Consider the following 55,877-nt stretch of genomic DNA (forward strand, 5'->3'; position numbering starts at 1 on the left):
TCACGTCATCGGCAACGCCCGCTGGGAGGCGGGCAACGTCCGCGATCTGCTCGACTACGCGGCCGGGGGAGTGGAGCGGCTGACCGGCCGCCAGATCCCGGTCCCGGGCGGCCTCGACGTCACCTTCCTCGAACCCCTCGGTGTGGTGGGCGTCATCGCGCCCTGGAACTTCCCCATGCCGATCGCCGCCTGGGGCACCGCCCCCGCGCTCGCGGCCGGGAACGCGGTCATCCTCAAGCCCGCCGAGACGACCCCCCTGACCGCCCTGCGGCTGGCCGGACTCGCCCTGGAGGCGGGCCTTCCCGAGCACCTCTTCCAGGTGCTGCCGGGCGCGGGCCCCGTCGCGGGCAACGCCCTCGTGGAGCACCCCGGCGTCGCGAAGATCGTCTTCACGGGGTCAACAACCGTGGGCAAACAGGTGTTGACAAAGGGCTCGGCCCTCCTCAAGCGCGTCACCCTCGAACTCGGCGGCAAGAGCCCCAACATCGTCTTCGCCGACGCCGACATCGAAGCCGCCGCTGCCGACGCCCCCATGTCCTTCCTCGACAACTCCGGCCAGGACTGCTGCGCCCGCACCCGCATCCTCGTCCAGCGCTCCGTGTACGACCGCTTCCTCGAACTCCTCGCCCCGGCGATCGAGTCCGTCGTCGTCGGCGACCCGTCCGACGAGCAGACCCAGATGGGCCCGCTGATCTCCCGGGCCCAGCTGGAACGCGTACGGTCCTACGTCCCCGCCGACACCCCCGGTATCCGCGGCAAGGCCCCCGAAGGCCCCGGCTTCTGGTTCCCGGCCACCGTCCTCACCGATGTCGAGCCCGACGCGCGGGTGGCCGTGGAGGAGGTCTTCGGCCCCGTCGCCGTGGTCCTCCCCTTCGAGGACGAGGCCGACGCGATCCGGCTCGCCAACGCCACCGAGTACGGGCTGTCCGGCTCCATCTGGACCCGCGACGTCGGCCGGGCACTGCGCGTCTCCCAGGCGGTCCGGGCGGGCAACCTGTCCGTCAACTCCCACTCCAGCGTCCGCTACTGGACCCCCTTCGGCGGCTTCAAGCAGTCGGGGATCGGCCGCGAGCTCGGCCCGGACGCCCTCACCGCCTTCACCGAAACCAAGAACGTCTTCATCAGCACGGAGGGCCCCGCACAGTGACCGAAGCCACCGCAGGCACCGAAGGAAACATCTGCCGCCGCCTGGTCGGCCGCACCGCCGTCATCACCGGCGCCGGCAGCGGCATCGGCCTCGCCACCACGCACCGGCTCGCCTCCGAGGGCGCCCATGTCGTCTGCGGCGACATCGACGAGCAGCGCGGCAAGGCGGCCGCCGAAGAGGTCGGCGGGACCTTCGTGAAGGTCGACGTCACCGACCCCGAGCAGGTCGAGGCGCTCTTCAAGACGGCGTTCGACACCTACGGCTCGGTCGACATCGCCTTCAACAACGCGGGTATCTCGCCGCCCGACGACGACTCCATCCTGGAGACGGGCCTGGAGGCCTGGAAGCGCGTCCAGGAGGTCAACCTCACCTCCGTCTACCTGTGCTGCAAGGCCGCGATCCCCTACATGCGGCGCCAGGGCAAGGGCTCCATCATCAACACGGCGTCGTTCGTCGCCCGGATGGGCGCGGCGACCTCGCAGATCTCGTACACGGCCTCCAAGGGCGGTGTGCTGGCCATGTCCCGTGAGCTGGGCGTGCAGTTCGCCAGGGAGGGCATCCGGGTCAACGCGCTGTGCCCCGGGCCGGTCAACACCCCCCTCCTCCGGGAGCTGTTCGCCAAGGACCCGGAGCGGGCCGCGCGGCGGCTCGTGCACATCCCGGTCGGACGGTTCGCGGAGGCCGACGAGATCGCCGCGGCGGTCGCGTTCCTCGCCAGCGACGACTCCTCCTTCGTGAACGCCACCGACTTCCTGGTGGACGGCGGCATCTCGGGCGCGTACGTCACGCCCCTGTAGACCGCCCCGGTGTACGGTCCACATTTCATGCGATACCGACACGTTTTCGCGTGGACCCTGGTCGCGGCCGCCGCCCTGTCGGCGGCCGCGCCACCCGCCTCGGCCGGAGCGCGCCCGAACTGCCCTCAGCTGTCCGGGAGTTGGTACGGCGACAACCGCGCCCACCTCCAGCAGGTCATCGACCAGCGGGGCAGCTGCGCCGGACCCGTCGGCGCGGGCCGACCGGTCGCCGCCTTCGACTGGGACAACACGGTCACCAAGAACGACGTCACCGACGCCACCCTCGCCTGGGCCCTCAAGCACGACAAGATCCTGCGCCCGGCGAGCTGGAAGGCCACCAGCACCTGGCTCACGGAGGCGGCGGACACCGCGCTCACCGCCGCCTGCGGCACCGCCGTGCCGGTGGGCGCGCCCCTGCCGACCGCCACGAACACCCGCTGCACGGACGAGATCTTCGAGATCCGCGCGGAGGGCAGGACCATGAGCGGCGCCGCAGCCTTCGCCGGTGACTGGAACCACCGGCGCACCGTCCCGCAGTACGCCTGGGTGCCCCAGCTGTTCGCCGGACACACCGTCGCCGAGCTGACCTCGTACGCCCGACAGGCGCGCGGGCAGGCCCTCGCCGCACCCATCGGCTCGACGCAGACCCTCGGCACCCACACGATCCCGGCGTACGTCCGCTACTACGACCAGCAGCGCGATCTGATCCGTACGCTCCAACGGGCCGGTTTCGACGTCTACATCGTCTCGGCGGGCTCCGAACCCGTCACCGAGGTCTGGTCGCGCGGCGTCGGCATCGATGCCCGGCACACCCTCGCGATCCGGTCCGTCCTCGACCGGTACGGCCGGATCACCCCGTGGAACCAGGGCTGCGGCGACGTGCCGGTGAGCCGGGGCGAGACCATTCCGTACATCGACGGGAAGCGCTGCTGGATCAACCAGGAGATCTACGGCGTGCGCGGCGCCGCGGCCTGGCGGCAGCAGGACCGCCGCCATCGCCCCGTGATCGCGGGTGGCGACGCCGACACCGACGTCACCTTCGTCGGCGACGCCACCGGCGCGCACCTCGTCCTCAACCGCAACAAGAGCGAGCTCATGTGCCGGGCGTACGACGACGCCGACGGGCGCTGGGTGATCAACCCGATGTTCCTCGAGCCGCTGCCCCGCAAGCCGGACCCGTACCCGTGCTCGACGAGCGCGTACAGCGCGCCGGACGGGAGCAAGGGCCCCGTGCGGCGGGAAGACGGCTCGGTGGTGCCCGACCAGCAGGACACGGCGTACGGCGTCTCGTAAGGGAACGCGCCCCGTAAGGGGTCCGGGGCTGTGACACGGCGCCGCTCCGCCGCGTGGGCGCGAACAGCTACAGATCACCCGCAGTTTTACAACGGCCCCCGCGGAGCGAATATCGTGCCGGGATGAGCATGACGCCTCCGCCCGGCTGGTACCGCGACCCGTCGTACCCGCTCGTCGAGCGCTGGTGGGACGGGACCGAGTGGACCGACCACCGGCGCCAGCCCGAGGTGCCCCAACAGCCCCTCGCGCAGCCGGAGTCCCCCGGTGGCGGCTCCGGCCGTGCCAAGGCCGTCGCGCTCACCGTCGCCGGAGCCGTCCTCGTCGCCGCGATCGTCACGGGCGCCTTCGTCCTCGGCCGGGACGACGGCAGCGGCGCCGCGGCGGCCAAGACCACGCCGACCCCGGCGTCCCCCACGCCCTCGAAGACCGGCACCCCGTCGCCCTCGGCGTCCGCCTCCGGGCCCTCCGCCGACGACCCGGCCGTCGTCGTGGACCAGCTCAACGGCATCACCCTGCCGCTGCTCGACGGCTGGGTCAGGCCCCAGTACGTCGCCGAGGACGACGTGGTGATGACGACTCCGGGCACCTACGACTGTCCGGGCGACCCCGGCCTCTGCCGCCACGGCCGGGTCATCTCGCGCACGGTCACGGGCACCGACGAGAAGTCCCCCCAAGCCCTCGCCGAGCAGGACATCGAGGACGCCGCCAACAGCGCGTACGACCGCGACCTCCTCAACAGCCGCCCCTACAAGGGCATCGAGTCCCACCAGCAGGTGAAGGCGGGCTCGGTCGCCGTCGCCGGGCGCGCCGGGTATTTCGTGCGCTGGCGGGTCAAGACCGCGGTGGGGCCCGGGGGTTACGTCGAGTCCCTGGCCTTTCCGTCCAGCGTGGGCTCGGAGTCGCTCGTCATCGTCCGCTTCGCGTTCGACGCGGGCGACGACGGACCGCCGCTGTCCGACATGGACAAGATCACCGAGGGGATACGGCCGGTCGGCGACGCGGACACCGGCGGGGGCGTGGGCAGCAGCATCGGCCCGTCGACGTGAGATCGGTCAGAGGAAGGTGTGCCCTTCCCCGCGATACGTCGGGACGGCCGCCGTCACCGTGTCGCCCTCCACGAGCTGGAGCGTGTCGAACCGCTCGCACAGCTCACCGGCCTTCGCGTGCCGGAACCACACCTTGTCGCCGATGAGCAGGTCGTCCGCGGGGGAGCCGAGCAGCGGCGTCTGCACCTCGCCGGGACCCTCCTGGGGGTCGTACCTCAGCCCCTCCGGGAGGTAGGGGACGGGCAGCCGGTCGGCACCCGGGGCCCCCGACGCCGGATATCCGCCACCCAGCACCGTGACGACCCCGACCCCCGGCCTGCGGACCACCGGCTGGGCGAACAGTGCGGCCGGACGCCCGCTGAACGAGGTGTAGTTGTCGAAGAGCCTCGGCACGTACAGCCCCGAGCCCGCCGCGATCTCCGTGACCGCGTCCTCGGCCGCCGTGTGCTGCACGCTGCCGGTGCCGCCGCCGTTGACGAACTCCAGGTCCGGCTCCACGGCCCGTACGGCCCGGACGACCTCGGCGCGCCGCTGGGCGAGCTCCTTGCGGGCGGTGGCCTGCATCAGCCGGACGGCACGCGACCGCAGGGGCCGCCCCTCGACCGCGTCACCGACGCCCGCGATGTGACCCTCGTACGCCATGATCCCCACCAGTTTGAACCCGGGCCGCCCGGTCACGGCACGGGCCATCTCGGCGACCTGGGCGGGGGAGTACAGCGGCGAACGCAAGGCCCCGACCCGGACCCGCCCGCCGAACAGCTTGAGGGAGGTGTCCAACTCCAGGCAGACGCGCACGACTTCGGTGCCGCCCTGCCGCGCCTCGTCGATGAGGCGGAGCTGGGCCGGGTCGTCGACCATGACGGTCACGGCGGCGGCGAGCTTGGGGTCAGCGGTCAGCTCGGCGTAGCCCTTGCGGTCCGCCGACGGGTAGGCGAGGAGTATGTCGTCGAACCCGGACCGCGCGAGCCACAGGGATTCGGCGAGGGTGAACGACATGATCCCCGCGAAGCCGTCCCGGTCCAGGACCCGCTCGAGCAGGGTGCGGCAGCGTACGGACTTGCTGGCGACGCGGATCGGCTTGCCGCCGGCCCGTCGGACGAGATCGTCCGCGTTCGCGTCGAAGGCCTCCAGGTCCACGATCGCGACGGGGGCGTCGAGGTGAGCGGTGGCCCGGTCGTAGCGGGCCCGGTCTGCGGCGCGGGCAGTCATGGCCGAAGCCTGCCAGACAGGATTACCGCAGGGTAGGGGGACGTTCCGGGCAGATGCCCCGGGGCCCCGGACTGGTTCCCTCCGGGCCGGAGTCAACCCGTAGAGTGACGCGCACGCAGGGAGGAACGGCCTTGCCCCGGCGGGCTGCGCCCGGGGTGACGGACCACCGGCGCGGGTATGCGTGCCCGTGGCGGGTTCCCTTCCGCGCATGTGAAACGACCCGGCCAGGCTCACAGGCGGGCCGGTTGCCCGGGTACGAGGAAACGGGGGGTGCATGAGCACGGAAGCGCGTCGCGCCTCCATCCCCTCACGCCCGGCGACCCCACCGCGTCCCGCGACGCCGCCGCACCCTGCGACACCTCCGCGCCTGGAGGAGCCCCCGCGCCCGGAGGAGCCCCCGACGCGGGGCGAGATCCTGTCGCCAGGACAGGACCCGTCACCGCAAGAGCTCACGTCACTGGGCCGGTCTCCGTCCCCGGGTGATTTCCCGGCTCAGGGCCCGACTCCTTCGAGCCCGGCTCCGGGCTCGACTCGTTCGACGGGTCCGGCTCCTTCGCCGGACTTCCATCTGTCGTCGGGTCACGCTCAGGCTCTTTCGCCGGACCTGCCTCTCTCCTCGGGCCAGGCTCAGACTCTCTCGCCCGGCCAGGCTCTGTCGTCGGGCCCGGCTGCGACGCCGCGCGACTTCCAGCCCTCGGGCCCGGCTCCGTTGCCGCGCGACTTCCAGCCCGCGGGTCAGGCGCCGCCCCGGCCCGCGCAGCCGCCTTCGGTGGGAGACCGGGCCGTCTCGGCACCTCCGGCCCCGCGGGGGGAGCAGCCCGCGGAGGGCGACGGCCTCCGGCCGTCGGACTCCGCCGAGGGCGCGGTGCCGAGTGTGCGGCGAGTGCCTCGGGTGCCGTTGCCGCCCGAGTCCTTCGATTTCTTCGACTTCTCCAACGACGGGGCGTCGTCGGCATCGGCTGACACGGACGCCCCGTGGTCCCCGCGCGCCGACGCGCAGTCGCGCCGTGAGCAGGAGGCCCGGCGATTCCCCGAGCTGCGACCGGAGCGGCGGTCCACCCCGGTGATCCCGCCGCCCCCCGCGGCCTCCGCGCGGTTCCCGGACGTGCCCCCGGTGCCTGCCGAGTCCGGGCGGCCCGCCCCGGCGCGGCGTACCGCCGTGCCCGAGGAGCGGGCCACGGAGACGACGACGCGGCTGCGGCCCATCCCGGCCGAGGAGCGGGCCACGGAGACGACGACGCGGCTGCGGCCCATCCCGGCCGAGGAGCGCCCTTTCGTGTCGTTCGCGCAGCCGGAGACGTACGACGAGACGGTGCGCCCGCGACCGGTCGGCGGGCGCTCCCGGTCCCGTACCGCGGCCGCCGCGGCCTGTGTCGTGCTCGGGCTCGGGCTCATCGGCGGGGCGGTGACGGGGAGTTGGCTGACCGGGGACGGCGCGGACGGCGCCGGTTCGCGGAATGCGTACGCGGCGGCCGGAGAGCTCTGGCACAGCGTGCCCGTGGACCAGCTCTTCCCGCCCACCCTGCAGGGCGAGGGCGCGGGCCCCGGCGGCGCCGACCGCACGTGGACCCGGGTGGCCGTCGCCCCGGACAGTGGCTGCAAGGACGCCTTCGACCCGCTCCTGCGCAAGGCACTCGCCCCGGTCGGCTGCCTGCGGCTGCTGCGCGCCACGTACACGGACGCGACCCGCAGCCATGTCACCACCGTCGGCCTGCTGTTCACCAAGGCGGACGCGGCGGCCATGACCTCCCTGAAGAACCGCTTCCAGAGCGAGGGCCTGAACCGGCGCACCGACCTGATGCCCCGCCCGTACGCCGCGAAGGGCACCGTCGCCGAGGGCTTCGGCGACGCTCAGCGCGCCTCCTGGACGGTATCGGTCCTCACCGACGCCCCCGTCGTCGTCTACGCGGTCTCCGGCTTCGCCGACGGCCGTACCGTCGCGGCCCCGCAGTCCGCCGCCGACGCCATGAAGGCCGGCGCGACCACCGCCCCGGCCCAGGCGGGCCTCGGCCACGAGGCACAGGGCCTCGCCGACCGCGTCGAGCGAGGCCTCCGCAAGACCGTCACCTCGGCCACGGAGAAGCCGTCATGACCCGCAAGGCCGGACCGACCCGCAGGGCCGGACTCCTGAGCGTCCTGCTGGCCGCCTCCCTCACCCTGGTCCCGTCCACCGCCGCCCACGCCGACGGCATACGCGCCCAGCAGTGGGCCCTCGACGCGATGCACACCCAGGAGGCCTGGCAGACGACGAAGGGCAAGGGCATCACGGTCGCCGTCCTCGACACCGGCGTCGACGACCAGCACCCGGACCTGGCGGGCAACGTCCTCACCGGCAAGGACATGGTCGGTTTCGGCGCCGGCCGGGGCGACCGGGCGTGGGCCCGGCACGGCACCGCCATGGCGGGCATCATCGCGGGTCACGGACACGGAGCGGGCAACGGCGACGGCGTCATGGGCATCGCCCCCGAGGCGAAGATCCTCCCCGTCCGCGTCATCCTCGAAGACGGCGACTCCGCCCGTACGAAGGCTCGCAACACCCGCGGCAACGCCCTCGCCGAAGGCATCCGCTGGGCCACCGACCACGGCGCCGACGTCATCAACCTCTCCCTCGGCGACGACTCCAAGTCCGCCCACCCCGAACCCGCCGAGGACGAGGCGGTCCAGTACGCCCTGAAGAAGGGCGCCGTCGTCGTGGCCTCGGCCGGCAACGGCGGTGAGAAGGGCGACCACATCTCGTACCCGGCGGCCTACCCGGGCGTGATCGCGGCGACGGCCGTCGACCGGGTCGGCACCCGTGCCTCGTTCTCCACCCGCCGCTGGTACGCCACCGTCAGCGCCCCCGGTGTCAACGTCGTCATCGCCGACCCCGACGACAAGTACTACGAAGGCTGGGGCACCAGCGCCGCGTCCGCCTTCGTGTCCGGCGCGGTCGCGCTGATCAAGGCGGCCCACCCGGGCCTGACGCCCGCGCAGATCAAGCAGCTCCTCGAGGACACCGCCCGCAACGCCCCCGCCGGCGGCCGCGACGACTCACGCGGCTTCGGCTTCGTCGACCCCGCCGCCGCCATCAAGGCGGGCGGCCGCCTCAAGCCGGAAGGGCTCCACTCGGCGGCCTACGGCGAGAAGTACTTCGGATCGGGCCCGGACGCGGCCAGGGACGACAACGATCCGTCCGGCTGGGCGGGCCCGCTGGCGGGCGGCCTCGGCGCGGCTCTGCTGGTGGCGGCGGTCGTCCTGTGGCGGGGGCGCAGGGGATCACGCCGCTACGGCTTCTAGCGGCCCCTTCGTAAGCGGCGTACGAGCAAGAGGCGTACGAGCTACCCGTCGGCCGAGTCCTGGAAGGCGGAGACCGCAGCTTGCGCCGCCGCCTCGACCAGCGAAATCCCCTTCGCCTTCGTCGTGTTGCCGTTCGACAGCGTCGCCACCAGGTAGTCGTGCCCGTCGACGGAGACCCGCCCGATGCTGTTGATGTCCCACAGCCCGGTCGCGCTGCGCGCCAACCACCCGTTCTTCAAAGCCCATTCGGAGCCGTCGGCCGCGGCCGACACCCCCCAGTGCTGGTCGGCGGCTATCTCCCCCATGAGCCCCTGGAGGTAGGTCTGCGAGGTCTCGCTGAGTTTCGAGTCGTCCCCGAACACCTGCTGGAGCAGCGTCAGTTGATCGGCCGCCGTGGTCTGTGTCAGCCCCCACAGCATGCCGTCGCCGCCCTCCGTGCCGGTCAGCCCGAAGCGCTTGTTCGCGGCGGCGAGGCCGTCCGCCTGCCCGATGTCCTTCCACAGGGCCGACGCGGACGTGTTGTCGCTGTTCTCGATCATCGCGGTGGCGTACGTCTTCTCCTGCGCCGTGAGATGCCGGTCCGCGTCCTGCGCCTGGAGCAGCAGCGTGGCCAGGATGTCGACCTTGACGATGCTCGCCGTGTCGAAGGTCCCGTCGCCGTACGCGGCGCTCTCGCCGGAGTCGACGTCGAGGACCGCGACGGACATCTCCGCACCGTCCTCCACGGTCACGGACTTCAGCGCCTTGGCGAGCAGCGCGTCCCGGTCCACCGAGGGCTCCGCCACAGGTTCCACCGATGCCTCCTCGCTGACGGACGGCGATGCCGAGGACGGCCCCGGGGACGCGGACGACGATACGAGCGCCGGGCCGTCGTGCGCCTGTGCCTTCACATAGACGGTCCCGGCCGCCGTGGCGCCGACGAGGACGGCTGAGGCCACCACGGCGTAGACGAGTGGCCGGCGCCGGGAGGGGTGGGCGCGACGCCCGTTGGCTCTGTGACGGTCCATCCCGCGATGCTGGGGGCCAGGCCTGTGTCCGTGGTTAGACGGAAGTTAGAGGTGTGTCAGGGATAGCTGAGAAACCCATGAGATCCGTCAACGCGAGGTTTCAGGGGCCGCACAAGCGCAGCAGCATCCCCCCGATAGGGTCGGGGACCGTGGCGAACAAGAACATTCCCGACTCCGGCTTCCCCGACGACGACGGCTCCGCCGATCCCCGGCTGAGCGCGGCGCTCGCGGCCTGGGCCGAGGACCGCACCGCCGTCCGGCCGGTCCTGGAGGCGCTCAAGGGCGCCCGGCTCCTCGTGCCCGTCGTGGCCGTCCTCGGTGAGGTGGAGGAGGACAGTAAGGAGGGGCGCGAAGCTCCTTGGAGGGGTGGTGGCGGGAGACGGGAGGGCGGGCTGCGCCACGAGAAGACCAGTGACATGGCGGTGCCGACCCTGAAGGCCGGGAACCGCACGGCCCTGCCCGCCTTCACGTCCACCGAGTCCCTGGCCCGCTGGGATCCGGCGGCCCGGCCCGTAGCCGTACCCCTGCACCAGGCCCTGCAGGCCGCCGCGCACGAGAAGGCCGACACGGTCGTGCTCGACCTGGCGGGGCCGGTGCCGTACGAGCTGACCGGGCCCGCGCTGCTCGCGCTCGCCGAGGGCCGCACCAGCACGGATCCGCTGGCCGACCCGGCCGTCGCCGAAGCCGTACGCGCCGCCGTCGCCGCCGAGCCCGCGGTGCTCCGCGCCCATCTCGGCCCCGGTCAGGCCGACGGCACCCTCGCCCTCGTACTGGACCCGTCCGCGGTCCCGGCCGAAGCCGCCCGCGCGGTCGCCGGGCGGCTCGCCGCCGACGAAACACTGAGGGCCCGCCTGGTGCGCGGCCTCGACCTGGCACTGCTGCCGGCCGGGGCGACGCCGCCGGGCGAGCCCTTGTACGTACGCTCCTGAGGACTGAAGACCTAGCCGTAGATCGGGCCCGTGTACTTCTCACCCGGGCCCTGGCCCGGCTCGTCCGGGACGATCGACGCCTCGCGGAACGCCAGCTGCAGCGACTTCAGACCGTCGCGCAGCGGCGCCGCGTGGAAGGAGCTGATCTCGGTCGCGCTCGCGTCGAGCAGACCGGCCAGCGCGGTCACCAGCTTGCGCGCCTCGTCCAGGTCCTTGTGCTCGTCGCCCTCCTCGGTCAGACCGAGCTTCACTGCGGCGGCGCTCATCAGGTTGACGGCGACCGTCACGATCACCTCGACCGCAGGGACCTCGGCGATGTCGCGGGTCATGGTGTCGAAGTCGGGCGTCTGGGGAGGGGTGTCACTCATGGCCCCTACGATAGGTCCCGGATCGGGCCCGGCCCCAGCTGGCCTCGGTTAGCCGTTCCCGGCCCGAGCTGCTAACCTTGTGTAACGACCGGCTGGACGCGCCAAGAGGTATGTCAGCGTGCCCGGCCCACAAGTGGAGGCTCCGATCTCCCACCTGACTGTCCTCCGGGACGGCGGGTCACCCCGGTCAGGCGGCCACCATCGTTCCGTACGGACGATGGAGTCGCCCGAAAGTGCGCCCCGCGGTTCACCGCGGCGGTGCTCCGGTATTCCTTGGAGCCCCGCCTGTGTCCCGTCCGGGGCATTTTTCATGTCCCGCGGTGGTTGGTCCAACTGTCATCAGAGACATACGCGGCTGTCCGCCAGACCGCCGTGTGGTGCTACCGAGGAGGATCCATCAGCACCGAGCCCCGCATCAACGACCGGATTCGCGTTCCCGAAGTGCGACTTGTCGGTCCCAGCGGCGAGCAGGTCGGGATTGTTCCGCTTGCCAAGGCCCTGGAGCTTGCGCAGGAGTACGACCTCGACCTGGTCGAGGTGGCGGCGAACGCACGTCCGCCGGTCTGCAAGCTCATGGACTACGGGAAGTTCAAGTACGAGTCGGCCATGAAGGCCCGTGAGGCGCGCAAGAACCAGGCGCACACGGTCATCAAGGAAATGAAGCTCCGGCCGAAGATCGACCCGCACGACTATGACACCAAAAAGGGTCACGTCGTCCGGTTCCTCAAGCAGGGCGACAAGGTCAAGATCACGATCATGTTCCGTGGTCGCGAGCAGTCCCGGCCGGAGCTCGGCTACCGACTGCTGCAGCGTCTCGCGTCGGACGTCGAGGACCTCGGGTTCATCGAGTCGAACCCGAAGCAGGACGGCCGGAACATGATCATGGTTCTCGGTCCGCACAAGAAGAAGACCGAGGCGATGGCCGAGGCCCGTGAGGCCCAGGCGGCCCGCAAGGCAGAAGCGAAGGCCAACCCCGGTCGCTCGCAGAACGCCGCGGACGGCGAGATCGCCGACGCCGAGGTCACCGAGGCCGAGGTCACCGACGCCGAGGTCACCGAGGCCGAGGCAGAGACCGCCGAGGCCCCGGCCGAGGCTTCCGCCGAGGCCTGATCCCAGGGCGAACGCCCCGGGGAGTCCAGGACGAGAGTCCACGGAGTCCCGGGACAGGAGTCCAGGGATGTCAACCGATACATAAATGACGTTCCACCGTGCCCGGTTTCACGACCGGGCACCGGAACGCCACTGACGAGGAGAGAACGGCGCTATGCCGAAGAACAAGTCGCACAGCGGTGCCAGCAAGCGCTTCAAGATCACCGGCTCCGGCAAGGTGCTCCGTGAGCGTGCCGGCAAGCGCCACCTGCTCGAGCACAAGTCGTCCCGCGTGACGCGTCGTCTCACCGGCAACGCCGAGATGGCCCCGGGCGACGCCGCGAAGATCAAGAAGCTTCTCGGCAAGTGATGTACCGGCGCCTCGGCGCCGCGCGTCTGATCCGGGACCCAATCGATTTCGGGCCGTGTGAGTCCAACCACGGCCCCGCTACAAGGAGTTAACAAGTGGCACGCGTCAAGCGGGCAGTCAACGCCCACAAGAAGCGCCGGGCGATCCTCGAAGCCGCCAGTGGCTACCGCGGTCAGCGTTCGCGCCTGTACCGCAAGGCCAAGGAGCAGGTCACCCACTCCCTGGTCTACAACTACAACGACCGCAAGAAGCGCAAGGGCGACTTCCGTCAGCTGTGGATCCAGCGCATCAACGCCGCTGCCCGCCAGAACGGCATGACGTACAACCGCCTCATCCAGGGTCTGAAGGCCGCCAACATCGAGGTGGACCGCAAGATCCTCGCGGAGCTGGCCGTCAACGACGCCAACGCGTTCGCCGCGCTCGTCGAGGTCGCGCAGAAGGCGCTGCCGTCGGACGTCAACGCGCCGAAGGCCGCGTGACGCTGGCGCTGGCCTTGAGCCGGACCTAGCCGTGGACCCGCTTGCCTTGCGGCTTGCGGGTCCATGTGCGTTTTCGCCGCGCTGTGCCGTGGCCGACCTGCCCTGCGGGCGGTTGTCTGTGGGTGGCTCTCTGCGGGCCGCCCAGCCGCGGGTGGCTTCCTGCCGGGTGCCGCCCCGGTCGTCCGGCCCCAGCGGGCCGTGCGAGGCCGGGGTGTCGACCGTACGCCGCGCGTCGTTCCGGTCGGTTCAGCACCACCGGGATCCGTCGTGGCTGAACGCCGTCGTGGCGGAGAGAAACTCTCCCGCCGCTCGTGAGTCCCGCCCGCTGCCGGCGGCGGGGAAGTCTGGAACTCTGCCCGTTGCCGGAGCTCGAGCGAGCGCGTGGCGGACACGAAACAACCCTCCGCAACCCCCGAAGGTGACCCATGCCCGCCGCCCCCGAGCTGATCTCCCCACGCTCGCCCCGCGTCTCCGCCGCGCGGCGGCTCGCCAGGCGGAACTTCCGGGGCAAGGAGCGGCTGTTCCTGGCCGAGGGGCCGCAGGCCGTGCGGGAGGCGGCCGCACACCGGGCCGGTGACAGCGACACCGCCACGCTCGTGGAACTCTTCGCGACCGTCGAGGCCGCGGAGCGGTACGCGGACATCGTGGGGGACGCCCGGGACGCCGGGGCGCGCGTGCACCTCGCCGAGGAGGACGTGATCGCCGACATCTCGACGACCGTCACCCCGCAGGGGCTGGTCGGGGTCTGCCGCTTTTTGGACACCCCGTTCGAGGAGATCCTCAAGGCGCGGCCCAAGCTCGTCGCCGTACTCGCGCATGTGCGGGACCCCGGGAACGCCGGCACCGTGCTGCGGTGCGCGGACGCCGCCGGTGCCGAGGCCGTCGTACTGACCGACGCCTCCGTCGACCTGTACAACCCGAAGGCCGTACGGGCCTCGGTGGGGTCCCTGTTCCATCTGCCCGTCGCCGTCGGTGTGCCCGTCGAGCAGGCCGTCGAGGGACTCAAGGACGCGGGCGTACGGATTCTCGCGGCCGACGGGGCGGGCGAGGACGACCTCGACGACGAGCTCGACAAGGGGACCATGGGCGGGCCCACCGCCTGGGTGTTCGGGAACGAGGCGTGGGGGCTCCCGGAGGAGACCCGGGCGCTGGCGGATGCCGTCGTGCGCGTTCCCATCCACGGAAAAGCCGAGAGTTTGAACCTCGCCACCGCCGCCGCCGTATGTCTCTACGCATCCGCCCGTGCACAGCGCGCCTCCGGAGGGTGCCGTTCCGTCACCGACAGCTAGTAGGGTGACGGGCTCGGGGGCCCTCCCCCAAGCTCTCGGCTTCGCTCGAGCAGGGAGGTACCCCCACCGCCAGACGAGAGGTGGGGTACGGGGACATGAGTGTCGGCACGAGCGGTGCGAAGAGCGCACTGCGAGCACGGGACGTGCGCGGCACATCCACGTCCCGGGGCGGTGAACTCGCGGAACCGGGAGACGGACTCGGAGCCGAGCCCGGAGACGGACGCTCAGCCGAGCCCGCGGACGGACTCTCCGCCGATTGCGCTGCCGATCTCGGCATCGACCCGGACCACCTGCCCGACGGGCTCGTCGTCGCCGACGAGCGCGGCCGGGTCATCTGCTTCAACGCCGCCGCCGCCCGCATCACCGCCGTCTCCGCCGCCGACGCCCTCGGGCGCCGGCTGGAGTGGGCCCTGCCTTTAGAGGACCTGGAGGGCCGCCGCTGGTGGCAGCTGACCGACCCGTACGGCGGTCTCGCCATCCGGGTCGGGCAGCCCGAGCGGAATCTGCTGCTGCCCGGGGGACGGGAGGTGCTCGTCTCCGCGCGCTACGTACGGACCCGTCCCACCGGCCCCGTCCGCCGCGTGGTCGTCTCCCTGCGTGACACCGAGGCCCGCCGCCGTACCGAGCGCAGCCACGCCGAGCTGATCGCCACGGTCGCCCATGAACTGCGCTCCCCGCTCACCTCCGTCAAGGGCTTCACGGCCACCCTGCTGGCCAAGTGGGAACGCTTCACCGACGACCAGAAGAAGCTGATGCTGGAGACGGTCGACGCCGACGCCAACCGCGTCACCCGGCTCATCGCCGAGCTCCTCGACATCTCGCGCATCGACTCCGGGCGCCTCGAAGTGCGCCGCCAGCCCGTCGACATCGGGGCCGCCGTCGGCCGCCACATCCAGGCGTACGTCGCCTCGGGCCAGTCCGCCGACCGCTTCCTGCTGCGCATCGAGCAGCCCCTGCCCGACCTGTGGGCCGATCCCGACAAGATCGACCAGGTGCTCAGCAACCTCCTCGAAAATGCGGTGCGGCACGGCGAGGGAACCGTCACCATTGACGTAGCGCCGTCGGCGTCCCCGCGCGAGCGGGCGGACGGTGACGGCGCTGCGAACACCGCCACGTCGGTCACCGTGAGCGACGAGGGCACCGGCATCCCGGAGGAGTCCATGAACCGCGTCTTCACCCGCTTCTGGCGGGGCAGCAAGCGCGGCGGGACCGGCCTCGGGCTCTACATCGTCAAGGGCATCGTCGAGGCCCACGGCGGCACGATCACGGTCGGCCGCGCCCCCGGCGGCGGCGCCGAGTTCCGATTTACGTTGCCCGTGGGCACCCCGGCGTATCTGCTGTAGACGCCGAAGAGGCCCCACGGGCGCAGCCGTACCGGAGCCTCCCGCGGACGCCCAGTCCGGGACAGGCTCCCACCCCCGTTAGACTCGGCCTTTGGCACCTTTGCGTCCCTCTCTGTGGACGATTCGTCTCCGAGTCGTGGACGGGGACCATCCGCCAGCCAACCGGAAGCACGGGAAGAGATGTCGGCACCGAATAAGTCGTACGACCCTGTAGAGGTCGAGGCCTTGAAACCCGAAGAGATCGAGCGCATGCGGGACGAGGCGCTCGCCGCCTTCGCGGCCGCCGGTGACCTCGACGCGCTCCAGGAGGCGAAGGTCGCCCACACCGGCGGCACCTCGCCGCTGGCCCTCGCCAACCGCGAGATCGGCGCACTGCCCCCGCACGCCAAGGCAGCCGCCGGCAAGCTGGTCGGCCAGGCCCGAGGCGCCGTGAACAAGGCGCTGGCCGCCCGCCAGGCCGAGCTGGAGGCCGAGCGCGACGCCCGTGTGCTGGTCGAGGAGGCGGTGGACGTCACGCTGCCGTACGACCGCGTACCGGCCGGCGCCCGGCACCCGCTGACCACGTTCATGGAGCGGGTCGCCGACGTCTTCGTGTTCATGGGGTACGAGATCGCCGAGGGCCCCGAGGTCGAGGCGGAGTGGTTCAACTTCGACGCCCTCAACTTCACCCCGGACCACCCGGCCCGGCAGATGCAGGACACCTTCTTCGTCCAGGGCCCGAAGGGCACCGAGGGCGACGAGTCCGGTGTCGTGCTCCGCACGCACACCTCGCCCGTGCAGGCCCGCGCCATGCTCGACCGCGAGCCGCCCGTCTACATCGTGTGCCCCGGCCGCGTGTACCGCACGGACGAGCTGGACGCCACGCACACCCCGGTCTTCCACCAGATCGAGCTCCTCGCCATCGACGAGGGCCTGACCATGGCCGACCTCAAGGGCACCCTGGACCACATGGTCCAGTCGCTCTTCGGCCCGGACATGAAGACCCGGCTGCGCCCGAACTACTTCCCCTTCACCGAGCCGTCCGCCGAGATGGACATGCTCTGCTACGTCTGCAAGGGCGAGTCCGTCGGCAACCCCGACCGTCCCTGCCGTACCTGCTCCTCCGAGGGCTGGATCGAGCTGGGCGGCTGCGGCATGGTCAACCCGCGGGTGCTGGTCGCCTGCGGCGTCGACCCGGAGAAGTACAGCGGATTCGCCTTCGGGTTCGGCATCGAGCGGATGCTGATGTTCCGCCACAACGTCGAAGACATGCGAGACATGGTCGAGGGTGACGTCCGGTTCACCCGGCCGTTCGGGATGGAGATCTGATGCGGGTCCCGCTTTCTTGGCTGCGGGAGTACGTCGACCTGCCGGCGACGGAGACCGGGCGCGACGTCCAGGCCAAGCTCATTTCGGTCGGCCTCGAGGTCGAGACCGTCGAGCCGCTCGGCGCCGACCTCAAGGGCCCCCTGGTCGTCGGCCAGGTGCTGACCATCGAGGAGCTGACGGAGTTCAAGAAGCCCATCCGCTTCTGCACCGTCGACGTCGGCACCGCCAACGGCACCGGTGAGCCCCAGGAGATCGTCTGCGGCGCCCGCAACTTCGCCGTCGGCGACAAGGTCGTCGTGGTCCTGCCGGGCGCCGTCCTGCCCGGCAACTTCGCGATCGCCGCGCGCAAGACGTACGGCAAGACCTCGCACGGCATGATCTGCTCCGGTGACGAGCTGGGCATGGGCGACGACGGCTCGCACGGCATCATCGTGCTGCCGCCGGAGCACGAGGTCGGCACCGACGCCATCGAGCTGCTCCAGCTCGTCGACGAGGTCCTCGACATCGCCGTCACGCCCGACCGTGGCTACGCCCTGTCGCTGCGCGGTGTGGCCCGCGAGGTCGCCATCGCGTACGGGCTGCCGCTGCGCGACCCGGCGCTGCTCGACGTACCGGCGCCGAACGCGTTCGGCTACCCGGTGCAGATCTCCGAGCCGTTCGGCTGCGACCGCTTCACCGCGCGCACGGTGACCGGTCTCGACCCCGAGGCGCGCTCCCCGATCTGGCTGCGGCGCCGGCTCCAGAAGGCGGGCATGCGCCCGATCTCGCTCGCCGTCGACATCACCAACTACGTGATGCTGGAGCTGGGCCAGCCCCTGCACGCGTACGACCGCACCCGCATCCAGGGCGCGATCGGCGTGCGCCGGGCGGAGCAGGGCGAGAAGCTCACCACCCTGGACGGTGTCCAGCGCACGCTGGACGCCGAGGACCTGGTGATCACCGACGAGCGCGGGCCGATCGGTCTCGCGGGCGTCATGGGCGGCGCCCACACCGAGATCGACGACACCGAGGGCACGACCACCGAGGTCGTCATCGAGGCCGCGCACTTCGACCCGATCTCCATCGCGCGCACGGCCCGCCGCCACAAGCTGGCCTCCGAGGCGTCCAAGCGCTTCGAGCGCGGCGTCGACCCGCAGGCCGCCTCCGCCGCGGCCCAGCGGACCGTCGACCTGCTCGTGCTCCTCGCGGGCGGCACCGCCGACGCCGGAGTCACCGAGGTCATCGCGCCCTCCGCGCCGCACACCATCACCATCCCGGCGAACCACCCGGACAAGGTGGCCGGTGTCGACTACGGCCGCGAGACCGTCGTACGCCGTCTCCAGCAGGTCGGCTGCGACGTCTACGGGCAGGACGAGCTGATCGTCACCGTGCCGTCCTGGCGGCCCGACATGACGGACCCGAACGACCTGGCCGAAGAGGTCATCCGGCTCGAGGGCTACGAGAACCTGCCCTCGACTCTGCCGAAGCCCCCCGCGGGCCTGGGCCTGACCGACCGGCAGCGACTGCACCGCCGTATCGGCCGCGCGCTGGCCGGTGCCGGCTACGTCGAGGCGCTGAACTACCCGTTCATCGGCGAGCACGTCTTCGACCAGCTCGGCCTTGCCGCCGACGACCCGAAGCGCAAGGTCGTCAAGCTGGTCAACCCGCTCTCCGACGAGGAGCCCGCGCTCCGTACGACGCTGCTGCCCGGCCTGCTCCAGGCGCTCCGCCGCAACGACGGACGCGGCAGCCACGACCTGGCGCTCTTCGAGACGGGCCTGGTCTTCCACCCGCAGGACCAGCTCCGCGTCGCCGGGCGACTGCCCGTCGACCGCCGTCCCACCGACGAGGAGATCGCGTCCCTCACCGCCGCGCTCCCCGTCCAGCCCCGGCACGCCGCCGTCGTCCTCGCGGGCGCCCGCGAGCAGGCCGGCTGGTGGGGCAAGGGACGCCCGGTGGACTGGGCCGACGCGATCGAGGCCGCGCGCTCGCTGGCCCGCGAGGCGGGGACCGAACTCCTCGTCCGCTCCGGCCAGTACGGGCCGTGGCATCCGGGCCGCTGCGCCGAGCTCGCCGTGGTCGTCAACGGTGCGGAGAAGGTCATCGGGTACGCCGGTGAGCTGCACCCCGGCGTCCTGAAGACCCTGGGTCTGCGCGCGCGTACCTGCGCGATGGAGCTGGACCTGGACGCGCTGGAGCAGGCGAGCGCGGGCCTCCCCAAGGGCCCGAAGATCTCGACCTTCCCGGTCGCCACGCAGGACGTCGCGCTGGTCGTCTCCCGCGAGGTCCCGCACACCGACGTCGAGGCCGCGCTGCGCGAGGGCGCGGGCGAACTCCTTGAGTCCATCCGCCTGTTCGACGTCTACGAGAACAGCGAGCAGCTCGGCGAGGGCAAGAAGTCGCTGGCCTACGCGCTGCGTTTCCGTGCCGCCGACCGCACCCTGACCGTCGACGAGGCCTCCGCGGCCCGCGACGCGGCGGTGTCGCTGGCCGCTGAGCGCACGGGGGCGGTGTTGCGCGGAGCCTAGGGGCTCCGCCGGTTGTGCCGGGGAACTGCGGGGCGTTCGTTTGCTGCGGGTTGTTCGTGGCTTGTCGCGCAGTTCCCCGCGCCCCTTACGGGGCGCTTCCCCTCGGCCCACCTGCATAAATGCACGTCTCCGAAGGCACCTCACTCATTCGGGTGACAAGTCCGGGTGATCTGGCCGGATCGGGGCATGCGGTCGACAGAATCGGACCGGCCTCTCGGAGGCCGTCTGCGCTGTCAGGGCCTATTGGGGGGCCAATCGGCATGATCCGTATCAAGGCTGGGGCTCCCCGCAGGGATACGCCCCGGACGCACTCACGGGTGCTGGCCCGGTCGGGCCAGCGGCCACGGGGCCGGGGTGACGGTCTGCGGGCCGGGCTCACTCGGGCGGTGCGCAGAGGCAGACCCCGGACGATCCCGAGACGCGGCGCGCGCACCGGCCTCGACCGGACCGTCCGCCGGGCCGAGCGACGGCCGCTGCGCCGGGCGCTGGACATGGGGCTGCCCACCGCCTGGGGCGCGATGGCGATCACGTACAAAATGGCCTGCCCGCTCGCGCAGCAGAACGGGATCGGTGCCCGGATCGTCACCAGCGCCGTCTTCTTCGTGGTGGGTACGGGGCTGATACTGCACGTCAGAAGGGCCCTGGTACGGGAACTGAGGCAGCTCCGCGAAGTCGCGGGGGCCGCCCAGAGCGTGCTGCTGCGGCCGCTGCCCCCGCGCATCGACGGGCTGAACATCGCCGCGGCCCAGCTCTCCGCCGACCGAGGCGCGAAGGTCGGCGGTGACCTGTACGAGGTGATCGCCACCGAGCACGGCGTACGGATCGTCATGGGCGACGTCCGCGGACACGGGCTCGGCGCCATCGGAACCGTCGCCGCCGTCCTCGGCGGCTTTCGCGAGGCCGTGCACGACGAGCCCGAACTCGGCTCCGTCCTCAGGAGACTCGAGCGCGCGCTGGCCCGGCATCTGCGCGAGCGGGCGCGAGCCGAGCATTCGTCGGCCGGTCTGGACCCCGAGAGCCTGGTCGCCGAAGAGTTCGTCACCGTGCTGCTCCTGGAGATCGGCCGCGACGGCGAGGTGCGCGCCCTCAACTGCGGTCACCCCTGGCCGTATCTGCTGCGCAGCCACGTCGAACCGACCGGGGTGCGCGGCCAGGTCGAGCGGCTGGTCGACGAGGAACCCCTGCCCCCGCTCGGGTCGTTCCCGCTCCCGGCCGAGCTGCCCGCCATCCACTGCGGCCAACTGCTGCCCGGCGAAGGGCTCTTCCTGCACACCGACGGAGTGGAGGACGCACGCGACGGACACGGCCGGTTCTTCCCGCTGCCGGCCGCGCTCACCGAAGCCGTCCGTGTCCAGCCCGTCTCACCCCAGTCCGTCCTGCGTGCCGTCTTCGCCGGGCTGCTGCGCCACGCCGACGGACGACCCGCGGACGACGTGGCCGTACTCGTACTCCGCAACGACCGCCGCCGTGTCCCGGCACAGCAGGGTCATTCGGTGGCCCATCAGGTCACGTGAGCAGCCGGCGGAGCCGTCCGCCCCGCCACGGAGTGTCGGGCAGGCAGCCGGGCGGACGGCGCGGAAACGGGCCGCCGCACTGTACGAGGGGGAGCCGGCGGCCCGGCCGGCCTCTTGCGAGGCATTTCAGTCAACCGGCCAGAAACGCTGTGCGACAGCGCGCGTACTGCCCGGATACGGGCATTCCGTTCACACCCCGTGTGAAGGGGGAGGCATGGGGAAGGAGGACGCATTAGTCTGACCGCACCGTCGGCACCGAGCCACCCGGGGGCCCGTATGCAGCCCAACACTCTGCTCGACGCGATTCTCGACGAGGCCGGCATCTCGCACGCGGGACTCGCCGCCCACGTCAACCAGGCGGGGAGGGCGCGCGGCCTCGCGCTCAGGTACGAACACACCGCTGTGGCACGGTGGTTGAAGGGTCAACGCCCGCGCGGCCAGGTGCCCGACCTGATCTGCGAAGTGCTCGCAGGGCGACTCCACCGGCCCGTCACGCTCGACGACATCGGCCTCGGCATGCCCGGCGAGCCGTCCGCACCGCACGGCACCACACTCTCCGGCTTCGTCGAACGCGCCACCGCCCTGTGGCGCTCCGACGAACAGCAGCGCCCGCACATCCTCGGCGCACCGGCCGTCACCGGCACGCCCGCCGTGATGCCCGTGTGGGAGTGGGAGAACCCGCCCGAGGACGTGGACGTCTCCCGGGGCGGACGGCACCACGTCAAGATGTCCGACATCGACATGCTGCGCGCGGCGCGCGCCCACTACGAGCAGATGTACCGCAAGGCGGGCGGCATCGCGACCCGCACCCGGATCGTCGGCTTCCTCAACTCCGAGACGGCACCCCTGCTGCGCGGCAGCTACACCGACGCCACCGGGCGCCAACTCCACCGCGCCACCGGCGGATTGGTCGCCATCGCGGGCATCTGCGCCTACGACTCCGACGCGCACGGACTCGCCCAGCGCTACTTCCACCAGGCGCTGCGGCTGGCAAAGGCCAGCGGGGACAGGGGACTTGGGGCCTATGTCATAGCCCTGCTGGTCAACCAGTCGCTGTTCATGCGCGAGTACCGGCAGGCCGTCGCCTTCGCCGAGGCCGCGCTGCGCGCCGCCGGGCGGCACATCACTCCGGCGCTCGCCTCCGACCTCTACGCGATGCAGGCCAAGGCGTACGCCCACCTCGGCGACGGCAGCAGCGCGCTGTCCTGCATCCGGCGTGCCGAGCAGGCCGCCGAACGCATCCGGCGTGGTTACGAGCCCGACGAGACCGGCTATGTCCAGCCGGGCCTGGTCAATGTGCAGGTGGCGGAGGCGCTGCTCAGCCTCGGCGACCTGGTGGCGGCGGGGGAGCACGCCGCGGCCGCGGTCGGCAATCCGGCCCATGACCGGGGACGGGTGCACCGGCTCGCCATGCTCAGCCAGATCGAGCTGCGCCAGGGCAACGCCGACAAGGCGGTGGCCACCGCGGTCCAAATGGCCGAACAGGCGCGGGGGATGGAGTCTCAGCGGCTGCGCGACAGACTGCGCGCGGTACGCGAACACCTGGTGCGCAGCGGCTGTGCGGGTACGGCCGAGGCCGCCGAACTCATCGACGGGGCACTGCGCGTACCGCTCTAGACCACCGAGTACCGCTCAAGAACACGGTGCCTGCCGCTGCCGCTGCGCTGTGCCCCGACTGCTGTGAGCCTGCTGTCAGGACGCTCCTGCTGCGATATTGCCATCTACTCGGCGGAAGGTGGCAGAACCGTGCAGTGGACGAAACAGAACGAACAAACTGTGTACGCAAACCGCTGGTTCAGCGTCAATCTCGCAGATGTGGAGCTGCCGGACGGTCGGCACCTCGATCACTTTTTGATACGGCTGCGGCCGGTGGCCGTGGCCACTGTGGTGAATGAGGCCAATGAAGTGCTGCTCCTGTGGCGGCACCGCTTCATCACCGACAGCTGGGGATGGGAGCTCGCCGCGGGCGTCGTCGAGGACGGCGAGGACATCGCCGTCGCGGCGGCCCGCGAACTGGAGGAGGAGACCGGCTGGCGACCGGGACCCCTGCGCCATCTGATGAGCGTCGAGCCCTCCAACGGGCTCACCGACGCCCGGCACCACATCTTCTGGGCCGACGAGGGCGCGTACATCGGACACCCCGTGGACGACTTCGAGTCGGACCGTCGGGAATGGGTTCCCTTAAAACTCGTTCCCGACATGGTCGCCCGCGGCGAGGTCCCGGCCGCCAACATGGCTGCCGCACTGCTCCTTCTGCACCATCTGAGGCTCGGGCAGGACGCGTTGCCCTGATCCGTCCCTCCACAGCGTCCAGGGGCCTCAATGGCCCAGAGCCTGCCAGACCGCCACGGCCAGCGCGCCCACGGCCGCGACGGCCGCGAGTGTGGGCAGTGGCCAGCGGGTGTGTTCCAGGGCGACGATGCGTGCGCTCAGGTCGTCGAGATCCTTGGTGGTCTGGTCGTCGCGCTGAGTGAGGAGCGCCAGTCCGCCCTCGATGCGGGTGAGACCCACTTCGAGGGACCGGCGTAACTCTGCGAGTTCCCTTGGGGCCACGGGATGCTCGGGGTCGGCGGTCACGAGTCCGCTCCTTTCCGTAGTCGTCACATCCCTTACATGCGCACGGAAAGTCAACCCGCCTGGTGGACAGGTGGGGAGCGTGTGCGAGGGGCATATGCGTGCCCGGCGCGCACACGGTGTGTGAATGGCGCGGACCCGGCACCGCAAAGGGTGCCGGGCCCGCGTGAGCCTGAGGTGTACGGAACGTAGTCGGGTGCCCCGGTGACGGGGCGTCATCAGGCCACAGTGGCCGGGATCAGGCGTACGTGTAGAAGCCCGAGCCCGACTTACGGCCGAGCCGCCCGGCGTCCACCATGCGCTGGAGCAGCGGGGGAGCGGCGTACAGCGGCTCCTTGTACTCCTCGTACATCGAAAACGCGACCGAGGCCACCGTGTCGAGGCCGATCAGGTCGGACAGCCTGAGCGGGCCCATCGGGTGGGCGCAGCCCAGCTCCATGCCGTTGTCGATGTCCTCGCGGCTCGCGATGCCCGACTCGAACATCCGGATCGCCGACAGGAGATAGGGGATGAGCAGCGCGTTGACCACGAAGCCGGAGCGGTCCTGAGCGCGGATCGCGTGCTTGCCGAGGGCCTTCTCGGCGAACAGCTGCGCCCGGCTGAGGGTGCCCTCGGACGTGGTGAGGGCCGGGATCAGCTCGACCAGCTTCTGTACCGGGGCCGGGTTGAAGAAGTGGATGCCGATGACCTGGTCGGGACGCGAGGTGGCGACGGCGAGCTTCACCAGCGGGATCGAGGAGGTGTTGGAAGCCAGGATCGCGTCCTGCCGGGTCACCACCTGGTCGAGCACCTGGAAGATCTCGGTCTTCACCTGCTCGTTCTCGACGACGGCCTCGATCACCAGGTCGCGGTCGGCGAACTCGCCGAGGTCCGTGGTGAAGCTGAGCCGGTTCTGGGTGGCCGTGAGCTCGTCCTCGGAGATCTTGCCGCGCTCGGCCGCCTTGGAGAGGGAGTTGAAGAGCCGGGTACGGCCGATCTCCAGGGCTTCGCCGGTGGTCTCGGCGACCTTGACGTCAAGACCGGCACGGGCGCACACCTCGGCGATGCCCGCTCCCATCTGGCCGCAGCCCACGACTCCAACGCGTTCGATGTCGGTCACATCGTCCCCTTCGCTGATCTACGACCTCCGCAGGACCTCCGTTGTTCGGCGCCTGCTCCGATCGTGCACGTTACTCCGAAGTATCGATGATCGATCGTCCGGGTCGGGCATGCTGGGCGGGGAGACGGTCCGTGACCGGACGGATCCGCTGTGTACGGGGGTGCGGGGATGGGGCGACTGTCACGTCGGGCGTTCGCGGTGGCCGCGGCTTCGGCGCTGTCGGGGCTCGCGACGGCGGGGGATGCCGCGGCCTCCCCGGGCGGTGCGCGGGCGGCGCGCGAACTGCGCGGGATGTGGCTGGCGACCGTCGCCAACCGTGACTGGCCCTCGCGGACCGGTCTGACCGCGCACGAGCAGCGCGCCGAGCTCCTCGCGCACCTCGACACAGCGGTACATCGCCGGCTCAACGCCGTGATCTTCCAGGTGCGCTCCACGGCCGACGCGCTGTGGCCCTCGCCGTTCGAGCCGTGGTCCGCGTGTCTGACCGGCGTCCAGGGCAAGAACCCCGGCTGGGACCCGCTGGGCACCGCGGTGCAGGAGGCCCACGCGCGCGGACTGGAACTGCACGCCTGGTTCAACCCGTACCGGATCGCCCGGCACGCCGACCCGACCCGGCTCGTGGCGAGTCACCCGGCCCGCAAGCACCCCGACTGGGTGGTCCCGTACGGCGGGAAGCTGTACTACAACCCCGGGCTGCCCCAGGTCCGCACCTTCGTCCAGGACGCGATGCTCGACGCCGTACGCCGCTACCAGATCGATGCCGTGCACTGGGACGACTACTTCTACCCGTATCCGGTCGCCGGCCAGGTCTTCGACGACGACGCGGCGTACGCGGCCCACGGCGCGGACTTCCCGGACAAGGCGTCCTGGCGGCGCCACAACACCGACCGCCTGGTGCTGGAGACCGCGGCCCGCATCAAGAAGATCCGCCCGGCGGCGCGCTTCGGGATCAGCCCCTTCGGGGTGTGGCGCAACGCCGCGACCGACCCGCGCGGCTCGGCGACCAGGGCCGGTGTGCAGACGTACGACGATCTGCACGCCGACACCAGGAAATGGGTCCGGGAGCACTGGATCGACTACATCTGCCCGCAGCTGTACTGGAACATCGGCTTCGCCGCGGCCGACTACGCGAAGCTGCTGCCCTGGTGGGCGGAGGTAGCCGACGGCACCGGCGTGCAGCTGTACGTCGGAGAGGCCCTGTACAAGGCCGGCGACCCGGCGCAGTCCGCGGCCTGGCAGGACCCGGCCGAGCTCTCCCGACACCTCAGCTTCGCCCGCGACTACCCGCAGGTGCGCGGCCACGCCTTCTTCTCGGGCGCGGAGGTCGGCGTCGATCGCAACGGCGCGATGGCACGCGTCGTCGCCGACCACTACCAGCAGCCGGCGAAACCTCCGCACTGAGCCTCTGCCTGGTGGTTCCCTCCGTGCTGAACTCCTGCCTCGGCGGTTCCCTCCGTGCTGAGCTCCCGCCTGCCGGCTACTGCGGCATGTCCTTGTGGCGGATTTCGGTGTCGGGGCCCGGTGAGCACACGGCCTCGTGCCCGTCCTCGAACTTCACGCGGTACGGGGGAGTGCCTTCCGCCCCCATGACCTCGGTGATCTCCGCGACCTTGTCGTGCTGTCCGACAACCCTGCCGTGCTGCACAAGCTGGTCGCCCACGGTTGCATGCATGTGAACGGTCTCCTCGTCATCTGCGGGAGTAGCGGTCCGTGGCCGCAAGTCTACGGCTGGTGGCGCCGGTTGGCCCGGCCTGTACGAGCCGGTCAGCCCCGCGCTCTTTGGGTGACGGCGATGCAGACCAGTACGGCGGCGGCCGTCAGGGGTGCGGCCGGTGTGAGCTGCTCGCCAAGGAGCAGTACCGACCACACCAGTGTGAGCAGCGGCTGCGCCAGCTGCAACTGGCTGGCCTTCGGAATTCCGATCGAGGCCATGCCCCGGTACCAGACGACCAGGCCGAGGAACTGCGAACCGACCGCCACCCACAGCACTCCCGTCACGCTGTGCGCGGTCAGATGCGCGGGCTGGTACGACAGCGCGACCAGCGCGCCCGGCAGCGTGAGCGGCAGACACAGGACCAGCGCCCAGCCGATGACCTGCCATCCCGGCATGACGCGGGCGAGCCGTCCGCCCTCGGTGTAGCCCGCCGCGCAGACCAGCAGGGCGCCGAAGAGATACGCGTCCGCGCCGGTCAGGGCGCCGCCGCTCTGCTGCACGGTGAACGCGATCACCGCGGCCGCGCCCGCGAGGGCCGCCCCCCAGAACGTCCGCGAGGGCCGCACGCCGGTGCGCAGCGCCGAGAGCAGCGCGGTCGTCAGCGGCAGCAGCCCCACGACCACGGCCGCGTGGGCGGTCGTGGACGTCCGAAGCGCGAGTGTGGTCAGCAGCGGGAAGCCGAGCACGACACCCGCGGCGACGACGGCCAGCCCCGCCCAGTGCCGCCGGGCCGGTACGGGCACGCGCAGGGCGAGAAGACAGCCGCCCGCGATGACCGCGGCCAGGACGCTGCGTACGGCCACCAGGACCCAGGGCCCGAAGCCCTCCAGGCCCCAGGCGGTGGCGGGGAAGGTGAGGGAGAAGGCGATGACGCCGAGGGCGGCTTGGAGGGTGCCGGAGCGGCGGTTCGCGTCGGCGCGGAGGCCGTGCGCCTGGGGGGTGACCGCTATCCCAGTCCTGGCAGTAGCGCTACTCTCTATCTTCATGCATGAGCGTAGCAGTGTGGATGACCTGGCGAATCAGCTGCGGCGGGAACTGGACCGCTACTCGCCTGGTGGAAAACTGCCGTCGAGCCGGACGCTCGTCGAGCGGTTCCGGGTGAGCCCGGTGACCGTGTCCCGATCCCTGGCGCAGCTCGCCGCCGAGGGGCTGGTGGTCACCCGGCCCGGGGCCGGCGCCTTCCGGGCACAACCGCGCACCGCCTCCGCACCCGCCGGGGACACCTCCTGGCAGGAGGTCGCACTGAGCGCGGACGCCGCGGCCGAACTCGTCCCGCGCACGGTGGACGCGTCCGGGGTCCTCGTCTCGCTCGCCGCCCCGCCGCCCGGTGTCATCGAGTTCAACGGCGGCTATCTGCACCCGTCCCTGCAGCCCGAGCGGGCGATGGGCGCGGCCCTGTCCCGAGCGGGACGCCGCCCCGGCGCCTGGTCCCGGCCGCCCGTGGAGGGGCTCCCCGAACTGCGTGAGTGGTTCGCGCGGGGGATCGGCGGCGCGATCACCGCCGCCGAGGTGCTCATCTCGGCGGGCGGCCAGTCCGCGCTCACCACCGCGCTGCGCGCGCTCGCGCCGCCCGGCGCGCCGGTCCTCGTCGAATCGCCCACCTATCCGGGCATGCTGGCGATCGCCCGCGCGGCCGGGCTGCGGCCCGTGCCGGTACCCGTCGACGCCGACGGCGTGAAGCCCGCCCTGCTCGCCGACGCCTTCAAGGCGACCGGCGCCCGCGTCTTCATCTGCCAGCCACTGTTCCAGAACCCGACCGGCGCCGTGCTCGCGCCGGAGCGGCGGGGCGAGGTGCTGCGCATCGCGCGCGACGCCGGCGCGTTCGTCGTCGAGGACGATTTCGTCCGCCGACTCGTGCACGCGGACGCGGGCCCGCTGCCGCGTCCGCTGGCCGCCGAGGACCCCGACGGAGTTGTCGTGCACGTCGGCTCCCTGACCAAGGCGACCTCACCCAGCTTCCGGGTGAGCGCGCTGGCCGCGCGCGGTCCGGTCCTTGAACGGCTGCGCGCCATCCAGATCGTCGACACCTTCTTCGTGCCGCGCCCGCTGCAGGAGGCCGCGCTCGAACTCGTCGGCTCACCCGCCTGGCCCCGTCATCTGCGGGCCGTCTCCGTCGAGTTGAAGGAGCGGCGCGACACGATGACCGCCGCGCTGCGACTGACGCTCCCCGAACTCGCCCTGCCCCACATCCCGTTCGGCGGCTACCACCTGTGGCTGCGGCTGCCCGACGGCGCGGACGAGTCCGCCCTCGTCGCCGGAGCCCTCCGCGCGGGCGTGGCCGTCACTCCCGGCCGCCCCTACTTCAGCGCCGAACCCCCCGCCGCCCACCTGCGGTTGAGCTTCGCGGCGGTCGCGGGGACGGAGGAGATCACGGAGGGGGTACGGAGACTGCGGGCGGCTTGCAGCTTTTAGCCCGTCCGGCGTTTGAGGACGAGGCCGTCCAGGCCGACAGCGGGGGTCTGGGGGTGGCAGCCTCCAGGGACGATGGGGGTCCCCCGCTCGAGCGAAGCCGAGAGTGGGGGGAGGGGAGGGCAGGGGGAGGGGGCGAAACAAAACCGCTCGACTTCCGAAGCCCTGACCTGCAACGCTCCCCGCATGACCGATGCGCAACGCCTCCCCGAGGGCTACGAGATCTCCGCCGACCCCACCCGTATCGACGCCGACCGCGTCCACCACTGGCTCTCCACCGACGCGTACTGGGCCCTCGGCCGCACCCGCGAGAAGCAGCAGCGCGCCATCGCGGGCTCGCTCAACTTCGGGGTGTACGACGGGATATCGGGGCAGCAGGTGGCGTATGCGCGGGTGGTGACCGACGAGGCCACCTTCGCCTGGCTCTGCGACGTCTACGTCGACCCGTCGGCGCGCGGCAAGGGCCTCGGAACCGCCCTGGTCGCCGCCGTCCGCGGACACCTCGAACCCCTCGGCCTGCGCCGCATCCTGCTCGCCACGCACGACGCGCACGGTGTCTACGAGAAGCTCGGCTTCAAGGTGCTCGACCGGCCGGACCAGTGGATGGCGCTGCTGCTCCAGTGAGCCCGCGTGTACCCTGCGTAACCCCCCTTGACCTGCGGACTTCGGCACTCCACGATCTGCGCATGCATCTTCGGGTCACGTTCGTCGCCGCCGCGCGCAGCTCCTCGCTGCTCGCGGAGCGCTTCGAGGACGACCGGCCGCTGGACCAGGCGGGCTGGGACGAAGTGCAGCGCGCCGCCGCCGAGCTGGTGCCGCTGGCGGCGGCCGAGCTGCGCTACTGCTCACCCACGCCCCGCAGTCGGGCGACCGGCGACGCCCTCGGCTACGCGCCGCTCGTCCAGCTGGCCCTGCGCGACTGCGACATGGGCCGGTGGCGCGGCTTCACGCTGGGCGAGGCGATGGCCCGCGAGCCCGAGGCCGTCGACGCCTGGCTGGCCGACCCGCGCTCCGCCCCGCACGGCGGCGAGTCCCTGATGTCCTTCATCTCCCGCGTCGGCGGCTGGCTCGACACCCGCCCCGCGGACGACGGCAGCCGGATTGTCGCGGTGGCCGAACCCTCGGTCGTACGGGCCGCGCTCGTCTACGCGCTCAAGGCCCAGCCGTCGACGTACTGGAACATCGACGTGCGCCCCTTGTCGACGGTCACCTTCACCGGGAACAACGGCCGCTGGAATCTGCGGCTCGAGGCCGGGATGCAGCGCGTCTAACTCCGTCATGGGCGGCCGGTCGTCCCGCGCGCGTAGTCGGTCGTCAGGACGAGGTCCTTGGCGGGCCCGCCGACGCGCCACACCGTGCGCCAGCGGTCTTCCGCGTACGCCGTGAACTCGCCCCGGTAGAGGTCCGCCGCGCACGGATGGTCGGCGACATGCCGCCCGGTGGTCAGGTCCAGGTCGTGGAAGGGGCGGCCGTCGGCGAACCGTACGGCCGCGGTGCCCGGGCGCTCTCCCGGCAGGAACCACAGCGTGCGCTCCGCGGGCCGGGGCGTGTCCTGCCATACGAAGGTGCCGGACTCGTGATGCAGGAGGCCGTCACCTCCGTCTTCGAGTGGCGAGAAAACGGTCGTCCCCGTGAAGTGCCCCTCGGCGCCACTCGCCAGATCCCGCACCGAGCGCTCCACCCGCCAGCTCCCTGCCAGGTACGTCAGCACGTCGGCCACTGGCCAGAGCTCGCCCATTCCGTCCCGCTCTCCGTCACTTCCGTTGCTGCGCGACCCATTGACGCGCTCTGGCCCCCTCCCTATCTTGCCGTTCGAAGTACTGATCGATGTCTGATATTTCGAACAACTCAACACTACAGAGCCGCGGAGTATCCATGTCACCCACCCGCACCCGCTGGAGACTCGGACTCACGGCCACCGCCCTCCTGGTGGCCTCCACCGTCGTTCCCGGGGCCGCTCCGGCGAGCGCCGCCGCCGACGTCACCGACTACGCGATCACCGTCGACCCGAAGAGCTCGGGCGCGAAGATCGACGACACCATGTACGGCGTCTTCTTCGAGGACATCAACCGCGCCGCGGACGGCGGCCTGTACGCGGAGCTCGTGCAGAACCGGTCGTTCGAGTACAGCACCGCCGACAACAGCTCCTACACGCCGCTCACCTCGTGGGCCACCACCGGCACCGCGAACGCCGTGAACGACGACGGGCGCCTGAACGCCCGCAACCGCACCTATCTCGCCCTGGACGGCGGCTCGTCCGTCACCAACTCCGGGTACAACACCGGGATTTCGGTCGAGTCCGGCAAGGCGTACGACTTCTCGGTCTGGGCCCGCGCCGACGCGAACGCGCCTCTCACCGTGACGCTGCACGACTCCGAGGGCGCGCTCGCCGAGGCCCGCAAGGTCACCGCGCGCGGCGGCTGGGCCAAGTATCAAGCGAAGTTCACGGCGAACCGCACCAGCACCACCGGCCGCCTCACCGTCGCCGCCGAGGGCCCGGTCGCCCTCGACATGATCTCGCTGATTCCCAAGGACACGTACAAGGGCCATGGCCTGCGCAAGGACCTCGCCGAGAAGATCGCCGCGCTCCACCCGGGCTTCGTCCGCTTCCCGGGCGGTTGTCTGGTCAACACCGGCAGCATGCAGGGATATGACGAGGCGTCGGGCTATGAGCGCAAGCGCTCGTACCAGTGGAAGGACACCATCGGCCCGGTCGAGCAGCGCGCCACCAACTCCAACTTCTGGGGATACAACCAGAGTTACGGGCTCGGCTACTACGAGTACTTCCAGTTCGCCGAGGACATCGGCGCGATGCCGCTGCCCGTCGTACCCGCGCTGGTCACCGGCTGCGGCCAGAACAAGGCCACCGACGACGACGCGCTGCTCAAGCGGCACATCCAGGACACCCTCGATCTCATCGAGTTCGCCAACGGGCCGGTGACGAGCGAATGGGGCAAGAAGCGGGCGGCGATGGGCCACCCCAAGCCCTTCCACCTCACCCACCTCGAAGTCGGCAACGAGGAGAACCTGCCGAACGAGTTCTTCGCCCGCTTCAAGCAGTTCCGCGCCGCCATCGCGGCCAAGTACCCGAACATCAAGGTGATTTCGAACGCGGGCCCCGACGACTCGGGCACCACCTTCGACACCGCGTGGCAGCTCAACAAGGACGCGAACGTCGACATGGTCGACGAGCACTACTACAACAGCCCGCAGTGGTTCCTGCAGAACAACGACCGCTACGACGCGTACGACAGGAACGGCCCCAAGGTCTTCCTCGGCGAGTACGCCTCCGGCGGCAACACCTTCAAGAACGCCCTCTCCGAAGCCGCCTACATGACCGGCCTGGAGCGCAACGCGGACGTCGTGAAGCTCGCCTCGTACGCCCCGCTGCTCGCCAACGAGGACTATGTGCAGTGGCGCCCCGACATGATCTGGTTCAACAACCATGCCTCCTGGGGCTCCGCCGACTATGAAGTGCAGAAGCTCTTCATGAGCAACGTCGGCGACCGGGTCGTGCCGTCGACCGCCACCGGCACACCTTCACTGAGCGCCCCCATCTCCGGCGCCGTCGGCCTGTCGACCTGGGCGACCACGGCGGCGTACGACGACGTCAAGGTCACCGGCGAGGACGGGACCGCACTGCTCAGCGACGACTTCAGCGGTGACGCCTCCCAGTGGACCCACACCGGCACCGGGAGCTGGAGCCTCCAGGACGGGCAGTACGTGCAGACCGACGAGTCCGCGACGAACACCATGGTCCAGGCGGGCGACCCGGCCTGGCACGACTACGACCTGCAGGTGAAGGCCACCAAGAAGTCCGGCAAGGAGGGCTTCCTCGTCGCCTTCGGCGTCAAGGACACCGGCAACTACTACTGGTGGAACCTGGGCGGCTGGAACAACACCACCTCGGCGGTCGAACAGGCCGTGGACGGTGGCAAGTCGACGCTGATCTCCAAGGCCGGTTCGATCGAGACGGGCAAGGCGTACGACATCGACATCAAGGTGCGGGGCCGCCAGGTGACCCTCTACCTCGATGGCCAGGAGTGGGGGAGCTTCACCGACGACAAGCCCGCCGAGCCGTTCCGGCAGGTCGTCACGCGGGACGCGAAGACCGGTGACCTCATCGTCAAGGTCGTCAACGCCCAGTCCGCGGACGCCCGTACGGCGATCGACCTGGGCGGGGCGAAGGTGGGCCGCGAGGCTGCCGTCACCACGCTTGAGGCCGCGCCCGACGCGGTGAACTCCGAGACGGCCACAGCGGTCGCCCCGGTCAAGTCCACCTTCGAAGGAGTCGCCGACAAGTTCACGTACACCTTCCCGGCGAATTCCGTGACGTTCCTGAGGATCAAGAAGAAGTAGCCACGGACCCCGTGGGCTGCTGTCCGACCGGCAGCAGCCCACGCTCGGCGAAGACCTTCTTCGCGACGAGGCTCGCGTTCATCGCCTTCGGTATGCCGCAGTACACCGTGGAGTGCAGCATGGACTCCACGATCTGCTCCGGCGAAAGCCCCACGTTCAGGGCCGCGTTGACGTGCACCTCCAGCTGGACCTCGCAGCCGCCCAGCGCGGTGAGCACGCCGAGGGTCACCAACTGGCGGTCACGAGCAGCGAGTTCGGAACGGTCGTAGAGGTCGCCGAAGGCCCAGGCGACGATCTGGTGCCCCAGCTCGGGATTGATGTCGGACAGGGCGGCGACGACCCGCTCTCCGGCCTCGCCGTCGACCCGCTTGAGGACCTCCAGGCCGTGCTCGAAGCGCTCTTCGCGGGTGGTGGAGGTGGTGTTGATCATGTGAGGTCGTCCGATCCCGGCTGGTCGAGCAGCCGTTCGTAGTGGTCGATCTTGTCGTCGAGGGAGGCCGCGTTGCGGCGCAGCGCACGGATGCGGTCCGCGAGGTCGGCGCGGTGCTCCCGGAGCATCGCCAGCCGGTCGGGGACCGTGACGTCACCCCGTGACCGCAACCGCGCGAACTGCTGCATGTCCGCGATCGACATGCCCGTCTCGCGCAGCCGGATCAGGAACTCCAGCCAGGCCAGATCCGCTGCCTCGTACCGGCGTTGGTTGCCGGTGGTCCGGCCGACCCGTTCGATCAGGCCGGCCTTCTCGTAGTAGCGCAGCGTGTCGTGCGACAGGCCGGTCCGCTCGGCCACCTGGGCGATGGTGAGCGTCGGTTCCTGGCTGCGCGGGAGGGGCTGTCCGCTGGTCATGACAAGAACGGTAGAACCTGGAGCGCGCTCCAGGTCAAGCCCTGCCCGCGAACACTCCCGAAATACCTCTGAGCTGCGCGGATCCCCTCGGCCCGGCGTCGACCTCCGCCGGGGTGTTGCAGACGTAGAAGGTCGCCCGGGTGGTCGCCGGGATCCCGTGGCGTCGCGCGATCGGGCGGGCACAGTGATGCCCGACGCGGACGGCGAAGCCCCGCTCGTCGAGATCCGCGAGGAGTTCGAGCCGGCCTCGCAGCGCATCGATGTCGTCCGGCCCGAGCGTCTTGTGGCCGGAGAAGGCGAGGAAGACCCCAACCTTCGGGCTCCGACCTGCAGCTCTACGACGTCCCCAGGCAAGTCGGGGGCCGCCCCGCGCGCCTCCTGTTCGCCGTCAACGGCTCCGTCGAGCCGGACGCGCGATGGCTGGACGTCCCCGCCGAGGGCGCCGAACTGCTCCGCGGCGCCGCCGGCGGCAACCCGCACTCCCTCGTCGCCGGCCTCGGCACCTGCCGCTGGACCACGGATCTCCGCGACCCCGTGCGACTGGCCCTCGGCATGATCGGGACCACGGCGGTCGCGTATCTCATCCACCCCGAGCACGGCGGCACCGGTGTATCGTCCCCGGCCGCTCTCTCGTACGCCGCCGGCGCGAGCGCGGCACCGAGCGCACCGGGGTGGCTCGAGGACCGGATGATCGCCCACTGAGCGATGTACCCGGCCGCCCCTGGGTGGGGTCGCGGCTACGAGCGGCGGCGGGGTTTGCCGCGCTTGGCGCCGCCCTTGGAGCCTCCGGAGCCACCGCTGCGGGGGCTCTTGCCGGTCGATTTGCCCGCCGCGGACTTGCGCCGTGCGTCGCCGCCCGCGGCGGGGCGCTTGGGCTTGGCCTTCGGCTGAGCCGCGGCCGCGGCCGCGGCCTGCGAACGTCCGCGTGAGCTGTTGACGGTCCGGCCGCGGACGATCCCGATGAAGTCCTCCACCAGGTCGGTGGTCTCGTCCTGTGGCCAGGACAGCGCGATGCGCGACTCGGGGGCGTCCGTGACCGGGCGGTAGGTGAGGTCCTTGCGGTGGTGCAGCCGGGCGAGCGACTGCGGGACGACCAGGAGCCCCACGCCCGCCGCCACCAGCTCGATGGCGTCCACCGTCGTCGCCGGGCGCTCGATCGCGGGCTGTCCCGGCAGTCGCTCCCAGTCGAGGGTGTCGTCGAGCGGGTGCAGCACGATGTCGTCGGCGAGATCCTCCGTGGACACCTCGTCGACCGCCGCCACCACGTGATCCTTGGGGACCACGACCACCGTCGTCTCGGTGTAGAGGGGGATCGCGCTGAGGTCCGTCCGGTCGACCGGCAGCCGTACGAAACCCGCGTCCGCGCCGCCGCCGCGCAATAGGTCGAATGCCTCGTCGGCGGCCACCTGGACGAGGGTCAGCGGGACGTCGGGCAGCCGCTCGTTCCAGATCCGCACCCACTTGGTGGGTGTCACTCCCGGGACATAGGCGAGCCGGAACGAAGGGGATACTTCCGAGCCTGTCACCTCACCAGGCTATCGGTCGTGGTCGCAGCTCACGCACGTGCGATGGTCGGCGGCAGCTCATACCCTCGATACCCTTGACACCATGACGTCGCACCAGACCACCCAGACCATGAAGCCCGCGACCGCGGCGAAGAAGCTGGGTGTGTACCTCGAGGCCACCCCCGCCGAGTTCCGGGAGGGTGTCGTCTCGCGTGCGGAGCTGAGTGCGCTGCAGGCCGACCCGCCCGAGTGGCTCCAGGAGCTGCGCCGCAACGGCCCGCACCCCCGTCCGGTCGTCGCGGCCAAGCTGGGCATCTCCATCGCGGGGCTCGCGCGGGGCGGGGTCACCGAGGCCCTCACCACGGAGCAGATCGAGGCGCTGAAGCAGGAAGGTCCCGAGTGGCTGCAGCGCGAGCGCGCCACGCAGGCCGAGGTCCGCAAGGAAGCGGCGCGCATCAAGGAGAAGAACGCGGAGCGCGCCACCCAGCAGTGATCTTGGATCGCGCCCCCGGACCGGGCGGCGCGCAGGTCTTGTCCGCCCCCGATGCCGCCGCAGCGGCATCGGGGGCGGAACCATTTCCGGCAACGCTTCGTGCGCCCCCGGGCCGGGCAGAGATCGCCAGGGTGGCGGAGGCCCTCAGGGTGGATTGCATAAACGTGCAGCGAAACGTATAGTCATGCCATCCAAGAGGAGGGTTCCATGACGGTACGTGCGGCAGTGGCGGGAGCGAGTGGGTACGCGGGTGGGGAACTGCTGCGTCTGCTCCTGGTGCACCCCGAGATCGAGATCGGCGCTCTGACCGGAAACTCCAACGCGGGCCAGCGCCTGGGTGCGCTGCAGCCGCATCTGCTGCCGCTCGCGGACCGAGTCCTCCAGGAGACCACCCCCGACGTGCTCGAGGGCCACGACGTCGTGTTCCTCGCGCTGCCCCACGGGCAGTCCGCAGCCGTCGCCGAGCAGCTCGGCCCGGACGTCCTCGTCGTCGACATGGGCGCCGACTTCCGGCTGAAGGACCCGGCCGACTGGGAGAAGTTCTACGGCTCCGCGCACGCCGGGACCTGGCCGTACGGCCTCCCCGAACTGCCGGGTGCTCGCGCCGCGCTGGAGGGGTCCAAGCGCATCGCGGTGCCCGGTTGCTACCCGACGGCCGCCTCCCTCGCGCTCTTCCCGGCGTACGCGGCCGGGCTGGCGGAGAACGAGGCCGTGATCGTCGCCGCGTCCGGGACGTCCGGCGCGGGCAAGGCGGCCAAGCCGCACCTGCTCGGCAGCGAGGTCATGGGCTCCATGTCCCCGTACGGCGTCGGCGGCGTCCACCGGCACACCCCCGAGATGATCCAGAACCTCGGCGCGGCCGCCGGTGAGCCCGTCACCGTCTCCTTCACACCGACCCTCGCCCCGATGCCCCGCGGCATCCTCGCCACCTGCAGCGCCAAGGCGAAGGCCGGGGTCACCGCCGAGTCGGTGCGGGCCGCGTACGAGAAGGCGTTCGCCGACGAGCCGTTCGTGCACCTGCTGCCCGAGGGGCAGTGGCCCGCCACGGCGTCCGTCTACGGTTCCAACGCCGTTCAGGTCCAGGTCGCGTACGACGCCGCCGCGCACCGCATCATCGCGATCAGCGCCATCGACAACCTCACCAAGGGCACCGCGGGCGGTGCCGTCCAGAGCATGAACATCGCCCTCGGGCTCCCCGAGGAGCTGGGTCTTTCCACGATCGGAGTCGCACCGTGAGCTGGGGGTACCGCCCAGCGGTAGCTGGGGGAGCACGTGCAGCCACCGGGCCGCAGACAACTACGAAGGCCGCACCTCTGCGCTGCACGGGCGGAGAAGCGAACAAGGAGATGCAGTGAGTGTCACGGCAGCAAAGGGATTCACGGCGTCCGGGATCGCCGCCGGAATCAAGGCGAACGGCAACCCGGACCTGGCCCTCGTGGTCAACAACGGACCCCGCCTCGCCGCCGCGGGCGTCTTCACCTCCAACCGTGTGAAGGCCGCGCCGGTGCTGTGGTCGGAGCAGGTCCTCAAGAGCGGCGAGTTGACCGCCGTCGTCCTCAACTCCGGTGGCGCCAACGCCTGTACGGGGCCGAAGGGCTTCCAGGACACCCACGCCACCGCGGAGAAGGTCGCCGCGTCCCTCAACAGCGCGGGGCTCGACGAGACCGGTGGTCACGCGCCCGGCATGATCGCCGTGTGCTCGACCGGCCTCATCGGCGTACTCCTGCCGATGGACAAGCTGCTGCCGGGAGTCGACAAGGCGGTCGCCCAGCTCAGCCCGCACGGGGGCGAGAAGGCCGCCATCGCCATCAAGACCACCGACACCGTCCACAAGACGTCCGTCGTGACGAAGAACGGCTGGACCGTCGGCGGTATGGCCAAGGGCGCGGGCATGCTCGCGCCGGGCCTGGCCACCATGCTCGTGGTGCTGACCACGGACGCCGACCTCGACAGCGAGACCCTGGACAAGGCGCTGCGCGCGGCCACGAAGACCACCTTCGACCGCGTCGACTCCGACGGCTGCATGTCGACCAACGACACCGTGCTGCTGCTCGCCTCCGGCGCCTCCGAAGTCACCCCGGAATACCAGGAGTTCGCCGAGGCCGTACGGACGGTCTGCGACGACCTCGGTCAGCAGCTCATCCGGGACGCCGAGGGCGCCAGCAAGGACATCAAGGTCGAGGTGATCAACGCCGCGACCGAGGACGACGCCGTCGAGGTGGGCCGCTCCATCGCCCGCAACAACCTCCTCAAGTGCGCCATCCACGGCGAGGACCCCAACTGGGGCCGTGTCCTGTCCGCCATCGGTACGACCCGGGCGGCCTTCGAGCCCGACCAGCTGAACGTCGCCATCAACGGCGTCTGGGTCTGCAAGAACGGCGGCGTCGGCGAGGACCGCGAGCTCGTCGACATGCGCTACCGCGAGGTCCACATCGTCGCCGACCTCGCCGCGGGCGGCGAGACGGCCACGATCTGGACCAACGACCTCACCGCGGACTACGTCCACGAGAACAGCGCGTACTCGTCATGAGCACTACTCGTAAGCACACCGCGCTGCCCAAGGCCCAGATCCTCATCGAGGCGCTGCCCTGGCTGACCCGGCACCGTGGCAAGACGGTCGTCATCAAGTTCGGCGGCAACGCCATGATCGACGAGGAGCTGAAGGCCGCCTTCGCCCAGGACATCGTGTTCCTGCACCACGCCGGCCTCAAGCCCGTCGTCGTGCACGGCGGCGGCCCACAGATCAGTGCCGCCCTCGACAAGCACGGCATCGTCAGCGAGTTCAAGGCCGGTCTGCGCGTCACGACCGAGGACGCCATGGACGTCGTACGCATGGTTCTCGCCGGACAGGTGCAGCGTGAACTGGTCGGGTTGCTCAACCAGCACGGACCGCTCGCCATCGGCATGACCGGCGAGGACGCGCACACCATCACCGCCACCAAGCACCAGCCCGAGATCGACGGCGAGCTGGTCGACATCGGGCGGGTCGGCGAGATCACCGAAATCGACACGGGCGCCATCGAGGCACTGCTCTCCGACGGCCGGATCCCGGTGGTCTCCTCGATCGCCCGCTCCCAGGACGACGGACATGTCTACAACGTCAATGCTGATACGGCGGCTGCGGCACTCGCTGCGGCACTTGGCGCCGAAACCCTCATGGTCCTCACGGACGTCGAGGGCCTCTACGAGGACTGGCCCAACAGCGACGAGGTGATCAGCCGCCTCACCGCCTCCGAGCTCGAGAAGCTGCTGCCCGAACTGGCCAGCGGCATGGTGCCGAAGATGGAGGGCTGTCTGCACGCCGTACGCAACGGCGTCACCACGGCCCGCGTCATCGACGGCCGGGTCCAGCACTCGATCCTGCTGGAGATCTTCACCGACGAGGGGATCGGCACGATGGTCGTGCCGGACGAGGAAGAGGGGGATGCCGTATGACCGCCAATGAGGAACTGACCCAGCGGTGGCAGGGCGCGCTCATGGACAACTACGGCACCCCGCGCCTGCCGCTCGTCCGCGGTGCGGGCACCAAGCTGTGGGACGCCGACGGCACGCAGTACCTCGACTTCGTCGGCGGAATCGCGGTCAACGCGCTCGGGCACGCCCACCCCGCCATCGTCGAGGCCGTCAGCAAGCAGATCGCATCCCTGGGCCATGTCTCCAACCTCTTCGTCGCCGAGCCGCCCGTCGCGCTCGCCGAACGGCTGCTCCAGCTCTTCGGGCGCGAGGGCCGGGTGTACTTCTGCAACTCCGGGGCCGAGGCCAACGAGGGCGCTTTCAAGATCGGCCGGCTGACCGGCCGGGGGCACATGGTCGCCACCACGGGCGGCTTCCACGGCCGCACCATGGGCGCGCTCGCGCTCACCGGCCAGTCCGGCAAGCAGGAGCCCTTCCTGCCACTGCCCGGCGAGGTGACGCATGTCCCGTACGGCGACGCGCAGGCCCTGGCCGCGGCGGTCACCGAGGACACGGCCCTCGTCATCATCGAGCCGATCCAGGGCGAGAACGGCGTGGTGGTGCCCCCGGCCGGTTACCTCAAGGCCGCCCGTGCCATCACCGCCGCCACCGGATCCCTCCTCGTCCTCGACGAGGTGCAGACCGGAATCGGCCGCACCGGACACTGGTTCGAGTACCAGGCGCACGAGGGTGTCCTGCCGGACATCGTCACGCTCGCCAAGGGCCTCGGTGGCGGACTGCCGCTCGGCGCCACCGTCGCCTTCGGCCGCGCCGCCGAGCTGCTGAAGCCGGGCCACCACGGCACGACCTTCGGCGGCAACCCGGTCGTCTGCGCCGCCGGACTCGCCGTACTCGACACGATCGCGTCCGAGGGCCTCCTGGAGAACGTGAAGTCCGCGAGCGAGAAGCTGCGGGACGGAATCGAGGGCGCCGGCGGCAGTTCTCGTCACCCGTTGATCGACCATGTCCGGGGTGCGGGCCTGCTCCTGGGTATCGTGCTCACCGAGCCGCTCGCGCCCCAGGTGCAGCAGGCGGCTCAGGACGCCGGTTTCCTGGTGAACGCGCCCGCCCCCGATGTCGTACGGCTGATGCCGCCGCTGAACCTCGGCGACGACGAAGTGGACGCGTTCCTCCGGGCCCTTCCCGGCGTCCTCGACGCAGCCAACGGGGATGGATGATCCTGAGAAATGGGACGACGATGAGTCAGGCGCAGGACCACGAGCATGCCGGGCCTGCCGTGCCGCAGACCCGTACCGCACGCCACCGCCGGATCGTGGACATCCTCAACCGGCAACCGGTGCGCTCCCAGAGCCAGTTGGCGAAGCTCCTCGCCGACGACGGGCTGAGCGTCACCCAGGCGACGCTCTCCCGGGACCTGGACGAGCTGAACGCGGTGAAGATCCGCAACAACGACGGCGACCTCATCTACGCGGTACCGAGCGAGGGCGGCTTCCGCACGCCGCGCGCGCCGCTGGGCGAGTCGGCGAAGGAGGAGCGGATGCGGCGGCTCTCCGCGGAGCTGCTGATCTCCGCGGAGGCGTCCGCGAATCTCGTGGTCCTGCGCACCCCTCCGGGGGCCGCGCAGTTCCTCGCCTCGGCCATTGACCAGGCGGAGCTGCACGACATCCTCGGCACCATCGCCGGTGACGACACGTTGCTGCTGATCAGCCGCAATCCGACGGGTGGGCAGGCGCTGGCCGATCACTTGCTGCGGTTGGCTCAGAACAATCATTGAGGTGTACGACGGTGGAGGCGCACCCCGGGTCGGGGTGCGCCTCCTTTCCGTGCGGGCCGGCGGTGGCTGGTCGCGCCCACGCGGCGGAGTCGCATATGTGACCCGGCCCCGCGGCCCTTGCCGGGGCGTTTCAGTCAGCCCAGGCGTTGAGCCAGGCCCCCTGTGCATCTGACCTCGTCGCCCGCCGTGATGAGCAGGGCCTCGATGTCCGGGAGGGACTCCAGCCAGTCCAGGGCCTGGCGTGAGCCCATCGCGAAAGCGGCGGTCGCCCAGGCGTCCACCCAGGTCAGGCGGGGGCCCACCACGGTCACGGCGACCAGGTCGGTCACCGCGGACAGGCCGGTGCGCGGATCGATGATGTGGGCGCCGCGCTCGGCGGTGCCGGAGGTGGCCACCGCGAGCTCGTCGGCACCGGCGGCGGAGACCACGGCCGCGAGCGACCCGGGCCGCAGCGGGTCCGACACGCCGACCCGCCACGGGCGGTGCGATCCGGGCACACCGTACAACTGGACGTCACCGCCGCCGTTCACGCTCACCCCGCTCGCCCCGGCCGCGGCGATGTGCCGGGCCGCGCGCTCGGTCGCCCAGCCCTTCACGATCCCCGTCGGGTCGAGCCGGCCCTCGTACCTCGTGCTGAACCAGCCCTCACTCAGACGCTCCGCCTCGGCGCCCAGACCGAGTACCTCGGCGACCTCCGGATCGCACTGCTCGACGCTCAGCTCTCCGCGGGCGAGCCGTGAGAGCTGGCTGTCCTCGCGGTAGGTGCTGAACACCTCGTCCACACGGTGGAGTTGGGCGACCGCCTCCTCCAAGGCCGGCTGGACGGCATCGGGCTCCCCTCCTCGTACGTCGAAGGAGAAGACCGTGCCCATGACCTCCTCGGCGTGGCGCAGCGCGGGCGGCGCCTCCGCGGACTCAGCCACCGGCCTTGTCCAGGGCCGACTGGAGGGACTGCTTGTATCCGCCGCTGGTGTAGGTGGCACCGGAGACGGCGTCGATGTTCGCACTCCCGGCCGCGACCGCTTCCTGGTTGAGTTTGGGCACGGCCAGGGCGGTCTTCTGGTCGCTGGTTCCGCCGCTGGGGGCCTGGACGGTCTCCGCCTTGGTGATCTTGCCGCCGTCCACCGTGATACGGACCTGGACGGGCCCGTACTGGGTCTGGACCACGTTTCCGGTGACGGTACGGGCCTGTGCGGCAGGGGCCTGGGGCGACGCGGACGACCCCGAGGATCCCGACGTACCGCTGCCGCCGGTCGTGGCCTTGGCCTTGTCCAGGGCCGACTGGAGGGACTGCTTGTACCCGCCGCTCGTGTAGGTCGCCCCCGAGACCGCGTCGACGTCCGCGCTCTGCGCGGCGACGGCTTCCTCGTTGAGCTTGGGGATGGCCAGGGCGGTCTTCTGGTCGCTGGTTCCGCCCTTGGGCGCCTGGACGGCCTCCGCTTTGGTGATCTTGCCGCCGCTCATGGTGAGCCGTACCTGGACGGGCCCGTACTGGGTCTGGGCGACGTTTCCGGTGACGGTCTGCGAGTTCGTCTGCGACGCGCCGCCGCCCTGGGGCGACTCCTGCCCGGCCGCCGTCTGCTGGGGTGCCGCTCCGCCCTGCGCCGACGCGGCGGCCGGATCGGACGCCGGTTTCAGCGACAGCAGCAGGACGATCCCGGACACGGTGGCGGCGGTGGCGAGCATGACGCGCCGAATGGGGTGGCTCTTCTTCATCGCTCCTGACTCCCGTCGCTCACATCTCGAACGACTCGTGATGGATGCGGCGGGCGGGGACCCCCGCGCCGCGCAGTGCTTCGTACACCTGCTGGGCGAAGCCGGGCGGCCCGCACAGGAAGACGTCGTGGCGCTCGATGTCCGGCAGTTTGCGGCGCAGGGTGTCCGGCGAGATGTCCGGGCGCTCCCCGTCGGGGCTGTTCACCGCGTACATCAGGCGGGCCCCGCGCTCCTTGGAGATGACCGCCAGCTCGTCCCACAGGGCCAGGTCCTGGGTGCTGTTGGCCCGGTAGAGCAGCGTCAGGTCGCCGGACGCGCCGGGCAGCGTCTCGAACAGCGCCCGCATCGGCGTGATGCCGACGCCGCCCGCCACCAGCAGCACCTTGCCGCGGCTGCGCTTGGCCGCCGTCAGCGCCCCGTACGGGCCCTCGGCCCAGACCCGGGTGCCGGGCTCCAGGTCGCGTAGCGCGGCGCTGTGGTCGCCGATCGCCTTCACCGTGATGCGCAGCATGTTGGGGCGGGGCGCCGCCGACAGCGAGTACGGGTGGGAGCTGAGCCGCATGCCGGGCGCCAGGAAGCGCCAGCGGAAGAACTGCCCGGCCTCCGCGCCCATCCGGTGCAGCTTGCGCCCGCTGATCAGCACCGACACGATCCCGGGCGTCTCCTCGATCACCGCCTCGACCCGCATCCGGTGCTTCAGGTTCAGCCGGATCGGCGCGAGGATCCGGTACCAGAACACGAGCGCGGTCACCGTCCCGTACAGCCCGTACCAGACCGTCTTCGCGACGGGCTCGACGGCGAAGTCGTTTCCGGTGGACAGCTGGTGCCAGAACGTCAGGAACACGGCCGCGTAGGTGAGCAGATGGACGTGGTACCAGGTGTCGTACCCCATCCTGCGGCGCACCGGGCCCATGGAGAGCAGACCGATGAGCAGCAGCAGACCGGTGCCGATCGCCGCCTTGCCCATGTCCGGCAGCTGGTTGATCGAGTCGATGGTCTGCTGGACGATGTCGCCGAAGCTCCTGCCGGCCTGCAGCGCGTACCCGTACATCGTCAGGACGAGGTGGGCGAGGACCAGGCAGATCGTGTAGCGGCCGCTCATCGCGTGCCAGCGGGCGACCCGGTCGGAGCCCACCCGGCGCTCCAGGGCGGGCACCCGGGCCATCTGGAGCACCACGAGCGCCATCAGGTACCCGGCGAGCAGCCCGGTGATCCGGCCCGCGTTGAGGATCTTGCTGTTGTCGTCCGCGATGGACGGGGTGTTGTGCCACCACAGCCAGATGACCCCGGCCGCGCCCGCCCACACGGCGAGCAGCAGGGGGACGGCGGGGGAGCGGCGAGGGCGGATGCGGCGCATGGTCTGGCGCCGCGCGGCGCGGCCACCGGCGATCGTGGACACGGTTCCTCCGTGTTCGTCCGTGGGGACGGGGCAAGGGGAGTGGCCCCCTGGCCCAGAGATACGGTCCGCGACGCCTGTCTGTTCAGAGGCCCGCCGAGTCCAGTGCCGACTGGAGGGACTGGCGGTAACCGTCACTGGTGTACGTGGCACCGGAGACGGAGTCGATCTGCGCGCTCTGCGCGGTGAGCGCCTCACGCCTGAGCTGGGGGATCGCGTAGCTGTTGATCTCCTGGTCCTTCGGGTTCTCACTGGGATAGGTGACCGCGGTGACATCGGTGATCTTGCCGTTCTTCACCGTGACGCGCACCTGGACGGGGCCCCAGCGGGTCTGGACCGTCTCACCCGTGACGGTCTTGGTGCCCGTGCTCTTCGTGCTGCCGGAGGAGCTGCCGGAGGAGCTGCTGGGGGAGCTGCTGGCGGAGCTTCCCGGGGACTGAGACTGGGACTGTCCGGCGGGCGAGGACGCCTGCGCCACCGTCGGCGGCGTGTGCGGCTTCAGCGACAGCAGGAGGACGACACCGGTGACGGTACTGGCCGCCGCCAGCATCACGCGGCGCAGCGGACGGTTCTTCTTCAGCGCGTGCACAGCGGCCTCACAGCTCGAACGACTCGTGGTGGATACGGCGGTCGGGGACTCCTGCCGCGCGCAGCGCCCCGTACAGGTCCTGAGCCATGGCGGGCGGCCCGCACAGGTAGACGTCGTGCGCGGCGACATCGGGCACGGTCGCCCGCAGGGACTCGGCGGTGAACCGCGGGCGCGTCCCGTCGGCGCCGTTGACCGCGTACAGGACGCGCGCCCCGCGCCACTGCGCTATCGCCTCCAGCTCGGCGCCGAGCGCGAGATCCTCGGAGGTGCGCGCCCGGTAGAGGAGCGTCACGTCGCCGGGCCCGCCGGGCAGCGACTCGAAGAGGGCGCGCAGCGGTGTGATGCCGACGCCGCCCGCGATCAGCAGGACCTTCGGCGCGGTGCGCCGCTCGGCGGTCAGTGAGCCGTACGGGCCCTCCGCCCACACCCGGGTGCCGGGCCGCAGCAGCCCCACGGCGGCGCTGTGATCGCCGAGCGCCTTCACGGTGATCCGCATCCGGTCGGGCCGGGGCGGCGCCGACAGCGAGTACGGCGTGGAGGTCCACCGCATTCCCTCCGAGAGGAACCGCCAGCGGAAGAACTGCCCTGCCTGGGCGCCCAGCTCCTCCAGCCGCTCCCCTCGTACGACGATGGAGAAGATCCCGGGCGACTCCCGGTGCACGGACTCCACGCGCAGCTGGTGGCGCAGGTTGAGCCGCACCGGGGCGAGCACCCTGAACCACATGACCAGCGAGGCCGTGCCGAGGTAGAGCACGTACCAGGCGGTCTGCGCGGCGCTGTTGCCGACGAAGTCGGAGCCCAGCGCGAGCTGGTGGAAAAAGGTGAGGAACACGGCCACGTACGTGAGCAGGTGCACGTAGTACCAGAACTCGTGGCTGATCCGGCGGCGCGCCGCACGCGCCGAGGTGATCCCGACGGCGAAGAGGATGATCGTGCCGATCGTGGCCTTGAGCATGTCCGGATAGTCGAACACCACGCTCAGCGTCTCGTGCACGATGTCCGATCCGTCCTGGGCGGCGTACCCGAAGAGGATCAGCGTGACGTGCGCGACCAGCAGGCAGACCGTGTACCGGCCGGCCATGGCGTGCCAGCGGGCCACCCGGTCGGAGCCGATGCGCCGCTCCAGGAGCGGGACCCGGGCCATCAGTGCCACGAGCACCGCGCAGCTGTAGCCGCACAGCAGCCCGGTGATCCGCCCGGCATCGCTCAGCCATCCGGCGAGGCCCACCACCGACCGCGTGTCGTACCACCACAGGGCGACGACAGCGGCGGCTCCGGCCCAGAGCAGGGCCAGCAGGGGTCCTGCGGGCGAGGGCCGCGGCCGCCTGCGTCTGCGTGCCGGGCGTGGGAGAGCCGCCCGCTCGTACACCGTGGTCATATGTCCGTCCTTCCGGATGTCCGGGAGGAAACTGTGCGTCCGAAACTTCTGAGCAGCCTCTGAACGGGCGCGTTCTGAGCGGATCCACAGGAAACTGAGAGGGGCGCGGAGGGTCGACTCAGAGGAAACTCAGAGCTCACAGGAGGGGGTGCGGCCGTCGCGAGGGGCGATGCTGGAGAACGACATGAACACTCCCCGCTCCCGAGGCAATGGCCGGCCCGCGCTCACCCGCCCCGACGGCACCCCCGTACGCGTCCTCGTCGTCGACGACGACCCGGACCTCGCCGAGGTCCTCTCCGGCGCCCTGCGCTACGAGGGCTGGGAGGTGCGCACGGCGGGCGACGGTGCCTCGGCGGTCAGCGAGGCGCGCGAGCTGCTGCCCGACGCCGTCGTCCTCGACGTCATGCTTCCCGACACGGACGGCTTCGCCGTACTGCGTGACCTGCACACCGTGCAGCCCGACGTCTGCGTCCTCTTCCTCACCGCGCGGGACGCCGTCGAGGACCGCATCGCGGGCATCACCGCGGGCGGCGACGACTACGTCACGAAGCCGTTCAGCCTGGAGGAGGTCGTCGCCCGGCTGCGCGGACTGCTGCGCCGCGCGGGCATGGCCCGGCAGCTGGACGAGGGACCCCGGCTCACCGTAGGCGACCTCGTCATGGACGAGGAGGCCCGCGAGGTGACCCGCGGCGGCAAGCTGGTCGAGCTGTCGCCGACAGAGTTCGAGCTGCTGCGCTTCCTGATGCGCAATCCGCGCCGGGTGCTCAGCAAGGCGCAGATCCTCGACCGCGTGTGGTCGTACGACTTCGGTGGCCAGGCCCATGTAGTGGAGCTCTACATCTCGTATCTGCGCAAGAAGGTGGACGTGGGCCGCGAGCCGATGATCCACACGGTGCGGGGTGCCGGATATGTGCTCAAGCCGGTGGCGGGACGATGAGGCCGCGCCTGGCCCGGGTGAAGGTGGCCGTGCGCAAGCTGCGGCTGCCGCGCCTGCGCACGCTCCGGGCCCGGCTCACCGCGGGCCTCGTGGTGCTGCTCGCCGTCAGCTGCGCCGCCGTCGGGGTGGCCGCCGTGTACGAACTGGACAGCTTCCTCACCGGCCGCCTCGACCAGCAGCTGCACGATGTGGGGGTGCGCTACCCCGCGAGCTTGGAGCACGGCGGCGTGAAGCCGTCGGACCACGACGGCGCCGTGAAGCCGTCGGACGGCGACGGCGACGAACACGGCGACACACGCAAGCAGAGCACCGGGACGTTCGGCGCCCGGCTGGTAGGACGGGACGTCACCAACGCGGCGGTCGTACCCCCTGGCGACACCGCGACCGACCAGAACGTGCCGGTGACAGCCGCCGACAAGAACGCGCTGGCCGGAGTCCCGGTCGACGGCCGCGCCCACACCATCTGCATCTCGGCCCTGGGTGACTACCGCGTGCTGGCGTCGAAGGGGCTGGACGGCGACGTCCTGATCACCGGGCTGCCGATGGAACCGGTCCAGGCCGTCGTCCACCGCCTGGAACTGGTCGCCGCCTGTGTCTTCGGCGCGGCGCTCGCCGTCGCCGGAGTCGCCGGGGCCCTCTGGGTGCGCTGGTCGCTGCGCCCGCTGAGCCGGGTCGCCGCGACCGCGACCCGGGTCAGCGAACTCCCGCTCGCCAGCGGCGAGGTGGCCCTGCCTCCACGCGCGCCCGAGTCCGACCCGCGCAGCGAGGTGGGCCGGGTCGCCGGTGCCTTCAACCGGATGCTGGGCCATGTCGAGGACGCGCTGACCAAACGGCACGCGAGCGAGGAACGGCTGCGCAGCTTCGCCGCCGACGCCAGCCATGAGCTGCGCACCCCGGTGGCCTCGGTCCGCGGCCACGCGGAACTGGCGTTGCTGCATCCCGGCCCGGTGCCGCCCCAGGTGACCCGCGCTCTCGAACGCATCGCCGCCGAGTCGGCGCGGATGGGCGAGATGGTCGACGACCTTCTCCTCCTGGCCCGCCTCGACGCGGGGCGCCCGCTGGAGCAACTCCCCGTCGACCTCACCCACCTCGTCCTGGACTCGGTCACGGACGCGCGCGCCGCGGGCCCCGACCACCGCTGGACGCTGGAACTGCCGGAGGAGCCGGTGACGGTGACCGGCGACGCCCACCGACTCCAACAGGTGCTGGCCAACTTGTTGGCCAACGCGCGTTTGCACACACCCGCTGGCACCAAGGTCACAGTCTCCCTCACCAGGGACCGGACCGGCGCGGCACTGAAGGTGGCGGACGACGGCCCCGGAGTCCCCACGGAAGTCCAGCCCGGCGTCTTCGAACGCTTCACCCGGGCCGACCGCCGCCGCACCGAGGGCGCGGGCGGCGGCGCGGGCCTGGGCCTGTCGATCGTGGCAGCGGTGACCGAGGCCCACGGGGGAACGGTCGAGCTGGAGAGCCGCCCGGGGGCGACGACGTTCACGGTCCTACTGCCGACCGCCGCCGGCAGCGCCCAGTAAGGGGCGCGGGGCTGTGACGTATGCGGCTCGGCCGCGTGGGCGCGACCAGCCAAAGCCGACCCGCAGGCACAAGCAGACCCGCAGGCACAAGCCGACCTCACCTCCAGCGACGTTCAGTACCGCGTGATCGCGGTCGCTCCACTCCGCGTCCCGATCGCGATGTGGGGCGCACGCTTCGGATCCGCCCACGCCAGGAGCCGCCGCATCACATCCCCCGGCACCGACACGCAACCAGCCGTTGGCCCACGCCCGTTGACATGCAAAAAGATGCCGGCGCCCCGCCCCCGCACCGGCCGCTCGTAGTTGAACCCGATGACAAAGGCGTACGCGTACTGCGTCGCGTACGCGATCAGATGCTCGGACTCGGCGGCGCGACAGTCCGCGGGCCGGGGCTCGGTCCACCGGTTGTAGGAGCGGGAAGCGTTGTCCTGGCACCACCAGGAGTCCTGGCGCACCCGGCGGTACGGAGCCGTGGTCCCGCCGGGCGCGGCCTTGATCCCGAACGCGTACGGAAGGTCGTACAGCCCGGTGGGCGTCTTGTTCGTGCCCTGCTTGCGCGACCCGCCCTCGACCAGCCCCTTCGCCCCGAAGCGCGCCGTCGCCGAACCGGTCTTCACCCAGCGCCCGTCGCGCCGGTCCCACCAGGTGAGCGTGCCCGAGGTCGCATCCTCGCGGGGCGCTTCAGCCGTGATCAGCTGGCTGCCGCCACCTGTGTCGGCCATCCGCTCGGGGAGGGCGGGAGGGTCGCTCGGGGCGAGGCCGAGGACGAGCAGGGACACGGACGCGAGGGCGGCGGCTCCGAGGCGCATGGCTCAGACCGTACGGGGTGGCAGCGGCAACGGCAGCCCCGGTAGGCCATCCAGGCTCGTCGCCACGTGCTCCTTCTTCCTGAAGTACTCGCTCAGCGAGGCGTCGTCCGTTCCGTGGCCGCCCCGGCCGGTGCTCGGGGCGGCCACGGAGGCTGTCACTGGTTGAGGGTGCAGGTGGCGAGCGAGTCCAGGCCCTGTGGCTTGGCGGCGGTCCGGCCGATGGAGATGGCGATCCGGTCGATGGTGGAGATGCGCTTGTCCTTGAGGGGGCCGAGGATGGCGTTCTGGACGAAGTTGGGTCCGCCCTGGCCGACGGTGTTCGCCAGTCGCGTGTTGGCCTCGGCGATCTGGGTGTTCAGCAGCGCGAGATTGCGGTCCACCTCGGCCTGCGCGGACGCGGGGATCGCGGGCAGCTGCGACGCGACGTCCGGGCAGCTGATGGTGCCGGCGGCGCCGGAGCCGCTCGCGCTGCCCGTGTCCCCGGCCTGCGCGGTCGCCGTCGCGCTCGCGCTCGCCGTCGCGCTCGGCGTCGCGGCGGCGGCGCCCCCGGCGGAGTTCAGCGTGCACGGCGCGAGCGAGTCCAGGCCCTGCGGCTTGGCCGCCGTGCGCCCGATGGCCGTCGCGATGCGGTTGATGGTGGCGACCCGCTTGTCCTTGAGGGGGCCGAGGATGGCGTTCTGGACGAAGTTGGGCCCGCCTTGGCCGACCGTGTCGACGAGGCGCTTGTCGGCCTCCGCGATCTGGGTGTCCAGGAGCGTCAGGTTGCGGGTGACCTCGGCCTGCGCGGAGGCCGGGATGGCGGGCAGGCTCGGAGCGACGGCCGGGCAGTTCACCGTGCCTGGGGACGCGGCCTTCGTCGTGGCGTTCTGACCGCTGCTCTTGGACGTCTCCCCGGCCAAGGCGGAGCCGGCGATCACCGCCCCGGACAACACCACCGCGGCGGCGCCGCCGATCATCACTACGCGGCGCTTGTGGTACTTCGGAAGGGCCCTGGACATGCGGAAGCCTCACTCGGGTCGGGGGTGTGTTGTTCGTCTGCGTCGGGGGTTCTTCGTCGACAAACGCGGCGCCTGCGTTCAGCGAGAGATACGGGAAAGCGGTTTCCCGCGTTCACATCACGCCTGGGATTCCGATCCGGGGCGTTCAGGCGCGCCCGGGATCCCGATCCGGCGACCCCGAGATTGACGAATCATGCAGAGTCCTGCATACTCATGCATATCAGCGAATGCACTGTGAGGAGAAAACCCGTGACCGAGCGCGTCGTACTCGCCTATTCGGGCGGTCTGGACACCTCCGTCGCCATCGGCTGGATCGCCGAGGAGACGGGCGCCGAGGTCATCGCCGTTGCGGTCGACGTCGGCCAGGGCGGCGAGGACCTGGACGTCATCCGCAAGCGCGCGCTCGCCTGCGGTGCAGTCGAGGCCGAGGTCGCGGACGCCAAGGACGAGTTCGCCGAGGAGTACTGCCTCCCGGCGATCAAGGCCAACGCCCTCTACATGGACCGCTACCCGCTGGTCTCCGCCCTCTCCCGGCCGACCATCGTCAAGCACCTCGTCGCCGCCGCCCAGAAGCACGGCGCCACCACGGTCGCCCACGGCTGCACCGGCAAGGGCAACGACCAGGTGCGGTTCGAGGCCGGCATCGTCGCCCTCGCCCCCGACCTCAAGTGCATCGCCCCGGTCCGTGACTACGCGATGACCCGGGACAAGGCGATCGCCTTCTGCGAGGAGAAGCAGCTCCCGATCGCCACCACCAAGAAGTCCCCGTACTCCATCGACCAGAACGTCTTCGGACGCGCCGTCGAGACGGGCTTCCTGGAGGACATCTGGAACGCGCCGATCGAGGACATCTACGAGTACACCTCGAACCCGGCCGAGCCGCGCGAGGCCGACGAGGTCGTCATCTCCTTCAAGGAGGGCGTCCCGGTCGCCATCGACGGCAAGCCCGTCACCGTCCTCCAGGCCATCCAGCAGCTCAACGAGCGCGCGGGTGCCCAGGGCATCGGCCGGATCGACATGGTCGAGGACCGGCTCGTGGGCATCAAGTCCCGTGAGGTGTACGAGGCCCCGGGCGCCATCGCGCTCATCACGGCTCACCAGGAGCTGGAGAACGTCACCGTCGAGCGCGAACTCGCCCGCTACAAGCGGCAGGTCGAGCAGCGCTGGGGCGAACTGGTCTACGACGGCCAGTGGTTCTCCCCGCTCAAGCGCGCCCTGGACGGCTTCATCAACGAGGCCAACCAGCACGTCAACGGCGACATCCGGATGACCCTGCACGGCGGCCGTGCCGTCGTCACCGGCCGGCGCTCCGCGACGTCGCTCTACGACTTCAACCTGGCGACCTACGACACGGGCGACACGTTCGACCAGGCCGCGGCCAAGGGCTTCATCGACATCTACAGTCTGTCGTCGAAGATCGCCGCCAAGCGGGACCTGGCGTAAGCCGTACGCGACTTGGCGGGGCCGTGTCCGCCGCCGGGAAGCCTCCCACGCACTAGCCTGACAGCCGCCTCCTCACCCCATCGGTGGGGAGGCGGTCGCACATCCACCCACCCTCCGAGGAGCACAGCAAGTGAGCAGCAACAGCGGTGACGTACGGCTCTGGGGCGGCCGTTTCGCCGATGGTCCCGCCGAGGCCCTGGCCAAGCTGTCCGCGTCGGTCCACTTCGACTGGCGCCTCGCGCCGTACGACATCGCCGGATCACGTGCCCACGCGCGCGTGCTGCACAAGGCGAACCTCCTCACGGACGACGAGCTGACGCGGATGATCGCGGGCCTCGACCAGCTCGAAGCCGATGTCGCGGACGGGTCCTTCGTGGGCACCATCGCCGACGAGGACGTGCACACCGCCCTGGAGCGCGGACTGTTGGAGCGCCTCGGCCCCGACCTCGGCGGCAAGCTGCGCGCCGGCCGGTCCAGGAACGACCAGGTGGCGACCCTCTTCCGCATGTACCTGCGCGACCACGCCCGCATCATCGGCGGCCTGATCGCCGAGCTCCAGGACGCCCTGATCGGCCTCGCCGAGGCGCACCCGGACGTCGCGATGCCGGGCCGTACGCACCTCCAGCACGCTCAGCCGGTGCTCTTCGCCCACCACGTCCTCGCGCATGTCCAGTCCCTGTCCCGGGACGCCGAGCGGCTGCGCCAGTGGGACGAGCGGACGGCCGTGTCGCCGTACGGCTCGGGCGCGCTGGCCGGTTCGTCCCTGGGTCTCGACCCGGAGGCGGTCGCGAAGGACCTCGGCTTCGAGCACGGCTCCGTCGCGAACTCCATCGACGGCACGGCCTCCCGTGACTTCGTCGCCGAGTTCGCCTTCATCACCGCGATGATCGGCGTGAACCTCTCCCGGATCGCCGAAGAGGTCATCATCTGGAACACGAAGGAGTTCTCCTTCGTCACCCTTCACGACGCGTTCTCGACCGGCTCGTCGATCATGCCGCAGAAGAAGAACCCGGACATCGCCGAGCTGGCGCGCGGCAAGTCGGGCCGTCTGATCGGCAACCTGACGGGGCTCATGGCCACGCTGAAGGCCCTGCCCCTCGCGTACAACCGCGACCTCCAGGAGGACAAGGAGCCGGTCTTCGACTCCTGCGACCAGCTGGAGGTCCTGCTCCCCGCCTTCACCGGCATGATGGCCACGCTCACGGTCAACCGCGAGCGCATGGAGGAGCTGGCCCCGGCCGGCTTCTCGCTCGCCACCGACATCGCCGAGTGGCTGGTCAAGCAGGGCGTGCCATTCCGTGTCGCGCACGAGGTCGCGGGCGAGTGCGTGAAGGTGGCCGAGGCCGACGGCATCGAGCTGGACGGCCTGACCGACGAGCAGTTCGCGAAGATCTCCGCGCACCTGACCCCCGAGGTGCGGACCGTCCTCAACGTCCCCGGCGCCCTGGCCTCCCGCGACGGCCGTGGCGGTACGGCGCCCAGCGCGGTCGCCGTCCAGCTCGCCGAGGTCAGGACGGACGTGGCGGCCCAGCACGCTTGGGCCGCCGCGAAGCAGAAGAAGTAGCAGGTCGCGTACGGGAGCTGTGAGCCGTACGACAGAGGGCATCGCGGGTTACGTTGGTCCGGAGCCGTAACGGAGCCGACCGAACGGAGCCCGCGATGCCCTTCGCCCGCCTGGCCGCAGCGACGACTCCCACCGCCCACATCGGCCTCGGTCTGGCCGCCGTCGGCCGCCCCGGCTACATCAACCTCGGCCGCGAGGAAGACCTCCCGGCCGAACGCAGCGTCGACGCCCTGCGCGAGCGCACCCACGAGCTCCTCGAAGCCGCCTACGCCCAGGGCGTGCGCTACTTCGACGTCGCCCGGTCGTACGGCCGCTCCGAGGAGTTCCTCGCCGGCTGGCTCAACGGCCGGCCTGACATCGACGACGTCGTGGTCGGCAGCAAGTGGGGCTACACCTACACGGCGGACTGGCGCACCGACGCCGAGGCGCACGAGGTCAAGGACCACAGCGTCGGCACGTACGAGCGGCAGCGCGCCGAGACCGCGGAGCTGCTCGGCGACCGGCTCGACCTCTACCAGATCCACTCGGTGACCCCGGACAGCCCGGCCCTCACCGACAAGGAACTCCACGCCAAGCTCGCCGAAGCGGCCGCGCAAGGTCTCTCGATCGGCTTCTCCACCAGCGGGCCCGCCCAGGCCGAGGCCATCCGCGCCGCGCTCGCCGTGACGGTCGACGGCAAACCCCTCTTCCGTACCGTCCAGGCCACGTACAACGTGCTCGAGACCTCGGCCGCGCCCGCGCTCGCCGAGGCCCATGACGCGGGGCTCACGGTGATCGTCAAGGAGGGCATGGCCAACGGCCGGCTCGCGGATCCCTATGCGCCGGACGCGCTGAAGGCCATCGCCGCGGAGACCTCCCTGGGCTGCGACGCGGTGGCCCTCGCGCTGATCCTGCGGCAGCCCTGGGCCGGCGTCGTGCTCTCCGGCGCCGCCACCGCCAACCAGCTCGCCTCGAACCTGCACGCGGCGGTCGTCGACCTCGACGACGCGCAGGTGGCCCGGCTCGACGCCCTGGCCGAAGACCCCCGCGCGTACTGGGAGCGGCGCGGACAGCTGCCCTGGCACTGAGCACCCTGTCACGCCCTCGATGGTGAGACGCGTACGCCTCTGGTGAGACAAAGATGTCTCACGTGGTCTATGCTTGTCTCATGGCTGTCGACCGCGAACACGTGCTGCGCAGCGCAGCCGCCCTGCTCACCCGTAAATCCACCGCCACGATGGACGAGGTCGCCAAGGCGGCCGGAATCAGCCGGGCCACGCTGCACCGTCAGTTCGCCGGGCGGGACGCGCTCGTACGAGCCCTCGAAGGGCTCGGCATCGAGGAGTGCGAGGCGGCTCTGGAGGCCGCCCGCCTCGAGGAGGACACCGCTCAGGAGGCCCTGCGCCGCCTGGTGCGGGAGCTCGAGAAAGTCGCCGGGCTGCTCGCCTTCCTCTACACCGAGAACCAGCTTTTCGAGGGCGAGGGGCAGCACGAGGGCTGGGCCCGGCTCGACGCGCGGATGGCCGCCCTGTTCCGGCGCGGCCAGGACAGCGGCGAGTTCCGCATCGACCTGACCCCGGCCTGGCTCACCGAGGCGCTCTACGGGCTCATGGCCTCGGGGGCGTGGGCCGTGACCGAAGGCCGGGTCGCCACCAAGGACTTCCACTACATGATCGTCGAGCTGCTGCTCGGCGGCGCACTACGGAGAGAGGAATCATGACCAGCACCCTGCAGCCGGCGTACACGGCGGAGGCGGAGAGGCGTCCGGGCCGTTGGGCTGCGCTTACGGTGCTGATCCTCGCTGTGCTCCTTGTGGCCGTCGACGCGACCGTCCTCGGCCTGGCGACCCCTTACATCAGCGAGGACTTGAAGCCCTCCGGCACGCAGCTCCTGTGGATCGGTGACGTCTACTCCTTCGTCATCGCCGGTCTGCTGGTCTCCATGGGCAGCCTCGGCGACCGCATCGGCCGCAAGAAACTGCTGCTCGTGGGTGCCACGGCGTTCGGCCTGATATCCGTGCTCAACGCCTACGCGACGACACCCGAGTTGATGATCGTGGCGCGGGCGCTGCTCGGTGTCGCGGGCGCGACCCTGATGCCCGCCACGCTCGCCCTGATCCGCAACATCTTCCACGACCCGCGCGAGCGCAGCCTCGCCATCGGCATCTGGGGAGCAACCGCCTCGGCCGGTACGGCAGTCGGCCCGGTCGCCGGAGGCTTCCTGCTCGAACACTTCTGGTGGGGATCGGTCTTCCTCATCAACCTGCCGGTGATGGTGGTCCTCGTCCTCGTCGGCAGCAAGCTGCTGCCCGAGTCGCGCACCCCGAACCCCGGCCCGTGGGACCTGACCAGCGTCGGTCTCTCGCTCGTCGGCGTGAT

The 55,877-nt window shown here is 71.1% G+C and carries 54 protein-coding genes and 2 pseudogenes (2 of these 56 only partly in view); 36 read left to right on the plus strand and 20 right to left on the minus strand.

The window, feature by feature from the left end:
• The 4 genes from ACZ4WS_RS09740 to ACZ4WS_RS09755 form a co-directional block, all read left to right on the plus strand.
• Positions 1-1,147 carry the 3' portion of an aldehyde dehydrogenase family protein gene (locus tag ACZ4WS_RS09740; protein WP_467978830.1) on the plus strand. Its footprint begins 278 nt before the window's first position, so the window shows 1,147 of its 1,425 coding nt (coding positions 279-1,425); its start codon lies off the left edge, out of view; its stop codon occupies positions 1,145-1,147.
• Complete coding sequence (locus ACZ4WS_RS09745) at positions 1,144-1,944, plus strand: 3-oxoacyl-ACP reductase (RefSeq protein WP_467978832.1); 801 nt, start codon at positions 1,144-1,146, stop codon at positions 1,942-1,944. Before ACZ4WS_RS09740 ends, ACZ4WS_RS09745 begins: the two co-directional genes overlap by 4 nt.
• Before the next feature lie 27 nt (positions 1,945-1,971).
• On the plus strand, positions 1,972-3,237 hold the full coding sequence (locus ACZ4WS_RS09750) for an HAD family hydrolase (protein WP_467978834.1): 1,266 nt from the start codon (positions 1,972-1,974) through the stop codon (positions 3,235-3,237).
• 128 nt (positions 3,238-3,365) lie between these two features.
• Complete coding sequence (locus ACZ4WS_RS09755) at positions 3,366-4,283, plus strand: DUF2510 domain-containing protein (protein WP_467979261.1); 918 nt, start codon at positions 3,366-3,368, stop codon at positions 4,281-4,283.
• Between the two features lie 6 nt (positions 4,284-4,289).
• On the opposite strand, the gene ACZ4WS_RS09760 is transcribed toward ACZ4WS_RS09755, so the two are convergent.
• Positions 4,290-5,492: an amino acid deaminase/aldolase gene (locus tag ACZ4WS_RS09760; protein ID WP_467978835.1), complete on the minus strand. Its 1,203-nt coding sequence runs from the start codon at positions 5,490-5,492 to the stop codon at positions 4,290-4,292.
• Positions 5,493-6,384: 892 nt separating this feature from the next.
• Between ACZ4WS_RS09760 and ACZ4WS_RS09765 the strand changes: the two genes are divergently transcribed.
• Together ACZ4WS_RS09765 and mycP are read left to right on the plus strand one after the other, a co-directional pair.
• The gene (locus ACZ4WS_RS09765; RefSeq protein ID WP_467978838.1) at positions 6,385-7,584 is read left to right on the plus strand and encodes a hypothetical protein; all 1,200 of its coding nucleotides are present in this window, start codon (positions 6,385-6,387) and stop codon (positions 7,582-7,584) included.
• On the plus strand, positions 7,581-8,768 hold the full coding sequence (mycP, locus tag ACZ4WS_RS09770; RefSeq protein ID WP_467978840.1) for a type VII secretion-associated serine protease mycosin: 1,188 nt from the start codon (positions 7,581-7,583) through the stop codon (positions 8,766-8,768). Before ACZ4WS_RS09765 ends, mycP begins: the two co-directional genes overlap by 4 nt.
• A 41-nt stretch (positions 8,769-8,809) precedes the next feature.
• On the opposite strand, the gene ACZ4WS_RS09775 is transcribed toward mycP, so the two are convergent.
• Positions 8,810-9,775: a serine hydrolase gene (locus ACZ4WS_RS09775; protein ID WP_467978843.1), complete on the minus strand. Its 966-nt coding sequence runs from the start codon at positions 9,773-9,775 to the stop codon at positions 8,810-8,812.
• Between the two features lie 149 nt (positions 9,776-9,924).
• Between ACZ4WS_RS09775 and ACZ4WS_RS09780 the strand changes: the two genes are divergently transcribed.
• Complete coding sequence (locus tag ACZ4WS_RS09780) at positions 9,925-10,704, plus strand: SseB family protein (protein WP_467978846.1); 780 nt, start codon at positions 9,925-9,927, stop codon at positions 10,702-10,704.
• Positions 10,705-10,715: 11 nt separating this feature from the next.
• Here ACZ4WS_RS09780 and ACZ4WS_RS09785 read toward each other — a convergent pair whose 3' ends face one another.
• Complete coding sequence (locus tag ACZ4WS_RS09785; protein ID WP_467978848.1) at positions 10,716-11,072, minus strand: DUF1844 domain-containing protein; 357 nt, start codon at positions 11,070-11,072, stop codon at positions 10,716-10,718.
• Positions 11,073-11,444: 372 nt separating this feature from the next.
• Between ACZ4WS_RS09785 and infC the strand changes: the two genes are divergently transcribed.
• From infC to ACZ4WS_RS09835, 10 genes are all read left to right on the plus strand, one after another.
• Positions 11,445-12,182, plus strand: a complete 738-nt coding sequence (gene infC, locus ACZ4WS_RS09790; RefSeq protein WP_467978850.1) for a translation initiation factor IF-3 — start codon at positions 11,445-11,447, stop codon at positions 12,180-12,182.
• A gap of 154 nt (positions 12,183-12,336) precedes the next feature.
• On the plus strand, positions 12,337-12,531 hold the full coding sequence (gene rpmI / locus ACZ4WS_RS09795; protein WP_003977225.1) for a 50S ribosomal protein L35: 195 nt from the start codon (positions 12,337-12,339) through the stop codon (positions 12,529-12,531).
• A 95-nt stretch (positions 12,532-12,626) separates the two neighbouring features.
• Positions 12,627-13,010 (plus strand): 50S ribosomal protein L20, encoded by a 384-nt coding sequence (gene rplT / locus ACZ4WS_RS09800; RefSeq protein ID WP_003970214.1) that lies wholly within the window; start codon positions 12,627-12,629, stop codon positions 13,008-13,010.
• Between the two features lie 425 nt (positions 13,011-13,435).
• The gene (locus ACZ4WS_RS09805) at positions 13,436-14,299 is read left to right on the plus strand and encodes a TrmH family RNA methyltransferase (RefSeq protein ID WP_467978852.1); all 864 of its coding nucleotides are present in this window, start codon (positions 13,436-13,438) and stop codon (positions 14,297-14,299) included.
• A gap of 95 nt (positions 14,300-14,394) precedes the next feature.
• On the plus strand, positions 14,395-15,642 hold the full coding sequence (locus tag ACZ4WS_RS09810; RefSeq protein WP_467978854.1) for a sensor histidine kinase: 1,248 nt from the start codon (positions 14,395-14,397) through the stop codon (positions 15,640-15,642).
• Positions 15,643-15,822: 180 nt separating this feature from the next.
• The gene (gene pheS, locus ACZ4WS_RS09815) at positions 15,823-16,950 is read left to right on the plus strand and encodes a phenylalanine--tRNA ligase subunit alpha (protein ID WP_467978856.1); all 1,128 of its coding nucleotides are present in this window, start codon (positions 15,823-15,825) and stop codon (positions 16,948-16,950) included.
• Positions 16,950-19,457, plus strand: a complete 2,508-nt coding sequence (pheT, locus tag ACZ4WS_RS09820) for a phenylalanine--tRNA ligase subunit beta (RefSeq protein ID WP_467978857.1) — start codon at positions 16,950-16,952, stop codon at positions 19,455-19,457. Before pheS ends, pheT begins: the two co-directional genes overlap by 1 nt.
• Before the next feature lie 491 nt (positions 19,458-19,948).
• The gene (locus ACZ4WS_RS09825; protein ID WP_467979263.1) at positions 19,949-20,971 is read left to right on the plus strand and encodes a PP2C family protein-serine/threonine phosphatase; all 1,023 of its coding nucleotides are present in this window, start codon (positions 19,949-19,951) and stop codon (positions 20,969-20,971) included.
• A 276-nt stretch (positions 20,972-21,247) separates the two neighbouring features.
• A complete protein-coding gene (locus ACZ4WS_RS09830; RefSeq protein WP_467978859.1) occupies positions 21,248-22,588 on the plus strand; it encodes a transcriptional regulator in 1,341 nt (446 codons plus the stop codon).
• A gap of 129 nt (positions 22,589-22,717) precedes the next feature.
• Positions 22,718-23,263 carry an NUDIX hydrolase gene (locus ACZ4WS_RS09835; RefSeq protein ID WP_095933127.1) on the plus strand — a complete coding sequence of 182 codons (546 nt, stop codon included), beginning with the start codon at positions 22,718-22,720 and terminating at the stop codon, positions 23,261-23,263.
• A 27-nt stretch (positions 23,264-23,290) separates the two neighbouring features.
• On the opposite strand, the gene ACZ4WS_RS09840 is transcribed toward ACZ4WS_RS09835, so the two are convergent.
• Complete coding sequence (locus ACZ4WS_RS09840) at positions 23,291-23,548, minus strand: hypothetical protein (protein ID WP_467978861.1); 258 nt, start codon at positions 23,546-23,548, stop codon at positions 23,291-23,293.
• Between the two features lie 235 nt (positions 23,549-23,783).
• The gene (locus tag ACZ4WS_RS09845) at positions 23,784-24,644 is read right to left on the minus strand and encodes a 3-hydroxybutyryl-CoA dehydrogenase (protein ID WP_467978863.1); all 861 of its coding nucleotides are present in this window, start codon (positions 24,642-24,644) and stop codon (positions 23,784-23,786) included.
• Between the two features lie 168 nt (positions 24,645-24,812).
• Between ACZ4WS_RS09845 and ACZ4WS_RS09850 the strand changes: the two genes are divergently transcribed.
• Entirely contained in the window at positions 24,813-26,045 is a 1,233-nt protein-coding gene (locus ACZ4WS_RS09850) for a glycoside hydrolase family 10-like protein (protein WP_467978864.1), read from the plus strand.
• Between the two features lie 76 nt (positions 26,046-26,121).
• On the opposite strand, the gene ACZ4WS_RS09855 is transcribed toward ACZ4WS_RS09850, so the two are convergent.
• Complete coding sequence (locus ACZ4WS_RS09855) at positions 26,122-26,316, minus strand: DUF1918 domain-containing protein (protein WP_467978866.1); 195 nt, start codon at positions 26,314-26,316, stop codon at positions 26,122-26,124.
• A gap of 92 nt (positions 26,317-26,408) precedes the next feature.
• Positions 26,409-27,344, minus strand: a complete 936-nt coding sequence (locus tag ACZ4WS_RS09860) for a DMT family transporter (protein WP_467978868.1) — start codon at positions 27,342-27,344, stop codon at positions 26,409-26,411.
• Between ACZ4WS_RS09860 and ACZ4WS_RS09865 the strand changes: the two genes are divergently transcribed.
• The 3 genes from ACZ4WS_RS09865 (at position 27,343) to ACZ4WS_RS09875 (ending at position 30,038) form a co-directional block, all read left to right on the plus strand.
• Positions 27,343-28,770 carry an aminotransferase-like domain-containing protein gene (locus ACZ4WS_RS09865; protein WP_467978870.1) on the plus strand — a complete coding sequence of 476 codons (1,428 nt, stop codon included), beginning with the start codon at positions 27,343-27,345 and terminating at the stop codon, positions 28,768-28,770. The genes ACZ4WS_RS09860 and ACZ4WS_RS09865 overlap by 2 nt on opposite strands.
• 183 nt (positions 28,771-28,953) lie before the next feature.
• Positions 28,954-29,391, plus strand: a complete 438-nt coding sequence (locus ACZ4WS_RS09870; RefSeq protein WP_467978871.1) for a GNAT family N-acetyltransferase — start codon at positions 28,954-28,956, stop codon at positions 29,389-29,391.
• Positions 29,392-29,453: 62 nt separating this feature from the next.
• Positions 29,454-30,038 carry a histidine phosphatase family protein gene (locus tag ACZ4WS_RS09875; protein WP_467978872.1) on the plus strand — a complete coding sequence of 195 codons (585 nt, stop codon included), beginning with the start codon at positions 29,454-29,456 and terminating at the stop codon, positions 30,036-30,038.
• A gap of 5 nt (positions 30,039-30,043) precedes the next feature.
• Here the strand turns inward: ACZ4WS_RS09875 and ACZ4WS_RS09880 are convergent, their stop codons facing one another.
• Positions 30,044-30,505, minus strand: coding sequence for a DUF6314 family protein (locus ACZ4WS_RS09880; RefSeq protein WP_467978874.1), 462 nt, complete (start codon positions 30,503-30,505; stop codon positions 30,044-30,046).
• Positions 30,506-30,642: 137 nt separating this feature from the next.
• On the opposite strand from ACZ4WS_RS09880, the gene ACZ4WS_RS09885 reads away from it, so the two are divergent.
• Positions 30,643-33,126: an alpha-L-arabinofuranosidase C-terminal domain-containing protein gene (locus ACZ4WS_RS09885; protein WP_467978875.1), complete on the plus strand. Its 2,484-nt coding sequence runs from the start codon at positions 30,643-30,645 to the stop codon at positions 33,124-33,126.
• Here the strand turns inward: ACZ4WS_RS09885 and ACZ4WS_RS09890 are convergent.
• The 3 genes and pseudogenes from ACZ4WS_RS09890 to ACZ4WS_RS09900 all read right to left on the minus strand — a co-directional run.
• The gene (locus ACZ4WS_RS09890) at positions 33,113-33,556 is read right to left on the minus strand and encodes a carboxymuconolactone decarboxylase family protein (RefSeq protein WP_467978877.1); all 444 of its coding nucleotides are present in this window, start codon (positions 33,554-33,556) and stop codon (positions 33,113-33,115) included. The genes ACZ4WS_RS09885 and ACZ4WS_RS09890 overlap by 14 nt on opposite strands.
• Positions 33,553-33,972 carry a MerR family transcriptional regulator gene (locus ACZ4WS_RS09895; RefSeq protein ID WP_467978879.1) on the minus strand — a complete coding sequence of 140 codons (420 nt, stop codon included), beginning with the start codon at positions 33,970-33,972 and terminating at the stop codon, positions 33,553-33,555. Before ACZ4WS_RS09895 ends, ACZ4WS_RS09890 begins: the two co-directional genes overlap by 4 nt.
• 34 nt (positions 33,973-34,006) lie before the next feature.
• Positions 34,007-34,195: pseudogene (locus ACZ4WS_RS09900) on the minus strand (aminotransferase class V-fold PLP-dependent enzyme); the annotation flags it as partial.
• Between the two features lie 311 nt (positions 34,196-34,506).
• Between ACZ4WS_RS09900 and ACZ4WS_RS09905 the strand changes: the two are divergent.
• Positions 34,507-34,674 carry a hypothetical protein gene (locus ACZ4WS_RS09905; RefSeq protein ID WP_467978881.1) on the plus strand — a complete coding sequence of 56 codons (168 nt, stop codon included), beginning with the start codon at positions 34,507-34,509 and terminating at the stop codon, positions 34,672-34,674.
• A gap of 35 nt (positions 34,675-34,709) precedes the next feature.
• Here ACZ4WS_RS09905 and ACZ4WS_RS09910 read toward each other — a convergent pair whose 3' ends face one another.
• Positions 34,710-35,498, minus strand: a complete 789-nt coding sequence (locus ACZ4WS_RS09910) for a LysR substrate-binding domain-containing protein (RefSeq protein WP_467978883.1) — start codon at positions 35,496-35,498, stop codon at positions 34,710-34,712.
• 82 nt (positions 35,499-35,580) lie between these two features.
• Between ACZ4WS_RS09910 and ACZ4WS_RS09915 the strand changes: the two genes are divergently transcribed.
• The 6 genes from ACZ4WS_RS09915 (at position 35,581) to ACZ4WS_RS09940 (ending at position 41,158) form a co-directional block, all read left to right on the plus strand.
• On the plus strand, positions 35,581-35,970 hold the full coding sequence (locus ACZ4WS_RS09915; RefSeq protein WP_467978885.1) for a DUF5997 family protein: 390 nt from the start codon (positions 35,581-35,583) through the stop codon (positions 35,968-35,970).
• A gap of 207 nt (positions 35,971-36,177) precedes the next feature.
• Positions 36,178-37,206 carry an N-acetyl-gamma-glutamyl-phosphate reductase gene (argC, locus tag ACZ4WS_RS09920; RefSeq protein WP_467978886.1) on the plus strand — a complete coding sequence of 343 codons (1,029 nt, stop codon included), beginning with the start codon at positions 36,178-36,180 and terminating at the stop codon, positions 37,204-37,206.
• A 115-nt stretch (positions 37,207-37,321) separates the two neighbouring features.
• Positions 37,322-38,500 carry a bifunctional glutamate N-acetyltransferase/amino-acid acetyltransferase ArgJ gene (gene argJ, locus ACZ4WS_RS09925; protein WP_467978887.1) on the plus strand — a complete coding sequence of 393 codons (1,179 nt, stop codon included), beginning with the start codon at positions 37,322-37,324 and terminating at the stop codon, positions 38,498-38,500.
• Positions 38,497-39,405 (plus strand): acetylglutamate kinase, encoded by a 909-nt coding sequence (gene argB, locus ACZ4WS_RS09930; protein WP_467978888.1) that lies wholly within the window; start codon positions 38,497-38,499, stop codon positions 39,403-39,405. The genes argJ and argB overlap by 4 nt, the downstream gene beginning before the upstream one ends.
• A complete protein-coding gene (locus tag ACZ4WS_RS09935) occupies positions 39,402-40,601 on the plus strand; it encodes an acetylornithine transaminase (protein WP_467978890.1) in 1,200 nt (399 codons plus the stop codon). Before argB ends, ACZ4WS_RS09935 begins: the two co-directional genes overlap by 4 nt.
• Positions 40,602-40,621: 20 nt before the next feature.
• Complete coding sequence (locus ACZ4WS_RS09940; protein ID WP_388868828.1) at positions 40,622-41,158, plus strand: arginine repressor; 537 nt, start codon at positions 40,622-40,624, stop codon at positions 41,156-41,158.
• A gap of 134 nt (positions 41,159-41,292) precedes the next feature.
• Here the strand turns inward: ACZ4WS_RS09940 and ACZ4WS_RS09945 are convergent, their stop codons facing one another.
• The 5 genes from ACZ4WS_RS09945 to ACZ4WS_RS09965 form a co-directional block, all read right to left on the minus strand.
• Entirely contained in the window at positions 41,293-42,030 is a 738-nt protein-coding gene (locus tag ACZ4WS_RS09945) for an FAD:protein FMN transferase (RefSeq protein ID WP_467979265.1), read from the minus strand.
• A gap of 43 nt (positions 42,031-42,073) precedes the next feature.
• Entirely contained in the window at positions 42,074-42,874 is an 801-nt protein-coding gene (locus ACZ4WS_RS09950; protein ID WP_467978893.1) for an FMN-binding protein, read from the minus strand.
• 19 nt (positions 42,875-42,893) lie between these two features.
• The gene (locus tag ACZ4WS_RS09955; RefSeq protein ID WP_467979266.1) at positions 42,894-44,231 is read right to left on the minus strand and encodes a ferredoxin reductase family protein; all 1,338 of its coding nucleotides are present in this window, start codon (positions 44,229-44,231) and stop codon (positions 42,894-42,896) included.
• Between the two features lie 124 nt (positions 44,232-44,355).
• Positions 44,356-44,859 carry an FMN-binding protein gene (locus ACZ4WS_RS09960; RefSeq protein WP_467978895.1) on the minus strand — a complete coding sequence of 168 codons (504 nt, stop codon included), beginning with the start codon at positions 44,857-44,859 and terminating at the stop codon, positions 44,356-44,358.
• Between the two features lie 7 nt (positions 44,860-44,866).
• Positions 44,867-46,237, minus strand: a complete 1,371-nt coding sequence (locus ACZ4WS_RS09965) for a ferredoxin reductase family protein (protein WP_467978896.1) — start codon at positions 46,235-46,237, stop codon at positions 44,867-44,869.
• A 184-nt stretch (positions 46,238-46,421) separates the two neighbouring features.
• Here ACZ4WS_RS09965 and ACZ4WS_RS09970 point away from each other — a divergent pair, with 184 nt between their 5' ends.
• Positions 46,422-47,174 carry a response regulator transcription factor gene (locus tag ACZ4WS_RS09970; RefSeq protein WP_467978898.1) on the plus strand — a complete coding sequence of 251 codons (753 nt, stop codon included), beginning with the start codon at positions 46,422-46,424 and terminating at the stop codon, positions 47,172-47,174.
• Positions 47,171-48,706 (plus strand): HAMP domain-containing sensor histidine kinase, encoded by a 1,536-nt coding sequence (locus ACZ4WS_RS09975; protein WP_467978900.1) that lies wholly within the window; start codon positions 47,171-47,173, stop codon positions 48,704-48,706. The genes ACZ4WS_RS09970 and ACZ4WS_RS09975 overlap by 4 nt, the downstream gene beginning before the upstream one ends.
• A 113-nt stretch (positions 48,707-48,819) precedes the next feature.
• Here ACZ4WS_RS09975 and ACZ4WS_RS09980 read toward each other — a convergent pair whose 3' ends face one another.
• From ACZ4WS_RS09980 to ACZ4WS_RS09990, 3 genes and pseudogenes are all read right to left on the minus strand, one after another.
• Positions 48,820-49,515, minus strand: a complete 696-nt coding sequence (locus ACZ4WS_RS09980; RefSeq protein ID WP_467978902.1) for a L,D-transpeptidase family protein — start codon at positions 49,513-49,515, stop codon at positions 48,820-48,822.
• Between the two features lie 3 nt (positions 49,516-49,518).
• Positions 49,519-49,623: pseudogene (locus ACZ4WS_RS09985) on the minus strand (pyridoxamine 5'-phosphate oxidase family protein); the annotation flags it as partial.
• 47 nt (positions 49,624-49,670) lie between these two features.
• Entirely contained in the window at positions 49,671-50,513 is an 843-nt protein-coding gene (locus ACZ4WS_RS09990; protein ID WP_467978903.1) for a hypothetical protein, read from the minus strand.
• 249 nt (positions 50,514-50,762) lie between these two features.
• Here ACZ4WS_RS09990 and ACZ4WS_RS09995 point away from each other — a divergent pair, with 249 nt between their 5' ends.
• From ACZ4WS_RS09995 to ACZ4WS_RS10015, 5 genes are all read left to right on the plus strand, one after another.
• Complete coding sequence (locus ACZ4WS_RS09995; protein ID WP_467978905.1) at positions 50,763-51,956, plus strand: argininosuccinate synthase; 1,194 nt, start codon at positions 50,763-50,765, stop codon at positions 51,954-51,956.
• A gap of 130 nt (positions 51,957-52,086) precedes the next feature.
• The gene (gene argH, locus ACZ4WS_RS10000) at positions 52,087-53,520 is read left to right on the plus strand and encodes an argininosuccinate lyase (RefSeq protein ID WP_467978906.1); all 1,434 of its coding nucleotides are present in this window, start codon (positions 52,087-52,089) and stop codon (positions 53,518-53,520) included.
• A gap of 95 nt (positions 53,521-53,615) precedes the next feature.
• On the plus strand, positions 53,616-54,587 hold the full coding sequence (locus tag ACZ4WS_RS10005) for an aldo/keto reductase (protein WP_467978908.1): 972 nt from the start codon (positions 53,616-53,618) through the stop codon (positions 54,585-54,587).
• 80 nt (positions 54,588-54,667) lie between these two features.
• Positions 54,668-55,219, plus strand: a complete 552-nt coding sequence (locus ACZ4WS_RS10010) for a TetR/AcrR family transcriptional regulator (protein WP_467978910.1) — start codon at positions 54,668-54,670, stop codon at positions 55,217-55,219.
• Positions 55,216-55,877, plus strand: partial view of an MFS transporter gene (locus ACZ4WS_RS10015; protein ID WP_467978911.1) — the start only. The gene runs 877 nt beyond the window's last position; only the first 662 of its 1,539 coding nucleotides appear in the window; it begins with the start codon at positions 55,216-55,218; its stop codon lies beyond the right edge, outside the window. Before ACZ4WS_RS10010 ends, ACZ4WS_RS10015 begins: the two co-directional genes overlap by 4 nt.

This window comes from Streptomyces sp. NPDC029292 (assembly GCF_055569295.1).

Coding starts and splice junctions, on each gene's coding strand:
- ACZ4WS_RS09945 (WP_467979265.1), bottom strand. CDS start 42,030: ATGGGCACGGTCTTCTCCTTCGACGTACGAGGAGGGGAGCCCGATGCC.
- ACZ4WS_RS09850 (WP_467978864.1), top strand. CDS start 24,813: ATGGGGCGACTGTCACGTCGGGCGTTCGCGGTGGCCGCGGCTTCGGCG.
- ACZ4WS_RS09980 (WP_467978902.1), bottom strand. CDS start 49,515: ATGCGCCTCGGAGCCGCCGCCCTCGCGTCCGTGTCCCTGCTCGTCCTC.
- rpmI (WP_003977225.1), top strand. CDS start 12,337: ATGCCGAAGAACAAGTCGCACAGCGGTGCCAGCAAGCGCTTCAAGATC.
- ACZ4WS_RS09950 (WP_467978893.1), bottom strand. CDS start 42,874: ATGAAGAAGAGCCACCCCATTCGGCGCGTCATGCTCGCCACCGCCGCC.
- ACZ4WS_RS09775 (WP_467978843.1), bottom strand. CDS start 9,775: ATGGACCGTCACAGAGCCAACGGGCGTCGCGCCCACCCCTCCCGGCGC.
- pheT (WP_467978857.1), top strand. CDS start 16,950: ATGCGGGTCCCGCTTTCTTGGCTGCGGGAGTACGTCGACCTGCCGGCG.
- ACZ4WS_RS09805 (WP_467978852.1), top strand. CDS start 13,436: ATGCCCGCCGCCCCCGAGCTGATCTCCCCACGCTCGCCCCGCGTCTCC.
- ACZ4WS_RS09935 (WP_467978890.1), top strand. CDS start 39,402: ATGACCGCCAATGAGGAACTGACCCAGCGGTGGCAGGGCGCGCTCATG.
- ACZ4WS_RS09855 (WP_467978866.1), bottom strand. CDS start 26,316: ATGCATGCAACCGTGGGCGACCAGCTTGTGCAGCACGGCAGGGTTGTC.
- argC (WP_467978886.1), top strand. CDS start 36,178: ATGACGGTACGTGCGGCAGTGGCGGGAGCGAGTGGGTACGCGGGTGGG.
- argB (WP_467978888.1), top strand. CDS start 38,497: ATGAGCACTACTCGTAAGCACACCGCGCTGCCCAAGGCCCAGATCCTC.
- ACZ4WS_RS09990 (WP_467978903.1), bottom strand. CDS start 50,513: ATGTCCAGGGCCCTTCCGAAGTACCACAAGCGCCGCGTAGTGATGATC.
- ACZ4WS_RS09810 (WP_467978854.1), top strand. CDS start 14,395: ATGAGTGTCGGCACGAGCGGTGCGAAGAGCGCACTGCGAGCACGGGAC.
- ACZ4WS_RS09750 (WP_467978834.1), top strand. CDS start 1,972: ATGCGATACCGACACGTTTTCGCGTGGACCCTGGTCGCGGCCGCCGCC.
- ACZ4WS_RS09970 (WP_467978898.1), top strand. CDS start 46,422: ATGAACACTCCCCGCTCCCGAGGCAATGGCCGGCCCGCGCTCACCCGC.
- ACZ4WS_RS09975 (WP_467978900.1), top strand. CDS start 47,171: ATGAGGCCGCGCCTGGCCCGGGTGAAGGTGGCCGTGCGCAAGCTGCGG.
- ACZ4WS_RS09880 (WP_467978874.1), bottom strand. CDS start 30,505: ATGGGCGAGCTCTGGCCAGTGGCCGACGTGCTGACGTACCTGGCAGGG.
- ACZ4WS_RS09890 (WP_467978877.1), bottom strand. CDS start 33,556: ATGATCAACACCACCTCCACCACCCGCGAAGAGCGCTTCGAGCACGGC.
- ACZ4WS_RS09875 (WP_467978872.1), top strand. CDS start 29,454: ATGCATCTTCGGGTCACGTTCGTCGCCGCCGCGCGCAGCTCCTCGCTG.
- ACZ4WS_RS09755 (WP_467979261.1), top strand. CDS start 3,366: ATGACGCCTCCGCCCGGCTGGTACCGCGACCCGTCGTACCCGCTCGTC.
- ACZ4WS_RS09825 (WP_467979263.1), top strand. CDS start 19,949: ATGGGGCTGCCCACCGCCTGGGGCGCGATGGCGATCACGTACAAAATG.
- ACZ4WS_RS09895 (WP_467978879.1), bottom strand. CDS start 33,972: ATGACCAGCGGACAGCCCCTCCCGCGCAGCCAGGAACCGACGCTCACC.
- ACZ4WS_RS09785 (WP_467978848.1), bottom strand. CDS start 11,072: ATGAGTGACACCCCTCCCCAGACGCCCGACTTCGACACCATGACCCGC.
- ACZ4WS_RS10010 (WP_467978910.1), top strand. CDS start 54,668: ATGGCTGTCGACCGCGAACACGTGCTGCGCAGCGCAGCCGCCCTGCTC.
- ACZ4WS_RS09915 (WP_467978885.1), top strand. CDS start 35,581: ATGACGTCGCACCAGACCACCCAGACCATGAAGCCCGCGACCGCGGCG.
- ACZ4WS_RS09965 (WP_467978896.1), bottom strand. CDS start 46,237: ATGACCACGGTGTACGAGCGGGCGGCTCTCCCACGCCCGGCACGCAGA.
- pheS (WP_467978856.1), top strand. CDS start 15,823: ATGTCGGCACCGAATAAGTCGTACGACCCTGTAGAGGTCGAGGCCTTG.
- ACZ4WS_RS09830 (WP_467978859.1), top strand. CDS start 21,248: ATGCAGCCCAACACTCTGCTCGACGCGATTCTCGACGAGGCCGGCATC.
- ACZ4WS_RS09760 (WP_467978835.1), bottom strand. CDS start 5,492: ATGACTGCCCGCGCCGCAGACCGGGCCCGCTACGACCGGGCCACCGCT.
- ACZ4WS_RS09860 (WP_467978868.1), bottom strand. CDS start 27,344: ATGAAGATAGAGAGTAGCGCTACTGCCAGGACTGGGATAGCGGTCACC.
- ACZ4WS_RS09940 (WP_388868828.1), top strand. CDS start 40,622: ATGAGTCAGGCGCAGGACCACGAGCATGCCGGGCCTGCCGTGCCGCAG.
- mycP (WP_467978840.1), top strand. CDS start 7,581: ATGACCCGCAAGGCCGGACCGACCCGCAGGGCCGGACTCCTGAGCGTC.
- ACZ4WS_RS09885 (WP_467978875.1), top strand. CDS start 30,643: ATGTCACCCACCCGCACCCGCTGGAGACTCGGACTCACGGCCACCGCC.
- ACZ4WS_RS09865 (WP_467978870.1), top strand. CDS start 27,343: ATGCATGAGCGTAGCAGTGTGGATGACCTGGCGAATCAGCTGCGGCGG.
- ACZ4WS_RS09870 (WP_467978871.1), top strand. CDS start 28,954: ATGACCGATGCGCAACGCCTCCCCGAGGGCTACGAGATCTCCGCCGAC.
- ACZ4WS_RS10005 (WP_467978908.1), top strand. CDS start 53,616: ATGCCCTTCGCCCGCCTGGCCGCAGCGACGACTCCCACCGCCCACATC.
- ACZ4WS_RS09955 (WP_467979266.1), bottom strand. CDS start 44,231: ATGCGCCGCATCCGCCCTCGCCGCTCCCCCGCCGTCCCCCTGCTGCTC.